Annotated in this window: 52 protein-coding genes (2 of these 52 running past the window's edge); 26 read left to right on the top strand and 26 right to left on the bottom strand. The window is 67.2% G+C overall.

Translation table 11 applies throughout. The features are described 5' to 3' along the window. Positions 1-276: the 3' portion of a methyl-accepting chemotaxis protein gene (locus GGR46_RS25755; protein ID WP_343058294.1), read on the top strand. The gene continues 735 nt to the left of window position 1, outside the view; only the last 276 of its 1,011 coding nucleotides appear in the window; its start codon lies off the left edge, out of view; it ends in the stop codon at positions 274-276. Positions 277-363: 87 nt separating this feature from the next. Here GGR46_RS25755 and phaR read toward each other — a convergent pair whose 3' ends face one another. Beyond that, positions 364-939 carry a polyhydroxyalkanoate synthesis repressor PhaR gene (gene phaR, locus GGR46_RS21785; protein ID WP_184000187.1) on the bottom strand — a complete coding sequence of 192 codons (576 nt, stop codon included), beginning with the start codon at positions 937-939 and terminating at the stop codon, positions 364-366. 89 nt (positions 940-1,028) lie between these two features. Between phaR and GGR46_RS21790 the strand changes: the two genes are divergently transcribed. The 3 genes from GGR46_RS21790 (at position 1,029) to GGR46_RS21800 (ending at position 6,741) form a co-directional block, all read left to right on the top strand. Then, the gene (locus GGR46_RS21790) at positions 1,029-2,024 is read left to right on the top strand and encodes an alpha/beta hydrolase (protein WP_184000406.1); all 996 of its coding nucleotides are present in this window, start codon (positions 1,029-1,031) and stop codon (positions 2,022-2,024) included. Positions 2,025-2,061: 37 nt separating this feature from the next. After that, positions 2,062-3,243 (top strand): acetyl-CoA C-acetyltransferase, encoded by a 1,182-nt coding sequence (locus GGR46_RS21795; protein WP_184000188.1) that lies wholly within the window; start codon positions 2,062-2,064, stop codon positions 3,241-3,243. A gap of 282 nt (positions 3,244-3,525) precedes the next feature. Then, positions 3,526-6,741 (top strand): TonB-dependent receptor domain-containing protein, encoded by a 3,216-nt coding sequence (locus GGR46_RS21800; RefSeq protein ID WP_343058295.1) that lies wholly within the window; start codon positions 3,526-3,528, stop codon positions 6,739-6,741. 218 nt (positions 6,742-6,959) lie between these two features. On the opposite strand, the gene GGR46_RS21805 is transcribed toward GGR46_RS21800, so the two are convergent. The 3 genes from GGR46_RS21805 to GGR46_RS21815 form a co-directional block, all read right to left on the bottom strand. After that, on the bottom strand, positions 6,960-7,976 hold the full coding sequence (locus GGR46_RS21805) for an alanine racemase (RefSeq protein ID WP_184000190.1): 1,017 nt from the start codon (positions 7,974-7,976) through the stop codon (positions 6,960-6,962). Positions 7,977-8,026: 50 nt separating this feature from the next. After that, complete coding sequence (locus GGR46_RS21810) at positions 8,027-9,625, bottom strand: MFS transporter (protein ID WP_184000191.1); 1,599 nt, start codon at positions 9,623-9,625, stop codon at positions 8,027-8,029. A gap of 76 nt (positions 9,626-9,701) precedes the next feature. Further along, positions 9,702-10,964 (bottom strand): Nramp family divalent metal transporter, encoded by a 1,263-nt coding sequence (locus tag GGR46_RS21815; RefSeq protein WP_184000192.1) that lies wholly within the window; start codon positions 10,962-10,964, stop codon positions 9,702-9,704. 107 nt (positions 10,965-11,071) lie between these two features. Here GGR46_RS21815 and GGR46_RS21820 point away from each other — a divergent pair, with 107 nt between their 5' ends. After that, positions 11,072-11,455 (top strand): fucose-binding lectin, encoded by a 384-nt coding sequence (locus GGR46_RS21820; protein WP_184000193.1) that lies wholly within the window; start codon positions 11,072-11,074, stop codon positions 11,453-11,455. 49 nt (positions 11,456-11,504) lie between these two features. On the opposite strand, the gene metH is transcribed toward GGR46_RS21820, so the two are convergent. The 4 genes from metH to GGR46_RS21840 all read right to left on the bottom strand — a co-directional run bounded on the left by metH (position 11,505) and on the right by GGR46_RS21840 (position 17,284). Beyond that, a complete protein-coding gene (metH, locus tag GGR46_RS21825) occupies positions 11,505-14,117 on the bottom strand; it encodes a methionine synthase (protein WP_184000194.1) in 2,613 nt (870 codons plus the stop codon). A gap of 147 nt (positions 14,118-14,264) precedes the next feature. Continuing rightward, the gene (locus GGR46_RS21830; RefSeq protein WP_184000195.1) at positions 14,265-15,311 is read right to left on the bottom strand and encodes a homocysteine S-methyltransferase family protein; all 1,047 of its coding nucleotides are present in this window, start codon (positions 15,309-15,311) and stop codon (positions 14,265-14,267) included. A gap of 105 nt (positions 15,312-15,416) precedes the next feature. Next, entirely contained in the window at positions 15,417-16,334 is a 918-nt protein-coding gene (gene metF / locus GGR46_RS21835) for a methylenetetrahydrofolate reductase (RefSeq protein ID WP_184000196.1), read from the bottom strand. Next, entirely contained in the window at positions 16,331-17,284 is a 954-nt protein-coding gene (locus GGR46_RS21840; protein WP_184000197.1) for an ArsR/SmtB family transcription factor, read from the bottom strand. The genes metF and GGR46_RS21840 overlap by 4 nt, the downstream gene beginning before the upstream one ends. A gap of 265 nt (positions 17,285-17,549) precedes the next feature. On the opposite strand from GGR46_RS21840, the gene GGR46_RS21845 reads away from it, so the two are divergent. The 4 genes from GGR46_RS21845 to GGR46_RS21860 all read left to right on the top strand — a co-directional run bounded on the left by GGR46_RS21845 (position 17,550) and on the right by GGR46_RS21860 (position 19,779). Beyond that, on the top strand, positions 17,550-17,810 hold the full coding sequence (locus tag GGR46_RS21845; RefSeq protein WP_184000198.1) for a hypothetical protein: 261 nt from the start codon (positions 17,550-17,552) through the stop codon (positions 17,808-17,810). A gap of 4 nt (positions 17,811-17,814) precedes the next feature. Next, a complete protein-coding gene (locus GGR46_RS21850) occupies positions 17,815-17,982 on the top strand; it encodes a hypothetical protein (protein ID WP_184000199.1) in 168 nt (55 codons plus the stop codon). Beyond that, complete coding sequence (locus GGR46_RS21855; RefSeq protein WP_184000200.1) at positions 17,979-18,929, top strand: aldo/keto reductase; 951 nt, start codon at positions 17,979-17,981, stop codon at positions 18,927-18,929. Before GGR46_RS21850 ends, GGR46_RS21855 begins: the two co-directional genes overlap by 4 nt. A gap of 67 nt (positions 18,930-18,996) precedes the next feature. Next, positions 18,997-19,779, top strand: coding sequence for a helix-turn-helix domain-containing protein (locus GGR46_RS21860; protein WP_184000201.1), 783 nt, complete (start codon positions 18,997-18,999; stop codon positions 19,777-19,779). A 54-nt stretch (positions 19,780-19,833) separates the two neighbouring features. Here GGR46_RS21860 and GGR46_RS21865 read toward each other — a convergent pair whose 3' ends face one another. Beyond that, positions 19,834-20,892, bottom strand: coding sequence for a serine hydrolase domain-containing protein (locus GGR46_RS21865; RefSeq protein WP_221262956.1), 1,059 nt, complete (start codon positions 20,890-20,892; stop codon positions 19,834-19,836). A 442-nt stretch (positions 20,893-21,334) separates the two neighbouring features. On the opposite strand from GGR46_RS21865, the gene GGR46_RS21870 reads away from it, so the two are divergent. Continuing rightward, on the top strand, positions 21,335-23,710 hold the full coding sequence (locus tag GGR46_RS21870) for a TonB-dependent receptor (RefSeq protein ID WP_246426303.1): 2,376 nt from the start codon (positions 21,335-21,337) through the stop codon (positions 23,708-23,710). A 101-nt stretch (positions 23,711-23,811) separates the two neighbouring features. Next, entirely contained in the window at positions 23,812-24,213 is a 402-nt protein-coding gene (locus tag GGR46_RS21875) for a hypothetical protein (RefSeq protein WP_184000203.1), read from the top strand. Positions 24,214-24,220: 7 nt separating this feature from the next. On the opposite strand, the gene GGR46_RS21880 is transcribed toward GGR46_RS21875, so the two are convergent. Further along, positions 24,221-24,628 carry a GFA family protein gene (locus tag GGR46_RS21880; RefSeq protein WP_184000204.1) on the bottom strand — a complete coding sequence of 136 codons (408 nt, stop codon included), beginning with the start codon at positions 24,626-24,628 and terminating at the stop codon, positions 24,221-24,223. A gap of 130 nt (positions 24,629-24,758) precedes the next feature. On the opposite strand from GGR46_RS21880, the gene GGR46_RS21885 reads away from it, so the two are divergent. Further along, positions 24,759-25,445 (top strand): helix-turn-helix transcriptional regulator, encoded by a 687-nt coding sequence (locus tag GGR46_RS21885; RefSeq protein WP_184000205.1) that lies wholly within the window; start codon positions 24,759-24,761, stop codon positions 25,443-25,445. Positions 25,446-25,537: 92 nt separating this feature from the next. Here the strand turns inward: GGR46_RS21885 and GGR46_RS21890 are convergent, their stop codons facing one another. Next, the gene (locus tag GGR46_RS21890) at positions 25,538-25,957 is read right to left on the bottom strand and encodes a VOC family protein (protein ID WP_184000206.1); all 420 of its coding nucleotides are present in this window, start codon (positions 25,955-25,957) and stop codon (positions 25,538-25,540) included. Between the two features lie 94 nt (positions 25,958-26,051). Between GGR46_RS21890 and GGR46_RS21895 the strand changes: the two genes are divergently transcribed. Both GGR46_RS21895 and GGR46_RS21900 read left to right on the top strand, forming a co-directional pair. Then, entirely contained in the window at positions 26,052-26,417 is a 366-nt protein-coding gene (locus GGR46_RS21895; protein ID WP_184000207.1) for an ArsR/SmtB family transcription factor, read from the top strand. Continuing rightward, the gene (locus GGR46_RS21900; protein ID WP_184000208.1) at positions 26,398-26,883 is read left to right on the top strand and encodes an SRPBCC domain-containing protein; all 486 of its coding nucleotides are present in this window, start codon (positions 26,398-26,400) and stop codon (positions 26,881-26,883) included. Before GGR46_RS21895 ends, GGR46_RS21900 begins: the two co-directional genes overlap by 20 nt. A gap of 146 nt (positions 26,884-27,029) precedes the next feature. Here the strand turns inward: GGR46_RS21900 and GGR46_RS21905 are convergent, their stop codons facing one another. Next, the gene (locus tag GGR46_RS21905; RefSeq protein WP_184000209.1) at positions 27,030-28,538 is read right to left on the bottom strand and encodes a glycosyl hydrolase family 28-related protein; all 1,509 of its coding nucleotides are present in this window, start codon (positions 28,536-28,538) and stop codon (positions 27,030-27,032) included. 127 nt (positions 28,539-28,665) lie between these two features. Then, entirely contained in the window at positions 28,666-30,042 is a 1,377-nt protein-coding gene (locus GGR46_RS21910) for a helix-turn-helix domain-containing protein (RefSeq protein WP_184000210.1), read from the bottom strand. Positions 30,043-30,402: 360 nt separating this feature from the next. Here GGR46_RS21910 and aceA point away from each other — a divergent pair, with 360 nt between their 5' ends. Together aceA and GGR46_RS21920 are read left to right on the top strand one after the other, a co-directional pair. Further along, on the top strand, positions 30,403-31,689 hold the full coding sequence (aceA, locus tag GGR46_RS21915; protein ID WP_221262957.1) for an isocitrate lyase: 1,287 nt from the start codon (positions 30,403-30,405) through the stop codon (positions 31,687-31,689). A 23-nt stretch (positions 31,690-31,712) separates the two neighbouring features. Further along, entirely contained in the window at positions 31,713-31,865 is a 153-nt protein-coding gene (locus GGR46_RS21920; RefSeq protein ID WP_180147184.1) for a hypothetical protein, read from the top strand. 41 nt (positions 31,866-31,906) lie between these two features. Here the strand turns inward: GGR46_RS21920 and GGR46_RS21925 are convergent, their stop codons facing one another. Then, positions 31,907-33,364, bottom strand: a complete 1,458-nt coding sequence (locus tag GGR46_RS21925) for an MFS transporter (protein WP_246426304.1) — start codon at positions 33,362-33,364, stop codon at positions 31,907-31,909. A gap of 150 nt (positions 33,365-33,514) precedes the next feature. Between GGR46_RS21925 and GGR46_RS21930 the strand changes: the two genes are divergently transcribed. Both GGR46_RS21930 and GGR46_RS21935 read left to right on the top strand, forming a co-directional pair. Next, positions 33,515-34,660 carry an acyl-CoA dehydrogenase family protein gene (locus GGR46_RS21930; RefSeq protein ID WP_184000212.1) on the top strand — a complete coding sequence of 382 codons (1,146 nt, stop codon included), beginning with the start codon at positions 33,515-33,517 and terminating at the stop codon, positions 34,658-34,660. A gap of 106 nt (positions 34,661-34,766) precedes the next feature. Further along, a complete protein-coding gene (locus GGR46_RS21935) occupies positions 34,767-35,555 on the top strand; it encodes an SDR family oxidoreductase (protein ID WP_184000213.1) in 789 nt (262 codons plus the stop codon). On the opposite strand, the gene GGR46_RS21940 is transcribed toward GGR46_RS21935, so the two are convergent. From GGR46_RS21940 to GGR46_RS21955, 4 genes are all read right to left on the bottom strand, one after another. Further along, complete coding sequence (locus tag GGR46_RS21940; RefSeq protein ID WP_184000214.1) at positions 35,552-35,860, bottom strand: UrcA family protein; 309 nt, start codon at positions 35,858-35,860, stop codon at positions 35,552-35,554. The genes GGR46_RS21935 and GGR46_RS21940 overlap by 4 nt on opposite strands. 83 nt (positions 35,861-35,943) lie before the next feature. Next, positions 35,944-37,305, bottom strand: a complete 1,362-nt coding sequence (locus tag GGR46_RS21945; RefSeq protein WP_184000215.1) for a M56 family metallopeptidase — start codon at positions 37,303-37,305, stop codon at positions 35,944-35,946. After that, positions 37,302-37,676 carry a BlaI/MecI/CopY family transcriptional regulator gene (locus GGR46_RS21950; protein ID WP_184000216.1) on the bottom strand — a complete coding sequence of 125 codons (375 nt, stop codon included), beginning with the start codon at positions 37,674-37,676 and terminating at the stop codon, positions 37,302-37,304. Before GGR46_RS21950 ends, GGR46_RS21945 begins: the two co-directional genes overlap by 4 nt. A gap of 76 nt (positions 37,677-37,752) precedes the next feature. After that, a complete protein-coding gene (locus GGR46_RS21955) occupies positions 37,753-40,008 on the bottom strand; it encodes an NADP-dependent malic enzyme (RefSeq protein WP_184000217.1) in 2,256 nt (751 codons plus the stop codon). Positions 40,009-40,236: 228 nt separating this feature from the next. Between GGR46_RS21955 and mutS the strand changes: the two genes are divergently transcribed. From mutS to GGR46_RS21975, 4 genes are all read left to right on the top strand, one after another. Continuing rightward, positions 40,237-42,816, top strand: coding sequence for a DNA mismatch repair protein MutS (gene mutS, locus GGR46_RS21960; RefSeq protein WP_184000218.1), 2,580 nt, complete (start codon positions 40,237-40,239; stop codon positions 42,814-42,816). Continuing rightward, positions 42,813-43,037, top strand: a complete 225-nt coding sequence (locus GGR46_RS21965) for a hypothetical protein (RefSeq protein ID WP_184000219.1) — start codon at positions 42,813-42,815, stop codon at positions 43,035-43,037. Before mutS ends, GGR46_RS21965 begins: the two co-directional genes overlap by 4 nt. A gap of 160 nt (positions 43,038-43,197) precedes the next feature. Next, positions 43,198-44,940, top strand: a complete 1,743-nt coding sequence (locus GGR46_RS21970; RefSeq protein WP_184000220.1) for a cellulase family glycosylhydrolase — start codon at positions 43,198-43,200, stop codon at positions 44,938-44,940. A 65-nt stretch (positions 44,941-45,005) separates the two neighbouring features. Continuing rightward, positions 45,006-45,701 carry an HAD family hydrolase gene (locus GGR46_RS21975; RefSeq protein WP_184000221.1) on the top strand — a complete coding sequence of 232 codons (696 nt, stop codon included), beginning with the start codon at positions 45,006-45,008 and terminating at the stop codon, positions 45,699-45,701. A 497-nt stretch (positions 45,702-46,198) separates the two neighbouring features. Here GGR46_RS21975 and GGR46_RS21980 read toward each other — a convergent pair whose 3' ends face one another. The 3 genes from GGR46_RS21980 to GGR46_RS21990 all read right to left on the bottom strand — a co-directional run bounded on the left by GGR46_RS21980 (position 46,199) and on the right by GGR46_RS21990 (position 47,834). Further along, on the bottom strand, positions 46,199-46,348 hold the full coding sequence (locus GGR46_RS21980; RefSeq protein ID WP_184000222.1) for a hypothetical protein: 150 nt from the start codon (positions 46,346-46,348) through the stop codon (positions 46,199-46,201). 44 nt (positions 46,349-46,392) lie between these two features. Continuing rightward, positions 46,393-46,941 (bottom strand): hypothetical protein, encoded by a 549-nt coding sequence (locus GGR46_RS21985; protein WP_184000223.1) that lies wholly within the window; start codon positions 46,939-46,941, stop codon positions 46,393-46,395. An 83-nt stretch (positions 46,942-47,024) separates the two neighbouring features. Further along, positions 47,025-47,834 (bottom strand): class I SAM-dependent methyltransferase, encoded by an 810-nt coding sequence (locus tag GGR46_RS21990; RefSeq protein WP_343058296.1) that lies wholly within the window; start codon positions 47,832-47,834, stop codon positions 47,025-47,027. Between the two features lie 69 nt (positions 47,835-47,903). Here GGR46_RS21990 and GGR46_RS21995 point away from each other — a divergent pair, with 69 nt between their 5' ends. Next, positions 47,904-48,326: a MerR family DNA-binding protein gene (locus GGR46_RS21995; RefSeq protein WP_184000224.1), complete on the top strand. Its 423-nt coding sequence runs from the start codon at positions 47,904-47,906 to the stop codon at positions 48,324-48,326. On the opposite strand, the gene uvrB is transcribed toward GGR46_RS21995, so the two are convergent. Genes uvrB through GGR46_RS25585 form a run of 3 tightly spaced genes read right to left on the bottom strand, consistent with a single transcriptional unit; the run spans position 48,323 to position 51,986 of the window. After that, positions 48,323-50,518 carry an excinuclease ABC subunit UvrB gene (gene uvrB / locus GGR46_RS22000; RefSeq protein WP_184000225.1) on the bottom strand — a complete coding sequence of 732 codons (2,196 nt, stop codon included), beginning with the start codon at positions 50,516-50,518 and terminating at the stop codon, positions 48,323-48,325. The two genes, GGR46_RS21995 and uvrB, sit on opposite strands and share 4 nt — an antisense overlap. Before the next feature lie 50 nt (positions 50,519-50,568). Beyond that, positions 50,569-50,973 carry a hypothetical protein gene (locus GGR46_RS22005; protein WP_184000226.1) on the bottom strand — a complete coding sequence of 135 codons (405 nt, stop codon included), beginning with the start codon at positions 50,971-50,973 and terminating at the stop codon, positions 50,569-50,571. Next, positions 50,970-51,986, bottom strand: coding sequence for a LysM peptidoglycan-binding domain-containing protein (locus GGR46_RS25585; RefSeq protein ID WP_246426305.1), 1,017 nt, complete (start codon positions 51,984-51,986; stop codon positions 50,970-50,972). The genes GGR46_RS22005 and GGR46_RS25585 overlap by 4 nt, the downstream gene beginning before the upstream one ends. Before the next feature lie 178 nt (positions 51,987-52,164). Here GGR46_RS25585 and GGR46_RS22015 point away from each other — a divergent pair, with 178 nt between their 5' ends. Continuing rightward, positions 52,165-52,734 carry a DUF3617 domain-containing protein gene (locus GGR46_RS22015; RefSeq protein ID WP_184000227.1) on the top strand — a complete coding sequence of 190 codons (570 nt, stop codon included), beginning with the start codon at positions 52,165-52,167 and terminating at the stop codon, positions 52,732-52,734. Then, complete coding sequence (locus GGR46_RS25590) at positions 52,731-53,294, top strand: DUF3617 family protein (protein WP_184000228.1); 564 nt, start codon at positions 52,731-52,733, stop codon at positions 53,292-53,294. The genes GGR46_RS22015 and GGR46_RS25590 overlap by 4 nt, the downstream gene beginning before the upstream one ends. Here the strand turns inward: GGR46_RS25590 and GGR46_RS22025 are convergent, their stop codons facing one another. Both GGR46_RS22025 and GGR46_RS22030 read right to left on the bottom strand, forming a co-directional pair. Next, positions 53,295-53,756 carry a hypothetical protein gene (locus GGR46_RS22025; RefSeq protein WP_184000229.1) on the bottom strand — a complete coding sequence of 154 codons (462 nt, stop codon included), beginning with the start codon at positions 53,754-53,756 and terminating at the stop codon, positions 53,295-53,297. It lies immediately after the preceding gene. Between the two features lie 90 nt (positions 53,757-53,846). Beyond that, positions 53,847-55,004 (bottom strand): MBL fold metallo-hydrolase, encoded by a 1,158-nt coding sequence (locus GGR46_RS22030; protein ID WP_184000230.1) that lies wholly within the window; start codon positions 55,002-55,004, stop codon positions 53,847-53,849. An 81-nt stretch (positions 55,005-55,085) separates the two neighbouring features. On the opposite strand from GGR46_RS22030, the gene ligA reads away from it, so the two are divergent. Continuing rightward, positions 55,086-56,347: the 5' portion of an NAD-dependent DNA ligase LigA gene (ligA, locus tag GGR46_RS22035; RefSeq protein WP_184000231.1), read on the top strand. Its footprint extends 868 nt past the window's final position; the window shows 1,262 of its 2,130 coding nt (coding positions 1-1,262); the start codon lies at positions 55,086-55,088; the stop codon falls past the right edge of the window.

Here is a 56,347-nt window from a genome sequence, read left to right on the forward strand (position 1 = left end):
GGCGAGCGCGACTGGGCGCGGACGAGCATCTCGATCGTCGACGAGCAAGACCGGATCGTGGCCAGCTCCTCGGGCAAGCGCCACGGCGAGCATGTCGCGCTGCCGCCCAAGGCGGTGCGCGGTGCCGAGGTGCGCGGCGACAGCACGATCGCCTTCGCCAGCGCCACCGATTATCACGGCTTCACCGGCCTGGGCCTGCGCTGCGTGATCGAGCAGAAGATGCCGACGCTGGAGGAAATCCGCGCGGCCCTGGGCGGATTGAACGCGCGGGGCTAGCCGGCCCAAAACGGTCGTCCCGGCGGAAGGCAGAAGCGCGGGGCAAGAGCCGCACGAGACCCCGGCTTTCGCCGGGGTGACGACTTGTTATTTCGCCAGCTTCTCGATCTTGTCCTGCAGGCGGGCGAGCTCCGCCTTCAGCGCTGCGACATCGTCGCCTTCGCTCGCCGCGGGCGCGGGAGCGGCCGCACCCGGCGCCCCCGGAGCACCCGGCGTCGCGCCGGGCTTGAACGCCTGGGTCGCCGCCTCGAAGATCTCCATGTTCCGCTTGGCCATCTCGGCGAAGGGCGAGTTGGCGAAGGCGCCCTCGACCGCCGACTTGAACTGCTGCTGGTTGCGGCGGAAGCTCTCCATCGACGCTTCCAGATAGCCCGGCACCATCGCCTGCATCGAATCGCCATAGAGCGCGATCAGCTGGCGCAGGAAGTTGACCGGCAGCATGGTCTGGCCGCGCTGCTCCTCTTCCATGATGATCTGGGTGAGGACATTATGGGTGATGTCCTCCTCGGTCTTGGCATCTACGACCTTGAAATCGCGCCCCTCGCGCGTCATCGCAGCCAGATGGTCCAGCGTGATGTAGGACGAGGTTTCGGTGTTGTAGAGCCGCCGGTTCGCGTACTTCTTGATGATGACCGGACCGGTGCCTGCAGCGCTCTTCTTCATCTAAGGCCCCCCGAGTGAGTGAAACATATCTATCATCGTTTCATTCTGCGGCGCAACACGGACCGCGCCCCCTTCCACTATTCCTCTCGCTGTTGCGCAGCGAGACCGCAGCATCGCCGGAGCGACGCGCCGCGGCGCTGACCGGACTGAAGGCATATCAGGAGGCGGAAAGGCCGCCGGAACGCGCCCTTAAGCCTGCAATCGCCACGGCCGGCCGCGCCGCCCTGCGCGACTATGGCGGCGATGGGCCGCCGGTCGTCTTCATCCCCTCGCTGATCAACCCGCCCTTCATCCTCGATCTCGCGCCGGGCAATTCGCTGCTCGAATGGCTGGCGACTCAAGGGCTTCGACCGCTTCTCGTAGATTGGGGCACGCCCGATCCGGCGGATCGCGACCAGGGCGTGGACCGGCACATCACCGAGTTGCTGCTCCCGCTGCTCGAGGCGCTGGACGAACCGCCGCTGCTCGCCGGCTATTGCCTGGGCGGCACGCTGGCGATGGCAGCGGCGATGTTGCAACCGGCCAAGGGGTTGGTGACGATCGCCGCGCCCTGGCGCTTCCGCCGCTATGGCGATCTCGCGCGCGCAGCCATTGCGGCGCAATGGGAAGCCGCCGAGCCCGCATGTGCGCAGCTCGGCCTGGTGCCGATGGAAGTGCTCCAGGCCGGCTTCTGGCAGCTCGATCCCGCCCGCACGGTCGCCAAGTTCGAGCGATTCGCCCAAACAGAACCCGGTAGCGACCGGGCCCGCGCCTTCGTCGCACTCGAGGACTGGGCCAATGCCGGTGCCCCCCTGACCTACGCAGCCGGCACGCAGATGTTCGAGCGCTTCTTCAAGGCCGACCGCCCCGGCAGCGGCCGCTGGTGGATCGACGGCACGCGGATCCTGCCTTCGCGCCTTGCCTGCCCTGCGCTCGAACTACTCTCGACCACCGACCGGATCGTCCCCGCCGCCACTGCCGCCGGCCTGCCCGCGCGGCAGAGCCTGGCGCTCGGCCATGTCGGCATGATCGTGGGCGGCCGGGCACGGGCAATGGTGTGGGAACCCTTGCGCGACTGGCTTCTTGCCGCAGCGCACCCTAAATAGCCGCCAAACGGCAAAACCACCCGCAGGAGTTCCGAGCATGGCCAATCCGAACGACGTCGTCATCATCGCCGCCAAGCGCACCCCGGTGGGCGCGTTCCTCGGCGCATTCGGCAGCACCCCGGCGCACGAGCTGGGCCGCGTCGCGATCGAGGCCGCGCTCGAGCAGGCCGGCGTGAAGGGCGAGGAAGTCAGCGAAGTCATCCTCGGCCAGGTGCTCACCGCGGCCCAGGGCCAGAACCCCGCCCGCCAGGCCTCGATGGCCGCCGGCGTGCCCAAGGAAGTGCCGGCGTGGAGCGTGCAGCAGGTCTGCGGCTCGGGCCTGCGCGCGGTCGCCCTCGCCGCCCAGGCGATCCAGACCGGCGATTCGACCATCGTCGTCGCCGGCGGCCAGGAGAGCATGTCGCTCGCCAACCATGCCCAGGCGCTGCGCGCGGGTGCGAAGATGGGCGACGTCACCCTGGTCGACACGATGATCAAGGACGGCCTGACCGACGTGTTCAACGGCTACCACATGGGCATCACCGCCGAGAACCTGGCCGAGCAATATCAGGTCACCCGCGTCGAGCAGGACGAGTTCGCCGTCGCTTCGCAGAACAAGGCCGAGAAGGCCCGCGCCGAGGGCCGCTTCAAGGACGAGATCGCCCCGGTGACGATCAAGGGCCGCAAGGGCGACACCGTCGTTTCCGACGACGAGTATATCCGCGCCGGCGCCACGATCGACAGCGTTTCGGGCCTGCGCCCGGCGTTCAAGAAGGACGGCACCGTCACCGCTGCCAATGCCTCGGGCCTCAATGATGGCGCTGCAGCATTGGTCGTGATGCGCCGCGACGAAGCCGAGAAGCGCGGCGCGCCGATTCTCGCCACGATCCGGAGCTGGGCGACCGCTGGCGTCGACCCGTCGATCATGGGCATCGGCCCGGTCCCGGCGTCGAAGAAGGCGCTGGAGAAGGCCGGCTGGGCCATCGCCGATCTCGACTTGATCGAAGCGAACGAAGCGTTCGCGGCGCAGGCGCTGTCGGTCGGCAAGGAACTCGGCTGGGACGCGAGCAAGGTCAACGTCAATGGCGGCGCGATCGCCATCGGCCACCCGATCGGCGCCTCGGGCGCGCGGGTTCTGACCACGCTGATCTACGAGATGGGCAAGCGCGACGCGAAGAAGGGCCTCGCGACTTTGTGCATCGGCGGCGGCATGGGAATCGCCATGTGCATCGAGCGCTGAAATGCCTTTCAGCGCGTAACAGAATGTTTCTACCCTCCCCGCCCTAGTGTATTGATGCACTAGGGCACATTCTGAATATTACATTAACTCGAAGGCGCTTGAAATTTAGCGCGCCCGACAGTCACTTTTCTGCAACACCGGGAATGGAATTGCGTTGCAGCGCGTTTCCTTCTCTTGCAGCGCGGAAACATGTCCGTCTCATTATCCCTTCGGGCATCCCGTCCGAAGGGGCAAATAATGAAGATAAGTCATCTGTTGAGCGCTACCGCGCTTGCCAGCTCCGTGCTTTTCGTTCCTGCGGTTGCATTCGCGCAGTCGAGCGACACGAGCGACACCGCCACCACTGCCGCGACACCGAAGGAGGATCAGGAATCGATCGTCGTCACGGGTTCGCGCATCCGCAGCCCGAACGTCACCTCGGACGTGCCGATGACCTCGATCGGCGGTGAAGCGCTGCTCAAGTCGGCCAACACCTCGATCGGTGACGAGCTCAACAACCTGCCGCAGCTCGCCAGCACCTTCTCGCAGCAGAACCCGGGCCTGGGCATCGGCATCGCCGGCCTCAACCTGCTCGACCTGCGCGGCCTCGGCACCCAGCGCACGCTGGTGCTCGTCAACGGCCGCCGTCACGTCGCCGCGGACATCCTGAACAACGCAGTTTCGCCCGACGTTTCGTCGATCCCGAGCAACCTGATCGAGCGCGTCGACATCGTCACCGGCGGCAACTCGGCGGTCTATGGTTCGGACGCGATCGCGGGCGTCGTCAACTTCATCCTGAAGCGCAACTATGACGGCATTGAGCTGCGCGGCAACGCGGGCATCACCGAAGCGGGCTTCGGCGGCAACCAGTCGATCTCGGGCATCGTCGGCAAGAACTTCGCCGATGGCCGGGGCAACATCACGGTCTCGGCGGAATATACCCACCAGGATCGCGTCTATGCGTCCGACGTGCCGTGGATGCGCCAGAACAACACGCTGGTCACGGTCGACTCCGACGCGTCGAGCGGTGGCCAGACGCTGGTCAACGGCAGCGACGGCTTCGCCGACCAGATCTTCCTGCGCGACATCCGCAGCGCGACGATCAACCCGAACGGCCTGATCGCCGTCCCGCAGCGCACGGGCGTCGCGGCCTGCGGCACCGGCACCCTCGCCAGCTTCGGCGCTCCGAACACCAACGGCACGCCGTATAACTGCACCTACATCTTCACGCCGGCCGGCCAGCTGATCGCGCAGACGGGTACGCGTTACGGTGCCGGCCCGACGGGCGGTATCCTGGGCGGCAACGGCCAGACCGGCCGTGAAGGCAAGACCGTGTCGATCCTGCCGTTCCTCGAGCGCTACAACGCCAACCTGATCGCGCACTACGAGTTCAGCCCCGCCCTCGAGTTCTTCGTCGAGGCGAAGTGGGACCGCGTGAACGCGCTCGGCAACAATGCCGGCCCGTCGTTCATTCAGACCGCTGCGGGCAACAACGGCAACGTCGGCGACTATCGTGAGCGGGTTCGCATCGACAACCCCTTCCTGGGCACCGCGAACCGTACCCTGCTGACCAACGCGGTCATCGCTTCGGGCTGCAACATCAGCCTGACCGCTGGCTGCCCGGCGGCCGGCAACCTCACCGCGGCGGACATCACCGCGCTGAACAACGGCACCTACCGCTTCCAGATGGCGCGTAACCTGCTCGACGTGGGCCTGCGCGACGAGAAGTTCCAGCGCGACACCTTCCGTGTCGTCGGTGGCTTCCGCGGCACCTTCAACGGCGACTGGTCGTACGAAGTGTCGGCCAACTACGGCCGTTTCGATCAGACGACGGTGGCCAAGGGCTATATCGATCGCCAGCGCTTCTCGCTCGCGATGGACGCCGGCCTCGACCCGGTGACCAACACGATCAAGTGCCGCTCGCAGTTTGATCCGGCCTCGGCCGTGGCAGACACCCGCACCGACGACGTCGCAGTCGCCAACCGCGCCGCCAACCAGGCCCGCCTCGCCGCCGATATCGCGGCCTGCAAGCCGTACAACCCGTTCGGCAACGGATCGGGCAACGCCGACGCGATCAACTATTTCTCCCGCACGTTCACGGCCGATGCCTCGCTCGAGCAGCTCGATTTCCAGGGCTTCGTCTCGGGCGATCTCAGCCAGCTGTTCGAACTGCCCGGCGGTCCGATCCGCTTCGCACTGGGCGGCGAGTATCGTCGTGAGAGCGCCTACTACAAGCAGGACGATTTCTCGTCCAAGGGCTTCACCAACGCCGTTGCGATCCCGACCTTCTCCCCGCCCGATTTCGAGGTGAAGGAAGCGTTCGGCGAAGTTCAGGTTCCGCTGCTGAAGGACGTGCCCTTCTTCAAGGAACTGACGGCCACCGGCGCCGCGCGTTACTCCGACTATGGCGGCGGCACGGGCAGCGTGTGGGCGTACAATGGCGGCGTGCAGTGGTCGCCGATCAGCGACATCCGCTTCCGCGCCAACTATGCCCGCGCGGTGCGTGCACCGAACGTCTCGGAAACCGGCTTCCCGCTGGTCCCGAACTTCTCGACGATCGGCGATCCGTGCAACACGATCAACATCAACACCAGCGCGACTCGTTCGACGAACTGCACGACTGCGGTGGGCGCGGCCAATCTGGCCAACCTGACCGCCGTCAACTACTCGCTGGCGATCGTGAGCGGCTCGAATCCGAACCTCAAGGCCGAGACTTCGGACTCGTACACCTTCGGTGCGGTGTTCCAGCCGAGCTTCATCCCGGGCCTGTCGCTCACCGTCGATTACTACAACATCAAGGTGAACGGCGTGATCGCGTCGGTCACCGCGCAGCAGATCCTCAACAACTGCTACGATTCGGCGACGCTGAACAACATCTACTGCTCGCAGTTCTCGCGTTACCTCGGCACCGGGACCGGGCCCAACGGCGAACTGCCCGGCGCGATCCGCAGCAACTCGCTGATCGTGGCGCCGCTGAACTACGCCAACCGCGTGCGTAAGGGCATCGACTTCGATGTGAGCTATCGCACGAGGCTTGGTGCCAATGCGTCGCTCAACTCGAGCCTGATCTACGTGCACAGCATCAAGGTCAGCGACTTCCAGGATCCGACCAATCCCAAGTTCGAGAATCGAATCCTGAGCGAGGTCGGCTATCCCGAGAACGAGTTCCGCTTCGACACCGACCTGAATGTCGGCGACGTGACGTTCGGCTACCGCGCGCACTATATCGGCCCGATGTATGTGGGTGCGTGGGAGAACTTCAACGGCATCAACGGAGTGGGTCCGGCCAATGCCGACGCCAGCGAGCCGAAGAAGTATCCGGCCATCCTCTACTCGGATCTGCGGTTCGAGTGGAACGTCGCGAACGGCGGCCGCAAGGACGCGTTCCAGTTCTATGCGGGCGTCGACAACGTGACCAACCAGGCTCCGCCGCTCGGCTCGACCGCGACGGGTGCCGGCACGGCCATCTACGACTTCCGTGGTCGTACCTACTATTCGGGCTTCCGCGCCCGGTTCTGATTGCTTCCGGCATCGGAATGACTTTGGGGACGGTGACTTCGGTCACCGTCCTTTTTCTTTGGCCAGATCCGCGACGGGCCGGGTTGGCCCGCCTCCTCCCGGCAAGCGTCAGGCAGTCGCCGAGACGCGCGCGACAGTCGGCGCGCGGCCATCCATTCCAGAGGATAGGATTATGCCGGATCCTTGCACGGCGCCGGCGTGTTCGCGTCCCGGCGCACTCAGCGCCAGATGCGCTCGTAGCGCGGGCCCAGCCCGGTCAGCAGCTCGTACTGCGACAGGCCGCTCAGTGCGGCGGTCTCGGGCAAGGCATAGGACATCGCCACCCAATCGCCTTCGCCGATCCCCGGCAGCGCGGTCACGTCGATCGCGGTCAGGTCCATCGAGACGCGACCGATCAGCGGCAGGGTGATACCCTCGGCCGAGGCCAGCCCCTTGCCCGAGAAGCAGCGCAGATAGCCATCGGCATAGCCGAGGTTGAGGATCGCCACTTCGGTATCCGCCGGCGCGATCCAAGTGGCATTGTACCCCACGCTGTCGCCCGCCCGCACCGTGCGGCGCTGCAGGACCTGCGCTTCCGGCGTGGCGACCTGGCGGATCGCGTCATGCCCGGGCCGCTGCCAGCCGCCATAAAGCGCGATGCCCGGCCGGGTGAGATCGAAGGCATAGTCGGCGCCGAGCGCGATGCCCGCCGAATTGGCGAGGCTCATCCGCTTCGCCGCGGTCCGCCCTTTGAGCGCACCGAACGCGGCCAGCTGGCGCGCGTTGAGCGGCACATCCTCATCGGCAGAAACCAGGTGGCTCAGCAGCGTCTCGATCACCAGCCCGTCGAGCAGCCCCGCGCCGATCTCCTCCGCCGATACGCCGAGCCGGTTCATGCCGGTGTCGACCATCACGTCGCACGGCCGCCCGGTCGGCTTCCAGCGCCGCACCTGCTCGGCCGTGCTCAGCACCGGGCGCGCATAGGGCGCATCGAGCGGATCCTCGGCACGCAGCCCGTGCAACACCGAGACGCTGAGCCCCAGATCGGCCAGCGCCGCCGCCTCGGCCCAGGTGGCGACGAAGAAGTCGCGGCATCCCGCCTCGGCCAGTCGGCGCGCCACGTCGCGCGAACCCAGCCCATAGCCGTTCGCCTTGATCGCGGCGCCGCACGCGGCGGCGCCGCTCAGCTTCGCCAGATGCCGCCAGTTCGAGACGAGCGCGGCGCTGTCCAGCCGCAGGCGCAGGGGTGCAGTCATGTGCCAGCGGTTACGGGGTGCGCCCCCGTGCCGCAATGGCCGCGACCCATTCAAAGATGGGGATGGACCTTGCGCTGCGGTTTCACCGTCTCGGTCAGCCCCAGCGCCGTGACCAGCAGCGCCATCGCCACCACCGCCATCGTGTACCACAGCCCGGCATAGGGATCGCCGGTCCGCGCGACGATGTACTGGCTGATGAAAGGCAGGAAGCCGCCGAAATAGCCGGTGCCCAGGTGATAGGGGATCGACATCGAGGAATAGCGGATCCGGCTGGGGAACATCTCGCTGAGCAGCGCCGCGACCGGGCCATAGGTCGCCCCCGCCAGCGCCATCAGCCCGAGCATCGCCAGCACGATCACCGCGATGTTGCCGGTCGAGGGCACGATCCGCTCGAGCTTGTACCCTGCCGCCGCCAGCGTCGCGTCGAGCCCGGCCGGGCGCATGTCCGGCACCGGCACGCCGCCGACGGTCACCACCACCGCATCGGCCTTCATCGTCTTGTAGGCGATGCCCTTCTTCGAAAGGTGATCGAGGATCTGGCCGCAAGCATCGGCCTGCTTGGCGGCAAAGGGATCATATTTGCAGTTCGGCCCGCGCACGACCACCGGCGCGCGCCTGGCCGATTCCGCCAGCCCCGGATTGGCCGCCGCACCGATCGTCCAGAACAGCGGGAAGAGCAGCACCAGGGTCAGCGCATAGCCGATCACGATCGGCTTCTTGCGCCCGATCCGGTCCGACAGATGCCCGAACAGCACGAAGAAGCCGCAGCCGACCAGCGCCGCACCGCCGCAGATCAGCTGCGCGGTGGTCGGGTCCACCCGCATTGGCCCGGTGAGGAACGACAGCACCGAGAACATCGAGGTGTACCAGATCACCGTCAGCCCGGCCGCGATGCCGAACAGCGCGATGAACAGCCGCGGCAGGTTGCCCGGATAGGTGAAGCTCTCGAGGAACGGGTTGCTCGCGGTCTCGCCGGCTTCCTTCATCGCCTTGAACACCGGGCTCTCGGACAGCTTGAGGCGCATCCACAGCGACACGGCGAGCAGCAGGATCGAGAAGAGGAAGGGCAGCCGCCAGCCCCAGGCCTCCCAGGTCGCGGCGGGCATCGGGGTCTTGAACGCCAGCACCACCGCCAGGCTCAAGATGAAGCCGCCGACCACGCTCGCCTGGATGAAGCTGGTGTGGAAGCCGGCGCGGCCGCCTGGCGAATGCTCGGCGACATAGATGGCGGCGCCGCCATATTCGCCGCCCAGCGCCAGGCCCTGCGCCACGCGCATGATCAGGATCAGCACCGGCGCCGCCACGCCGATCGCGGCATAGCCCGGCACCAGGCCGATGCCGGCGGTGGCCAGACCCATCACGGTGATGGTGACGAGGAACGTGTATTTCCGCCCCATCCTGTCGCCGAGATAGCCGAACAGCACCGCGCCGAGCGGCCGGAAGCCGAACCCGACGGCGAACGCGGCCCAGGCGAGCAGGCTCGCCAGCACGTCGTTGCCCGCCGGGAAGAAAGTATGCTGCAGGATGCCGGTGGCGGTCAGCGTGCCCCAGATGAAGAAGTCATACCATTCGAAGATCGTGCCCAGCGACGATGCGCCGATCACCAGCCGGATGTCCTTGCCCGTCGGCTCGCTCGCGCCGTCCGTCATGTGGGTGCCCTTCCCCTGAATTCGGGCGCGAGCTTAGCGGCTTGGGGATATGCGGCAAGACAAGTCCGGACAGGGCCTATTGCCAGATCAGCATCGCCGCCGCCGCCGCGCCCATCACCAGGGTCGCCGCCCAGCCGAGCCAGAGCAGCGGGCCCCTGATTCGGAACTCGCCCATCACGCTCCTGCGCGTGGCGATGATCATCATCACCGCCATGATCGGCACCGCGGCGAAGCCGTTGACCACCGCGCTCCAGAACAGCGCCTGGATCGGCGGAATGTCCGACCAGTCGAGCGCGATGCCGAGCAGGGTCGCCAGCGCGATCACGCCGTAGAAGCCCGGCGCATCGGCCACCTTGTGCTCCAGCCCGCAGCGCCAGCCGCGCGCATTGCTCACCGCGAAGCCCGCCGAGCCCGCCAGCACCGGCACCGCGAGCAGGCCGGTGCCGATGATACCGATCGCGAACAGCGCGAAGGCGAAGTCCCCCGCCACCGGCTGCAGCGCCTTGGCGGCATCGGCGGCGGTGTCGATCTGGGTCACGCCCTGCTGGTGCAGCGTCGCCGCCGCCGCGATCATGATCGCCAGCGCGATCACGTTGGAGAAGGCCATGCCGACCAGCGTGTCGATCCGCATCCGCTTGATCTCGCGCGGCGCCTGGTCCGGCGCCTCGTTCAGCGGCCTGGCCTCGTCGTCATCCTCGATCTCCTCCACTTCCTGCGCGGTCTGCCAGAAGAAGAGATAGGGGCTGATCGTCGTGCCGAAGATCGCGACCACCGTGGCGATCGCCTGCGGCCCGCTGAGCCTGGGCACCACCAGCCCGGTTGCCGCCGCCGCCCAGTCGACCTTCACCACGATCACCACCGCGGCATAGGCGAGCAGCGACAGGGTCAGCCATTTCAGCACGCGCGCATAGCGGTGATAGGGCACGAACACCTGCAGCATCAGGCTGACGAAGGCGAAGAAGATCGTGAACCAATGGTCGCCCCAGCCGACGACCAGCTGCGCCGCGTCGCCCATCGCGGCGATGTCCGCGCCGATGTTGATCGTGTTGGCGACGAACAGGATGGTGACGAGCAGGGTCAGCAGCCAGCGCGGCATCACGTCGCGCATGTTCTCGGCCAGGCCCTTGCCGCTCACCCGCCCGATATGCGCGCTCACCAGCTGCACCGCCGACATCAGCGGATAGGTGAGCACCATCGTCCACATCAGCCCATAGCCGAACTGGGCGCCGGCCTGGGAATAGGTTGCGATGCCGCTGGGATCGTCGTCCGCCGCGCCGGTGATCAGCCCGGGGCCAAGTTGCTTGGTTACCGAGGTTTTTTCACTGTTCTTCTCGGTCATGCAGGCTCCGGGGATCGTGACGATCGCACAACCTTATCGATTGCCTGACGTTCCCGGATCAACCCAGATTAAAGTGCTAGCGCCCACGCCGCACCGATCCGGTTCCAATGCCGTTTGCATCAAATCACCGGACAGGGGAGCGTCGCCGCAACCCGCGTCATGGGACGCGGCACGAGGGGGAGATTCACATGTCCGGCGACAATCCCGATTTTCCGATCGGCACCTGCGCGACGAGCTGGTTCGACAGCAACCACACGCTGCACATCCGCGTCTATTCGAGCGACGGCTACACGATCAGCGAACGCTGCAACGACGGCCAGGGCTGGGTCGCCGGCGCGTCCTTCCCGGGCTCGCAGGCCTCGGTCACCGTGTGGCAGGACTCGGCCGGCGAGCACATCCGCCTCTACGTCACCGGCGGCGACGTCACGACCGAATATTGCAGCGATCCCGGCACCTCGGGCTGGACCAAGGGCGCCTACACCCAGCCCTGAGCCTGGCCAACATAGGTCCTCCCCCGGCAGGGGGAGGATTTTACGCTTCTCAGTCCAGGTTCGGCCGCAGATAGCGCGTCGCCAGCGCGACATCGATTCCGCGACGCTGCGCATAATCCTCGAGCTGGTCCTGGCCGATCCGCGCCACGCCGAAATACTCGGCCTGCGGGTGCCCGAAATAGAAGCCCGAGACCGCTGCGGTCGGCAGCATCGCGAAGCTCTCCGTCAGCGAGATGCCGGTCCTGTGATGCGCGTCGAGCATCTTGAACAGGATCGGCTTCAGGCTGTGCTCGGGGCAGGCGGGATAGCCCGGCGCCGGGCGGATGCCGCGATACTGCTCGCGGATCAGCGCCTCGTTGTCGAGCTGCTCGCCCTCGGCATAGCCCCATAGCGACGTGCGGGTGAACTGGTGCAGCCGCTCGGCGAACGCCTCGGCGAGGCGGTCCGCCAGCGCCTTGAGCAGGATGTCCGAATAGTCGTCGATCGCGTTCTTGAAGCGCGCCAGATGCGGCTCGATGCCGTGGATCGAGACCGCGAAGCCGCCGATCCAGTCGCCGTCATGATCGATGAAATCGGCCAGGCACATGTTCGCCCGGCCTTCGCGCTTGGCGATCTGCTGGCGCAGCATCGGCAGGCGGAAATGCTCCTCGTCCTGGACATGGACGACGATGTCGTCGCCCTCGCGCGCGCACGGCCACAGCCCGACCACGCCGCGCGCGGTCAGCCATTTCTCGTCGATGACCTTGTCGAGCATCTTCTGCGCATCGGCGAACAGCGACGAAGCGCTCTCGCCGACCACCTCGTCGGTCAGGATCGCCGGGTAGTTGCCCGCCAGCTCCCAGGCACGGAAGAACGGCGTCCAGTCGATATACTGGCGCAGGTCCTTCAGGTCCCAGTCGTCGAACGCGTGTACGCCGGGCATGCGCGGCTTGGCCGGCTTCAGGCTCATGTCCGCCTCGAACGCATTGTCGCGCGCCTTTTCGAGCGGCAACAGCTCGCTCTGCCCGCGGCCGGCGCGCGCCTGGCGCACCTGCTCGTACTCGGCCGCGACCTTGGCAACATAATCGTCGCGCTGCGTCTCCGAGACCAGCGCGGTGGCCACGCCGACGGCGCGCGAGGCGTCGAGCACGTGCACCACCGGCCCCTTGTACATCGGCTCGATCTTGAGCGCGGTGTGCACCCGGCTGGTGGTCGCGCCGCCGATCAGCAGCGGCATCGTCATGTTCGAGCGCTGCATCTCCTCGGCGACGGTGACCATCTCGTCGAGCGAAGGCGTGATCAGCCCCGAAAGCCCGATCATGTCCGCGTCATTCTCGTTCGCGGCCTTGAGGATGTCCGTCCAGGGCACCATCACGCCCATGTCGATCACTTCGAAGCCGTTGCACTGCAGGACGACGCCGACGATGTTCTTGCCGATATCGTGCACGTCGCCCTTCACGGTCGCCATGATCACGCAGCCCTTGGCCTTGGCGCCTTCCGACTTCTCGGCCTCGATATAGGGCATCAGGTGCGCGACGGCCTTCTTCATCACGCGCGCCGACTTCACCACCTGGGGCAGGAACATCTTGCCCGATCCGAACAGGTCGCCGACCACGTTCATGCCGTCCATCAGCGGACCCTCGATCACCTGGATCGGGCGCCCGCCCGCGGCGAACACCGCCTGGCGGCACTCCTCGGTATCCTCGACGACATGCGCGTCGATGCCCTTGACCAGGGCATGCTCCAATCGCTTCTCGACCGCCCAGCCGCGCCACTCCGCCGCCTGCTTCTCCGCCACCGCATCGGTGCCGCGGAACTTCTCGGCGAGCGCGACCAGCCGGTCGCCGGCCTCGGGATCCTTGTTGAGGATCACGTCCTCGCAGGCCTTGCGCAGCTCGGGCTCGATCTGGTCGTACACGTCGAGCTGACCGGCGTTGACGATCGCCATGTCCATGCCCGCAGGGATCGCATAATAGAGGAACACCGAGTGCATCGCCTTGCGCACCGGCTCGTTGCCGCGGAACGAGAAGCTCAGGTTCGATAGGCCGCCCGAGATATGGCAATGCGGGCAGCGCGCCTTGATCTCGCGGCACGCTTCGATGAAGTCGACGCCGTAGTTGTTGTGCTCCTCGATGCCCGTCGCCACCGCGAACACATTGGGATCGAAGATGATGTCTTCGGGCGGGAAACCGATGCCTACCAGGAGGTTATAGGCGCGCTCGCAGATCTCGACCTTGCGCGCCTGGGTGTCGGCCTGGCCGGTCTCGTCGAACGCCATGACGACCACCGCGGCGCCGTACGCCATGCACTTGCGCGCATGCTCGAGGAACTGGTCGACGCCTTCCTTCATGCTGATCGAGTTGACGATCGGCTTGCCCGATACGCACTTCAGGCCCGCCTCGATAACGTCCCATTTCGAGCTGTCGACCATCACCGGAATCCGCGCGATGTCGGGCTCGGCCTGGATCAGCTTGAGGAAGGTGGTCATCGCCTCGTGCGCGTCGAGCAGGCCCTCGTCCATGTTGACGTCGAGCACCTGCGCGCCGGCCTCCACCTGCTGCAGCGCCACCTCGACGGCGGCGGCATAGTCCCCGTTCATGATCAGCTTCTTGAAGCGCGCGGAGCCGGTGACGTTGGTGCGCTCGCCGATATTGACGAAGTTGGTGGAGGAGGCGGTGGTCATTGGTCTTCTTTCTTCCTTCCCCTTCTTCCCCCTCTCCCGCTTGCGGGAGAGGGTCGGGGTGAGGGTGAGTCGTGTAAGTTTCAAACGTCGTCAGTGAGGCCAGCTTGCACCCTCACCCAACCCTCTCCCGCAAGCGGGAGAGGGCTATTACGCCGCCATCGTGAACGGCTCGAGGCCCGCCAGCCGGGTGCGCACTTCCGGCGTCGGGATCGGCCGCGCGGGGAGGCCCGCCACCGCATCCGCGATCGCCTTGATGTGCGCCGGGGTCGAGCCGCAGCATCCGCCCAGCACATTGACCTGGCCGGCATCGGCCCATTCCTTGACCAGCCCGGCGGTGGTCACCGGCGCCTCGTCATAGGCGCCCAGCTCGTTGGGCAGGCCGGCGTTCGGATAGACCATGATCAGCGTGTCGCAGATGCCGCTCAGCGTCTTCACGTGCGGGCGCAGCTGCTCGGCGCCGAACGAGCAGTTGAGCCCGATCGTCAGCGGCTTGGCATGGCGGATGGCGTGCCAGAACGCCTCGACTGTGTGGCCCGAAAGGTTACGCCCCGAAAGATCGGTCAGCGTCATCGACAGCATGATCGGCAGGTCGCGGCCCAGGTCGTTGGCCGCCTCGATCGCCGCCATCACGCCGGCCTTGGCGTTGAGCGTGTCGAACACCGTCTCGATCAGCACGAAGTCGATCCCGCCCTCGACCAGGGCGTCGATCTGCTCGCGGTACACGTCTTTCAGATAGTCGAAGTCGATCTCGCGATAGCCGGGATCGTTGACGTCCGGGCTCAGCGACAGCGTCTTGTTGGTCGGCCCCAGCGCGCCGGCGACGAAGCGCGGGCGGCCGTCCTTCGCCTCGAACTGGTCGGCGATGCTGCGCGCCAGCTTCGCGCTCTCGACATTGATCTCGCGCACCAGATGCTCGGCGCCGTAATCGGCCTGGCTGATCCGGTTGGCCGAGAAGGTGTTGGTCTCGGCGATGTCCGCCCCCGCCTCGAAATAGGCGCGGTGGATGCTCGCCGGCACCTCGGGCTTGGTCAGCGCGAGGATGTCGTTGTTGCCCTTCTGGTCGTGCGAAAGGCCAAGGTCGCCGGCATAGGCGGCCTCATCGAGCTTCCAGTTCTGGATCTCGGTGCCGAACGCCCCGTCGGTGATCAGGATGCGCTTGGCGGCCTCGGCCAGCAGTTTCTCGCGTGCAGTCATCATAACTTCCCAATCGTCATCCCCGCGCAAGCGGGGATCCAGAGTCACGAAGGACTCCGCCTGTTACCCTGGATCCCCGCCTGCGCGGGGATGACGGGGTAAGAATTAAGCCGCCACAACCTCGGCGCCGACCTTCGGCCGAACGCCCAGCAGGTGGCAGATCGCATAGCTCAGCTCGGCCCGGTTCAGCGTGTAGAAGTGGAACTGCCGCACGCCGCCCGCATAGAGCTTCCGGCTCAGCTCCGCCGCCAGCGTCGCCGCGACCAGCTGGCGTGCGGCGGGATGCGCGTCGAGCCCTTCGAACAGCCGGCCCATCCAGGCCGGCACGTCGGTGCCGCACATCGCCGACATGCGCTGGACGCTGGCGAAGTTCATCACCGGCATGATCCCCGGCACGATCTCGGCATCGATCCCTGCCTTGGCGGCATCGTCGCGGAAGCGGAAGAAGGTCTCGGGCTCGAAGAAGAACTGGGTGATCGCCCGCGTCGCGCCCGCATCCATCTTGCGCTTGAGGTTCTCGATATCGGCCGACGGATTGGGCGAATCCGGATGGCACTCGGGATAGGCCGCGACCGAGATCTCGAACGGATGCAGCTTCCTGAGGCCCGCAACGAGATCGGCGGCATTCTCATAGCCGCCCGGATGGGTGCTGTACTTCTCGCCGGCGCGGGGCGGATCGCCGCGCAGCGCCACGATGTGCCGCACGCCCGCTTCCCAATATTCCTGCGCGACCTGGTCGATCTCTTCCTTCGTCGCCTCGACACAGGTGAGGTGCGCCGCCGCCGGGATCCCGGTCTCGCGCGCGATCCGCGCCACCGTGTTGTGCGTCCGCTCGCGGGTCGAGCCGCCGGCGCCATAGGTGACCGACACGAAGCGCGGCCCCAGCGGGCTCAGCGTCTCGATCGATTCCCACAGCGTCTCCTCCATCTTCTCCGTCTTGGGCGGGAAGAATTCGAAGCTCACGTCGATATCGCCCGCCACGTCCGCGAAGAGCGGCGCCGCCAGCGGGTCCAGGATAGTCATGCGGCCCTCACCTTTTCGTTCAGCTGGCCGGTCTTGCGACCCAGCCACAATTTCACCGTCAGCTCACCGCCCTCCAGCATCTCGACCTGGACGGGCGCGAGCCCATGCACCTCGAACCAGCCGAGCACCTGCTCGTCCGAGAAGCCGAGCCGCGTATGCGCATCCTTGCTGCGCAGTTCCTCGCGCTCGTGCGGCGCGAAATCGGCGATCAGCAGCCGCCCGCCGGGCGCGAGCACCCGCGCCGCCTCGCCGATCGCCGCACCCGGCTGCTGCGCGAAGTGCAGGACATGGTGCAATATGGCGAGGTCCGCCCCGCCATCCTGCAGCGGCAACGCATAGAGGTCCGCCTGGCGCAGCTCGGCATTCGCGAGCCCCTGCTCGGAAAGCTTCGCGCGCGCAAGACGCAACATCTCGCTCGACCGGTCGATGCCCAGCGCCCGCTCGGCCCGCGGCGCGAACAGCTCGAGCATGCGCCCGGTACCCGTGCCGATGTCGACCAGATAGCCGACCGGCCCGTCGCCCAGCGCGCGCGACATCGCCGCCTCGACTTCGCTCTCGGCGACATGGAGCGAGCGGATCGCGTCCCATTCGCCGGCATTGTTCTCGAACCAGTCCGCCGCCGCGCTGGCGCGATCGGCGCGCACCGCCGCCAGCCGCGCCTCGTCGGCGATCATCCAGTGATCCGCCTTGTCCCAGCCGTCGAGCGCCGCCAGCATCGGGTCCACCGTCGCGGCGGCACCCAGCCCGACGAACACCCAGCTGCCTTCCTTGCGCCGCTCGAGCAGCCCGGCGTCGCACAGGATCTTCACGTGCCGGCTGACCCGCGGCTGGCTCTGCCCGAGCACCTGCGCCAGCTCGCCCACGCTCAGCTCCATCGAGCGGACGAGCGCAAGGATGCGCAGCCGCGTCGAATCGGCAAGGGCACGGAAGATGGCGAGGGCCTGCTGCATGGCGGTTAGAGATATAAAGATATCTTTATATGGGGTCAACGGAGGACAGCCAATTCCTCCCCGAGCTTGCCTCGGGGAGGGGGACCATTCGCGATAGCGAATGGTGGAGGGGCCGCCGGGGAACCCGGCGGACTGCGTCCGCCGCCCCTCCACCGCCTTCGGCGGTCCCCCTCCCCCAGCAAGCTGGGGGAGGAATTAGAGCGTTGCACCTCGCCCAACCGCTGCGCTACCCCGTCCACCAACACAGGCAAAAGGGATCCCCGTCATGCGCAAGATCTTCCTCCCGCTCGCGGCGGTCGCGCTGCTCGGCCTCTCGGCCTGCGGCAACAAGGCGAAGAACGAAGCCGCCGAGGCCAATGAATCGGTCGCCGGCGACAGCAACACGATGGGCGAAGCGGTGAGCGACGTGAACGCCGCCGAGAACGCCGCCTTCGGTTCCGCCGAGAGCAATTACGACCAGGCCGTGCCGGTCGGCAACACCGCCGGCGGCGCGGGTTCGGGCGACGAAGGCTCGGGCGACGAATAAGCCTATGCGGCTCGCGCCCCTGCTCCTCCTCGTCGCGCTCGCCGGCTGTGGCAGCGGCGCATCCGATGACTCGCAAGGCGGGCTGAGCCGCAGCGAGGCACGCCAGCTCGACGCGGCCGCCGCCGCGATCGACGTCAATGCCAGCCAGTCCAACGGAACGGAGCAGCAATGAGCAGCAAGCGAGACCTTGGCACGAGCGGCATCGAGACGCCGTCGCTGATCCTCGGCGGCAACGTCTTCGGCTGGACCGCCGACAAGGCCACCAGCTTCGCGGTGCTCGACCACTTCACCGAGGCCGGCGGCACGCTGATCGACACCGCCGACGTCTATTCGGCCTGGGTTCCCGGCCATCAGGGCGGCGAGTCCGAGACGATCATCGGCGAATGGCTCCGCACCTCCGGCAAGCGCGGCCAGGTCAAGATCGCCACCAAGGTCGGCATGCTCGACGGCGAGGGTGGCACCAAGCTCGCCCCCACGCGCATCGCCGCCGCCTGCGACGCCAGCCTCGCGCGCCTCGGTGTCGAGACGATCGACCTCTATTTCGCCCATCAGGACGATGAGGACGTGCCGCAGGAGGAAGTCCTCGCCGCCTTCGACAAGCTCATCAAGGCCGGCAAGGTCCAGGCGATCGGCGCCTCGAACTTCCACGCGATGCGCCTCAAGTCCGCGCTCGACATCGCCACGCGCGACGGCCTGCCGCATTTCCGCGCGCTGCAGAACGAGTATCACCTGCTCAGCCGCCACAAATATGAGGGCGAGCTGCAGGACCTGTGCGTCGAGTACAATATCGGCTGCGTGCCGTTCTACGGCCTTGCCTCGGGCTATCTCACCGGCAAGTACCGCTCCGAGGCCGATCTCGGAAAGAGCGTGCGCGGCGGCCGGATGACCGCGTTCATGGAAGCAAAGGGCCCGGCGATGCTCGCCGCGATGGACGATATCGCCGCCGAGACCGGCGCGTCCCTCGCCCAGATCGCCCTGGCCTGGCTCGCCGCCCAGCCCGGCGTCACCGCCCCGATCGCCAGTGCCACCTCGATCGCGCAGCTCGAGGAGCTGGTCGGCTGCTGGAACGTGGCACTGACCCGCGAACAGCTGGACCGGCTGACGGTGGCGGGCGCCTGATACCGCACTGCAAGGTACGAATTTTTCGGGGTAGCTGCGGCATTTCCCCTGACCTAGGCCGGCAGCCATGAGCAGTCGGGCGACACAAGGCCTTTGGGCGCTGACCGAGAAGGAGAAGCAGACGCTTCGCCTGATCGTGCGTGGCCATGATGCGAAATCGACCGCGCGCAGCCTCGGCCTCTCGGTCCATACGATCAACGAGCGGCTGCGCGACGCGCGGCGCAAGCTCGCCGTATCGAGCAGCCGCGAAGCCGCGCGCCTGCTGCTCGAAGCCGAGGGCCCGGCCCCGGCTTCCCCGCACCCCCAATCTCTCGGGGACACGGGAATCGGGGAAGACCCGCAGCACATGCCGACCGATCAGGAAACCGCGCCGGTCCACGGCGTGGGGCAGGCCCGGCGCCTGGCCCCGATCCTCATCGGAGTGCTTTTCATGACCTTTGCCCTCGCCCTGCTGGCGCTCACCGCGCTGCCGCAGTTGGCCTCCACCCCGGCGGCAACGCCCACCGCCACCCGTGTCGCGCCCGATCCGCAGGTGGTCGATGCGGCGCGCCGGTGGCTGGCCCTGATCGACCAGAGCCGCTGGGACGACAGCTACCAGGCAACCGGCAGTGCGTTCCGCAAGCTCAACACCGCGCAGACCTGGCGCACCGTATCCGAGAAGGTGCGCACCCCGCTCGGCGCACTCGTGTCGCGCACCCTGCTCGGCCAGGAGAGCCTGCCCGCACCGCCCAATGGCTATGAAGTCGTCAAGTTCCGCGCCAGCTATGCCAACAAGGCCGACGCGATCGAGACGATCACGCTCGAACTCGAGGACGGCAGCTGGCGCGTCGTCGGCGCGACGATCGAATGAGCAGCGCCGGGCGGGCGGCCAGCATCCCCGGCCGCCCGCCCGGCCCATGCACGCTCAGTCCTTGAAGCCATATTCCCAGGCATAGGGCACACCCGTCTCGCCCAGCGCCGCCTTGACCAGCTTGGGGAAGGCCCGCTCGATCCGCACGTCGTTGCCCAGGATCAGCACGCAGCGCTGGCCCTTCTCCAGGCAGACGAGCGTGTTCGCGGTCACCTCGTTGTGCCCGCCCTTCAGCCAGCCCGCGCCCTGCGGCCCGGTGAAGGCGACCACGCCCAGCGCCGCCTTGGCAGTCGTGCCCTCGCCGGGCCCCGCCGGGTTGTTCAGCGTCGGGAACTGCGTCTTGCTCGGGATCTTCTGGGTGCCGCGGGCATATTCGACACGCCACTGCTTCGGCAGACCCTGGCCGCGCACCATCGCCGCGGTCATGATCGCCAGGTCGTGGATCGTCGTGTCCATCGATCCCGCCGCGCGCACCCGGCTGCGGTCGTCGTGCGGTTCGGTCTTGCCCGCCTCGTCCCAGCCGTCCGCCAGATTGGTGCCGAAGCTGTCCTGCCATACCAGGCTGGTCCGGGTCATGCCGAGCGGCTTGAAGAAGCGGCGCTGCAGTTCCGTCTCCACGCTCAGCCCCAGCCCCTTCTCGACGCCGAACTGGAGCAGCGAGATGCCCTCGCCCGAATAGGCGTAGTTGCTGCCCGGATCGAAGTGGAAGCGCAGCTTGCCGTCGGGCTCGAGCACCGCGAAATTGGCGAAGCCGGTGGCGTGGTTGAGCACATGGCGCGGCGTCACCTTGCGCCAGCGCTCGTCCCCGGCCAGGTCGCCCCAATGGCCATAGGCGTCGAGATTGCCATATTCTGGCAGCGGCTTGGCCAGCATCGCCGCGATCGGCGCGTCGAGATCGAGCTTCTTCTCCGCCGCCAGCTGGGTGACGAGATAGCCGAACACCGCCTTGGTCAGCGATGCGCCGTACATGATGGTGTCGGCGGTCAGCGGCTCGCCCTTGGCGTTGCGATCGCCGTACGTCTTGACCGAGACAACCTGGCCCTTGTCGATCAGCGCGACCGCCACGCCCTTGGCGCCGGTCTCGGCCATCGCCGCCTTGACTGCGGCGTCCATGTCCGGCCCCTTGGCCGCGGCCGGCCCCGCAACACCCAATGCGAGCAAACCCGCCAACCCGAATCGTACCGAACGACGCATGACAAACCCTCCCTGTTCGGGGCGGCATCCTGCATGTTCATGATCGCGCAGCAACAAAAACCGACGCTTGCCGACGGTTGCTCACAAGGGAAGCGGCACCATTTCGGAAGTTGCCCCGCACAGGAGATGTCGCTCGCAAACCCGCCGGGAAAGGACCGTCCATTGCCGAAGCGCGCCGAAGCATTGCCCCTCGCTGGGCAGCGACATGCGGCGTGCCGCCCGGATTGTTGCCAAATGGCAACGTAACATGGCCAACACAGACCGTCACCGATTTGTCGTATCTCCGTAACGATACCGTCCCCAACCCTACCTAGCGGCTCCCCCGGGGGCGGCCCTCCGGCCGCCGGGATGGGAAATGACGATGATCGATTTTTCGCGCCGCCGGCTGCGCCAGGGCCAGGTTCATGCTCTTCTGATGGCGTCGGCCGCGCTCGTCGCGCTCGCACCCGCCGCCCATGCGCAGGACAGCACCGCGGTCGCCGCGGAGGACACCGGCACCGCCGATACGAGCAGCGACATCGTCGTGGTCGGCAGCGGCCAGACCCGCTCGGTCTCGACCCTGCTGCCGTCGAACCTCGACACGCTGCCGCCGGGCACCAGCGTGCAGAAGGCGCTCAACTTCCTGCCGGGCGTGATGGCGCAGTCGATCGACGCGCTGGGCGTCAACGAGCAGTCGCTCTCGCTCCAGGTGCGCGGCTTCAACACCACCCATCTCGGCTACACGCTGGACGGCATGCCGCTCGGCGACGGCGCCTACAACAATTACAACGGCCTCACGATCAGCCGCGCGCTGATCTCGGAGAATCTCGGCCGCGCCGATCTCGCCACCGGCATCGCCGGCCTCGCCATCCCCTCGACCAGCAACCTGGGTGGCGCGCTCACCTATGTCAGCCGCGATCCGAGCAAGGATGCGGCGCTGGCGGTCAGCCAGACGCTCGGCAGCGAGAGCAGCCTGCGCACCTTCGTCCGCCTCGACACCGGCGAGCATGGCGGCTTCTCCGCCTATGTCTCGGGCCAGTATGTCGAGCAGGACCTGTTCGTGAACCAGCCGGCCTATAACCGCTCGACCGGCAAGCAGCTCAACGCCAAGGTCCAGTACAAGGCGGACGGCATCAAGATCACCGCCTTTGCCGATCTTTCGCGCACCAACCAGGCCGACGACGCCTATCTGTCGAAGGACATGCTGAACCGCCTGGGCTGGGACTGGGGCGGCTATGCGCCGAACTGGCAGGCCTATGTCGGCGTCGCCGCCTGCACGGTGACCACCACTCCGTTCAAGTGCGCCGCCGCGCCCGCGCCGACGAAGAATGCCGACGTCACCTTCACCAACGGCCAGATCCTGCGCAACGACAACCTGTTCTACCTGTCGGGCGATTTCGAGCTGGCCAAGGGCCTGAGCGTCCACACCCAGGTCTACCACCACAATGACAAGGGCGCCGGCAACAACTTCATCACCGGCCTGTCCAACCAGGGCACGTCGACCACCGCGGACGACGTGCCGGTCCAGATCCGCGACACGCGCTACACCATCGACCGCACCGGCGTGCTCGCCAGCCTGAACTGGCAGGTCGCCTTCAACGAGTTCCAGGCCGGCCTGTGGGTCGAGGACAATACCAGCAGCGCCGCGCGCTACATCTGGACCAACGTCACCGGTCCGTTCAGCCTCGCCCAGTATCTCAAGGGCCAGCCGAACACCGCCCAGTGGGTGCAGGAGACCCGCTGGAAGACCCACCAGTTCTTCGTGCAGGACACGGTGCGCCTGTTCGACGATGCGTTGAGCGTCGATTTCGGCTTCAAGAGCACCTATTCCAAGTCGGACGCAGAGGCGATCCGCGGCATCGCCGCCTCGGCCCCGCCCGCCTCGAGCCAGTTCGCCAGCGGCACGCTGGTCGCCAAGGACAATTTCCTCCCCGAGGTCGGCGTGCACTGGAACGTCGCACCGGGCCATGAGCTGTTCGCCAGCTATGCCGAGAACATGGCGATGTTCCAGGGCGGCTTCAAACTCGGCCCGCAGTCGGTCTCGCAGACCGTGTGGAACCAGCAGGGCAAGTATCTGAAGCCCGAGACCTCGAAGAGCGTCGAGGGCGGCTATCGCTATGTCAGCGGTCCGCTCCAGGTCGCGCTGTCGGGCTATTATGTGAAGTTCGACAACCGCCTGCTGCAGTACAATCCCTGCCCGACCAACCAGCAGCAGAACCCGGGCTGCGGCAACAGCTTCCACAATGCCGGCAGCGTCACCAGCAAGGGCGCAGAGATCGGCGTGCTGTGGAAGCCGGCGCCCTGGCTGAACTGGTACAATTCGGCTTCGTACAACAAGTCGACCTATGACGAGAATCTCAACTGGTGCACCACCACCTGCGTGGTGAAGCTGACCGCCGGCAAGCAGCAGGTGGACACGCCGAAGACGATGCTCGCCAGCGTGCTGACCGTGAAGCAGGGCGGCCTCTCGGCCTCGCTGCAGGGCAAGTATACCGGCCGCCGCTACTATACTTACACCAACGACCAGAGCTTCGGCCCGGTCACCACCTTCGATCTCGGCGTCAGCTACGATTACGGCTCCTTCGCCTATGTGCAGGACCTCAAGCTGTCGCTGAACATCACCAACCTCACCAACAAGCGCTACGCGTCGAACTTCGACAGCAGCGTGTTCGCGCCGGACGATGCGACGGGCACCGTGCTGGTGTTCCACTCCTCGGCCCCGCGCCAGGCGTTCGTCACGCTCAGCGCCGGCTTCTGAAGCCGCCGCGCTGCGCAAAGGGAAAGGCCGGGGTTCGCGCCCCGGCCTTTCTGCGTCCTTCCCCTATTGCCAGCCACCATGCCCGCTGGAAGCATCGCCGCATGCCCAGGCGCTACCAGATGCTCAGACAGACGGTCGCCCGCCTCGCCGATGAGGCGGATGCCCAGCACGCCTATCTCGAATCGATCCTCCGCCATCTGACGCCCGACGGCGACGCCTCGCGCTACGGCAATGACGAGCTCGCGCTCGAGCTCGACGATATCTACCGCGCCGCCGGCCACATGCACGAATGGGGCGAGATCAGCCCCGAGGAGATCGAGGCGATCCGCCCGCTCGGCGCGATGCTGCGCGCGCTGAGCGGAGAGACGCATGCCGATTTCTGGCGTCGCGAAGCGCTCTGGTCGGATCCGCGCTGGGACGAAATCCGCGCGCTCGCCCAAAGGGCGCTGGCCCGGCTGCCCGACGAGGAACGCACGAGCAGCTGGGAACCCGACGCGGATTGACCGGGGATCACAGGATCGCCTTCTCCGCCGGCTCCTGCCACCAGGCATCGTGCAGCCCGTCGGCATAGTTGACCGGCGCCGCCTCCAGCTCCTCCAGCGGCACGTCGTCGAGGCACAGCACCTGCACCGACACGAATGCCCCGCCGATCGCCTCGACATAGCCGGTCCCGAACGGCGCGATGCCGCATTTGCTGCAGAAGCGGTGATGCCCGCTCTTCGTGCCGAACTGATATTCGCCCAGCGCTTCCTCGCCCGACAGAAGCCGGAACTGCTCGGGCTTGAGCAGCGCGCCCCAGTTGCGGCGCTTGCGGCAATAGCTGCAGTTGCACTTGCCCGTGCCCGCGGCGAGATCGATGTCCGCTTCGAAGGTCACCGCGCCGCAGTGGCAGCTGCCATGATAGGTCTTGGTCGTCATTTCCTGGCTCCCGTTTGATCTGACGGGACTCGACCTACTGCCATGCTGCTGCCAGCATGGTGTCAGCAGCATGGCAGTAGGTGTCGGGATGTCGGCGCGGAACGAGTCGGCGCCGCCAGGGAACCAGCAAATGCGGAAAGCAGACCGCCTCTTCCAAATCGTCCAGATCCTGCGCCGGGGCACGCGCCCGATCACTGCCGACGCGATCGCCATCGAGCTCGAGACCTCGAAGCGCTCGGTCTATCGCGACATCGCCGCGCTGATCGGCCAGCGCGTGCCGATCCGCGGCGAGGCGGGGGTGGGCTATGTCCTCGAAAGCGGGTTCGACCTGCCCCCGCTGATGCTCACCGCCGACGAGATCGACGCGGTCGCCCTGGGCGCCACCTGGGTCGCCGGCCATGCCGATGAGAGCCTCGCCCGCGCCGCGACCGACCTGCTCGCCAAGATCGCCGCGGTGCTGCCCGAGGAGATGCGCCCCTTCCTCGGCAATCCCGCCACCCGCGCCGTGCCCGCCTGGGACCGGCCGGTCGACGGCATCGACGCCGTCCAGCTGCGCGCCTGGATCCGCGCCGGCCGCAAGCTGCGCCTCGACTATGCCGACGAACAGGGCCGCGCGACGCAGCGCGTGATCTGGCCGCTGATGATCGGCTATGCCGACACCACCCGCGTCGTCGTCGCCTGGTGCGAGCTGCGCACCAGCTTCCGCACCTTCCGGCTCGATCGGATCGCGGTGGCGGAGTTCCTCGACGAGCTGATCCCCGGCAGCGCCGCCCAGCTGCGGGCGCGGTGGCTCAAGGAAGTGCGGGAGCGGGGCTGAACCCTCATATCTCCCATCGTCATCCCGCCTTCGCGGGGATGACGATCTAGAACCTTCCTCGGGCCATCAACTCAACCCACTCCCCCTCACCCCTAGAACGTCACCACCACGCTCTCCGCCGAGATCTCGGCCGGGCCGTGATACACCGCCTCGATATTGTTGCCGTCGGGATCGATCAGGAACGCGCCGTAATAGCCGGGGTGATAGGGCCGCTCGCCCGGCGCGCCGTTATCCACGCCACCCGCCGCCAGCCCTTCCGCATGGAAGCGGTCCACCGTCGCCCGGTCCTTCGCCTGGAAGGCGATATGGTGCCGCCCGGTCAGCTTGCCCGCCGCGGCCTCGCTTTCGGGCGTCGAGACGAACAGCTCGTCCGCCCAGAAATAATCCTCGCCCTCGCCGGCGATCGGCACCCCGATCACCTCGAACACCGCGCCGTAGAAGCGCCGGCTCGCCGCCAGGTCGCGCACGACGAGCTGGATATGATCGATCAATCGTCCGCGGTGCAGTTCCATGCGCGCGCTCCTCTTTGCCCAAGGCAACCGGCGGCGACGGGCGACGGTTCCCTGCACTTGCATGCAGCTCTGCCTCGCGCTAACACTGAACCATATGGTTCAGTTTTCAGCCACTGCCCGCCTCGACGCGTCCTTCGCCGCGCTGTCGGACGCCACCCGGCGCGGCGTGCTCGAGCAGCTGGCGCGCGCCGAGGCCTCGATCACCGACCTTGCCGAGCGCTTCCACATGACCCTCACCGGCATGAAGAAGCACATCCACGTCCTCGAGCGCGCCGGGCTGGTCGTCACCGAGAAGATCGGCCGGGTGCGGACCTGCCGGCTCGGCGTACAGGGCCTGACCGAAGAGGCCGCCTGGATCGCCGGCTATCACCAGCTCTGGAACGCGCGCTTCGACGCGCTGGACGAGATCATCGCGGAACTCAAAGCCAAGGAGAACAAGGATGAGCCTGAACGCCACTGAATTCGGCGCCACCAAAGTGACGCGCACGTCCGACACCGAGGTGGAGGCGACGCGCCTGTTCGACGCCCCGCCGCACCTCGTCTGGCGCGCCTGGACCACGGCCGAGCTGTTCCAGCGCTGGTGGGCACCCCGGTCGATGGGCGTCCCGATGCACGTCCGCGAACTCGATGTCCGCGTCGGCGGCGGCTACCGGATCGAGTTCGAGGCCGAAGGCGGCCAGGTCTGGGCGTTCTTCGGCAAGTACATCGAAGTGATCCCCAACGCCCGCATCGTCTGGACCAACGAGGAAGGCGGGGACACCGGCCCGATCTCCTCGGTCACCTTCGAGGAACGGGACGGCAAGACCCTGGTGACCTTCCAGGAACGCTACCCGTCCAAGGAAGCGCTCGACGAAGGCATCGGCGCGGCGGAAGGCCTGCCCGAACAACTCGCCCAGCTGGCGGAACTGCTGGCGGAGATGGGGTGAGGATCACCGCCTGCCCAAACACCCAACACAGGTCCCCGGCGAAAGCCGGGGACCAAGGAAGGCGGCGCCGCCTCACTGCGGATGTTTCCTGCCCCGGACTCAGCCGAAGCAGGAACACCGGGATCACTTCACCTCAATCCAAAGCGCTAGGTGCGATCAAAACCGATACCATCCAGGCCTATGGTACCTCCGACGGTATAAACAGTTACGGTGCCATCCATGTCGATCACGACGTCTCCGCCAACCGTGGTAAAGGCCCGCCGCTTGAACGGCCGGAAGCCGGCGGGCAACGTAAAGGCTGCCGTGCCCGTCGAACCGCCGGTAATGAAGCCGCGAAGCTGCACGACTCCGGTATCGCCTTGCAGGCGATATGCGGCGTCCACCGAAACACCACCCACGTTCGACCAGCCATTCAGGAACATGCTGGTCGTCCCGGCCACAATCGGACTCGCCAGGGGATGCCAAGGGGTGGAGTCTCCGTAGACGACGTTCGGCTGGAGCGGGGCATGGGGCGTGAACCCGTTGTCCCCCATCTCCGTCCCGTCGTTGGGCTTCACGCCCTCGAGCACGATCCGGGTGCTTTCGCTCGATGAAACCGTGCCGAAGCTCGCGGGATAGATCATGCCGTTCGGCGCGATACATGCGGAGACTTCATTGCCGATATCGAACAGAGAGCCCCATAGATTGCCGGGCGCCGAGATATAGGCATGCAGCGTAGCCGCCTTGAAGGTCGATCGCGCCGCGACCATGGCGATATCGACGGAAGGAGGCGGGCCCTCCACATAGGCACGCCCAAAATTCATGGCGAGCGCGCGCCGCTGGAATATGCCGCCGGAAAAATTCTCGATCGTCACGTCAAAGCTGCTGTTCACCGATGCGCGATCGCCCGTTGCGCCAACCAGGAGGCCGAACGGCCTGTTATAGTGGTTGTTGGTACTCAGGCCTTCCGAGATCAGATCGCCATCCAGTGCGGACATGAAGGGCATCAGATATGCGCTCGGCACGATCTGCCCGAGCGACAGGTCCTTTCGGGTCGAATAGACGTCGAAGCTGTTGGCGTTCGAATCCTCCCAGCAGGCTACACCATAGTAATGGGTGAGCGTATGCACGACATAGCTTCCCCCGGTTGAGAAATTCACCAGCAGGCCGCACCCAACATTGTCGATAGCGACATTCTCGACGATCGAGCCAGGGCAGCCGTGCATTCGGATGCCACCATAGGGCACTGCGCGACGATTGCCGCTTTCGTCCAATTCCAGCGAAGTGATGACCAGATTTCGTACGCAGCAATTGATCGTGAAATCGTTCTGCGCGGATCCAGTCACCATGACATTATATGGCACGGGTTGCTGGGCCACCCGCGTTTTGGGTTCGATGACCCACTGGAACGGATCGCTGAATTTCGCCACCAGCGCCGAGGAGTTGAGATTCCCCGCGTTGAACGGATATCGAGCCGGCGCGCACCCTTCCAGCGTCACATAGCTCGGGATTTTCAGCCCCTGGCTGATCAGATAACGCCCGGACACCTTGGGCAGGATTACGGTACCGCCACCGCTATCTCCCACGGCATCGAGCGCCGCCTGGATGAAGGGGTAATCATCGGTAACCCCATCTCCGACTGCGCCAAAATCCAGCACACTAACGGCACTTGTCATCAATGTTCTCCTCATCCCCAATAGTTTGGGAACATATCAAGAACATTCAAAATCCTACATTTCAACGGCGAAATCCAAAAAGGCTCGGCTGGAAGCTACCAGCCCATCGGAGCAGCGCCTCTCTCCCCTAATCCCCCGCAAAGCCGAACGGCGTGACTCCGCTCTCGCGCTCGTTCGCCAGCGCCGCGCGTCCGGCGGGCGGAGCCGAGCGCTGGGGGCAGTCCGGCCGGGTGCAGGCCCGGCAGCCCAGCCCCACCGGCACCGCCTCGCCGGCCAGGTCCACCCCACGTGCCGCCGACAGCGTCCGCGCCTCGGCCGCCGCCAGCCCGATCCCCAGCGCGAAACGCGCCTTCACCCCCTGCGCACCCTGCGGCGTCCGCGCCCGGGACAGAGTGAACCAGCGCCCGCCCTCCTCGGTCTCGACCAGCTGCGTCAGCGTCTCGTCGGCCCGGCCGAACGCCTCGGTCAGGTTCCATAGCGGGCACAGCCCCGGCCCCTCGGCCAGCGGCGATCCGCTGGCGCCGGCGAAGCGCTTCGAGACCTGTCCCGCCCGGTCGGTGCGGATCAGGAAGAAGGGCAGCCCCCGCGCGCCCACCCGCTGCAGGGTGGTCAGCCGGTGCGCGACCTGCTCGAAATTCGCCCCGAAGCGGCGCTGGAGCAGCTCCAGGTCATAGCCGCTCGTCTCGCATGCCCGCAGGAACCGGCCATAGGGCATCACCAAGGCCGCCGCGAAATAGCCGACCAGGTGGCGCAGATAGAGCCGCTCGCCCGCACGATCGAGCCCGGCGCCGCGCACCAGCGCATCGATCTCGCCCCGCGCTTCCTGGGACAGCCGCTCGGCCAGCGCGAAGGTGCGGCCCGGCATGTCGAGCAGCTCGGAAAGCTGGATCTGGCGCGCGTGCAGGTCGAGCCGCTTGAGCAGTCCCGGCATCACGTCCGCCGGCAGGATGCGCACCGACAATTGGTGCTTCACCCGCAGCCGCTCGGCCATCGCGCCATAGGGATCGCCCGCCGTCTGGCGCAGCTCGTCGGCCAGCGCCTCGGCCACCGCGTCGAGATCGGCGAAATGGTTGCGCCAGCGTTCGATCTCGCGGCGCACCTGCCGGCCCGGATCGCCCGCGCCCGTATCCGCCACCGGCCCGCCGGCACCGATCCGGTCATAGGCCCGGGCGAACGCCTCGGCCCCGCCCGGTGCGCCCGCCAGCCATTCCTCCATCTGCTGCCGGTCGATCTCGAGATCGGCGAAGATCGGATCGGCCAGCCGCCGCCTGAGCGCCTCCATCCCGCCGCCGGGCTCGGCTGCGGCGAGCTTGCGCGGATCGAAGTCGTACACTTCCGAAAGCCGCAGCATCAGCATCGCCGAGACCGGCCGCTGGTTGCGCTCGACCAGGTTGAGATAGCTCGCCGACACCCCCAGCGCCTCGGCCATCGCCGCCTGGGTCAGCGCCAGCTGCCGCCGCAACCGGCGCACGGCATGTCCCGCAAAGAGTTTCTGCTCGGCCATCATCTTCCTTCATTCCCTCTCCCGCCTGCGGGAGAGGGAGGGAGCCGCCAGAGGCGGCGGAAGGGTGAGAGTGTGTGCTGACCGCGAGCGACGTCTTCGCGGCTCCCACACACCCTCACCCGGTCTCGCTTTGCTCGACCACCCTCTCCCGCCTGCGGGAGAGGGTTAGGGCTGTCCTACACGCACCGTTCCCAATATGTTCTCATCAGCCGAGTCGAGCCACCTTGTAAAGAATTTACACCTTTTCAACCCGAGAGAAAGCCACCCGCGACACCGCGACCCTCCCAGCATCCAAAGACCCCTATCAAGATATTCAACCAAACCGCACACAGACCAGGCAATCCAGTCAAGGAAATGACAATGCCGACCCGCTTCGAAGATCTGATCCCCGCTCCCACCGGTCGCTTCGACGGCATCGTGCGTCCGTACACGCCGGAGGACGTCCAGCGGCTGCGCGGGTCGCTGCCCATCGAGCACACCCTGGCTCGCCGCGGCGCGCTCAAGCTGTGGGAGCTGCTGCAGACCGAGGATTACATCAACGCCCTCGGCGCGCTCAGCGGCAACCAGGCGATGCAGATGGTCCGCGCCGGGCTCAAGGCGATCTACCTGTCGGGCTGGCAGGTCGCGGCCGATGCCAACACCGCCGGGCAGATGTACCCCGACCAGTCGCTCTACCCCGCCAATGCCGGCCCCGAGCTGGCCAAGCGGATCAACGCCACGCTCCAGCGCGCCGACCAGATCGAGCATATGGAAGGCGGCGCCCAGCGCGACTGGTTCGCGCCGATCGTCGCCGATGCCGAGGCCGGCTTCGGCGGGCCGCTCAACTGCTTCGAGATCATGAAGGCCTATATCGCCGCAGGCGCCGCCGGGGTGCACTATGAAGACCAGCTCGCCTCGGAAAAGAAGTGCGGGCACCTCGGCGGCAAGGTGCTGATCCCGACCCAGGCGCACATCCGCAACCTCGATGCGGCACGCCTGGCCGCGGACGTCGCCGGCGTCCCCACGGTGATCTGCGCCCGCACCGATGCCGAGAGCGCCAAGCTGATCACCTCGGACGTCGACGAGCGCGACCGCGAGTTCCTCACCGGCGAGCGGACCCCGGAAGGGTTCTTCCGTCTCAAGGACGGCACCGGCGTCGATCACTGCATCAAGCGCGGCCTGGCGTTCGCCGAGCATGCCGACCTGCTGTGGTGGGAAACCTCGAAGCCGAACATGGACGATGCCCGCCGCTTCGCCGAGGCGATCAAGAAGGAGTTCCCCAACAAGATGCTGGCGTACAATTGCTCGCCCAGCTTCAACTGGGAGAAGAACCTCGACAAGGACGACATCGCCCGCTTCCAGCGCGAGATCGGCGCGATGGGCTACAAGTTCCAGTTCGTCACCTTGGCGGGCTTCCACCAGCTCAACTACGGCATGTTCGAGCTGGCCCGGGGCTACAAGGATCGCGGCATGGCGGCCTATTCCGAGCTGCAGCAGGCCGAGTTCGCCGCCGAGGCCAATGGCTACACCGCGACGCGCCACCAGCGCGAAGTCGGCACCGGCTATTTCGATGCGATCGCCACCACCCTGGCGGGCGGATCGAGCAGCACCACGGCGCTGGCCGAGAGCACCGAAGCCGCCCAGTTCGTCACCACCGAAGCCGCCTGAAACCTGAGAAAGGAGTGATTGCCATGACCGAACCCCAGCGCAGCCGCGCCGTCTTCTCGACGGAGGATTTCCGCCTGATCCGCGATGCGGTCGCCACCCACCTCGAAAAGGTGAAGGACGCACCGGAGAGCGTGAAATACGCCAATCTCTATCACCGCCTGGGCCGCGTGGCCTGAGCACCGACTTTCCTGGGGAGGAAAGGATGTCCGCCGAGGGGTCAGCCCTCGGCGGACATTTCCGTCTTTCCGGCAGCGAGCAGGGCGACCCGCGCCTCGTGCTCGGCCTTGCCGAAGGGGAAGACGCGGTAAAATCCCGCCGCGGCGAAGGCGAGCACGGCATAGAGAACGGAGAAGAGAATGGTCAGCCGATCGACTGCGACCACCGGCACTTCGCCGGGCTTCGCCGCCGCGGGGAAGCTGACCAGGTCGAGCAGCATGCCCGTCGCCCAGATGCCGAGCCCGCTGCAGCATTTCTGCACGAAGAACGCGCCGGCGAAGAACACGCCCTCGTTGCGTCGCCCGGTCTCGATCTCCGATTGCTCGACGACATCGGCCATCATCGAGCCGCCCAGGATCGTCGCCGAAATGCTGCACGTCACGTTGAGGACGTAGATGGCGAACAGCGAAGGCAGCATCCACGGCGTGCCCGGCGCCGGGAACAGGCCGGCGAGGCGCAGCACATAGGGCAGGACCACCCAGAAGACGGCGCCCATCATCAGCCACATCGCCGCCCTGGGCTTGCCCAGCCGGCGCGAGGCGCGCGGCGCGACGAGGAAGGCGAAATAGGCACCCACGAGGAGCGACAGGGCGATGATCGTGAAGTCCTGGTTCTGGAAGCGCCAGACATGGGCGTAGATGTAGCTCGACAGCGCGAAGCTCACCCCCTGGGCGCAATAATAGCAGAGCCCGGCCGCCATCAGGATCAGGAAGGCGCGGTTCTTCACCGTCCGCCCGAGCTCGCCGAAATGCGCCCCCAGCGACTGGCGCGTGCCCTCGGCGCGGGGCAATCGCTTGATCTCGCCATGCGTGCCCCAGGCAGAAACCAGGATCGCGAAGGCCATCAGCCCGGCGCTCACCATCGAGAAGGCCGGATAGTTCTCCCGAACCAGCTGGCCATTGGGATGCCCCGGCGAGGGGCCGAGCAGCCAGGCATAGGCCAGGATCATCATCCCCAGCCCGCCGACCCAGCCGAACAGGAAGCGATAGGACATGATCCGCGTCCGCTCCTCGTAATCGGCGGAAAGCTCGGGGGTCAGCGCCTGGCTCGGCACCTCATAGGCCGAAACCGCGGTGCGGACGAGCACCGACATGGCGAACACCCAGAGCAGCATGCCCGAATCCGACAGCGCGGGCGGGTTCCACAGCAGCAGCCAGCCCACGGCGATGGGAATGGCGGATGCGTACATCCAAGGATGGCGCCGCCCCCAGCGGCTCCTGGTGCGGTCCGACAGGAAACCGATCGCCGGATCCGCCACCGCATCGAGCAGCAGCGCGCACATGATCGCGAAGCCGACCTGAGCAGCGGGCAGGCCGAGCACCTGGTTGAAGAAGAACAGCAGGAAGGTCGAGAAGCAGAAATCCTTCACGCCGTACGCCACCGTGCCGAAGCCATAGGCGAGCATGATCGGGGCCCGGATTCGCCGCGTCGGGGGCACTGTCGCCTGGTTGGTGTCCATGCCCGCCTACGCTCCTGTCGACCCGTTTTGCCGCGCAGCATAGGTGCCGCAGCCACCGGGTCAATCACAAGGATTGGAATATGGGGTATGGCTTGCCCAAGACTGCTTCGGCGGTATAGCGTCCGGCTTCGAACCTGAGGAACGCACGACATGGCGCTCGACCCCGAAGTCTTCGAAACCCTGATCGACACGATTCGGCGCTTTGTCGGCGAGCGGCTGCGCCCGCTCGAGGGCGAGGTGGAAGCCGCCGACGCGATCCCCGCCGCGGTCATCGACGAGATGAAGGCCCTCGGCCTGTTCGGCCTGTCGATCTCGGAGGAATATGGCGGCCTCGGCCTGACCATGTTCGAAGAGTGCAAGGTCGCCATCGAGCTCGGCCGCACCACGCCGGCCTTCCGCTCGAGCTTCGGTACCAATGTCGGCATCGGCTCGCAGGGCCTGGTCATGGCCGGCACGCCCGAGCAGAAGGCCGAGTGGCTGCCCCGCATCGCCAGCGGCGAGATCGTCACCAGCTTCGCCCTGACCGAGCCCGATGTCGGTTCGGACAGCGGCGCGGTGAAGACCCGGGCGGTCAGGGACCGCGACGTCTACCGCCTGTCCGGCACCAAGCGCTTCATCACCAATGCCGACAAGGCCGAGCTGTTCACGGTGATGGCCCGTACCGGCGACGAGCCCGGCGGCCGCGGGGTCTCCGCCTTCCTGGTGCCGCGCGACCTGCCCGGCGTCAGCATCGGCGAGCCCGAGAAGAAGATGGGCCAGAAGGGTGCCCGGGTGGCCGACGTGGTGTTCGACGACACCCCCGTCCCCGCCGCCAACCGGCTCGGTGCCGAGGGCGAGGGATTCAGGATCGCGATGCAGGTGCTGGACCGCGGGCGCCTGCACATCTCGGCGGTCTGCGTCGGCGTCGCCGAGCGATTGATTGCGGATTGCGTCGCCTATGCCAGCGAGCGCAAGCAGTTCGGCAAACCGATCGCCGAGCACCAGCTGATCCAGGCGATGCTGGCGGATTGCAAGACCGAGGCACTGGCTGCGAAAGCGCTGGTCCTCGAGACCGCCGCCGCCAAGGACGCAGGACAAAACACCACGATGGAAGCCGCCGCGGCCAAGTATTTCGCGAGCGAGATGGTCGGCCGGGTGGCCGACCGCGCCGTGCAGATCTTCGGCGGCGCCGGCTATATCGCCGACTACGGCATCGAGCGGCTCTACCGCGACGTCCGCCTGTTCCGGATCTACGAAGGCACCAGCCAGATCCAGCAACTGATCATCGCCCGCGAAACGCTGAAGCGCGGCGGGTAAAAAATAACCGTCATCCCGGCGAAAGCCGGGACCTCAGGCAGAAGCGCGGCGAAAGAGCCGCACGAGATCCCGGCTTTCGCCGGGATGACGAATTGGGAGAGAATGCATGGACACCACCACCCTGTTCCGCCTCGATGGCCGCATCGCCCTGGTCACCGGCGGCTCGCGCGGCATCGGCAAGATGATCGCCGCCGGCTATGTCGCCCAGGGCGCCAGGGTCTATATCTCCTCGCGCAAGCCCGAAGCCTGTGAGGAAGCCGCCGCCGAGCTCGGCCCGAACTGCATTCCCCTCCCCATGGACGTCTCCACCGTCGCCGGCTGCAAGGCGCTCGCCGCCGCCCTGGCCGAGCGCGAGGAACGGCTCGACATCCTGGTCAACAATGCCGGCGCCGCCTGGGGCGAACCCTTCGAGGCCTTTCCGGAGAAGGGCTGGGACAAGGTGATGGACCTTAACGTCAAGTCGCCCTTCTTCCTTACCCAGGCACTGTTCGACCTGCTCAAGGCGGGCGGCTCGGCACAGCGCCCGGCCAAGGTGATCAACATCACCTCGATCGACGGCCAGCGGCTCAACCCCTGGGAGACCTACAGCTATCACGCCTCCAAATCGGCGCTGATCTACCTGACCAAGCGCATGGCCGCGCGGCTGATCCGCGACCATGTCAACGTCACCTCGATCGCCCCCGGCGCCTTTGCCAGCGAGATGAACCGCGCCGCCCGCGACCATGGCAGCGAAGTCGCCAAGGCGATCCCGGCAAGGCGCATCGGCGTCGACGAGGACATGGCCGGCGCCGCCATCTACCTGGCCAGCCGCGCCGGCGACTATGTCGTGGGCGACACGATCACGGTCGATGGCGGCCTGGTCAACGCCTCGCTGGGGCTGAGCATCGACGGCTAGCGCTGGTAATATCTGCGCCGCAGCTGGTGAGGCATCTCGGCGACGAACGACCTGCGCACCATCTCGACGCAATAGCCGGCCTTGTTGCGGATCAGCTGGGGCGCGACGTCGCGGTCGTTCGCCCGGCAATAGGCCCGCACCGTCGCTTCGATGCGCGCGCGCAGGGTGGTCCGGCCCGCCCGGGTGTCGAGCGCCAGGTCGCCATAGCTGACGCGCAGCGCCGGCTCCTTCGCCTGATCCGGCAAGCGCGCCGCGCATGCACCGAAAAGGACGAGAGGCAGGCACAGGATCAGGATCGAACGCATCATCATTCTCCCTTCAGGTCGCCGGGCAAGCCGGCCCCGTGGCGCGAAAGCCGCGCGGTGCTTGGGTGGCGAGGGGGTGCGGGCTAGTAGACGCCCGCTATCTGCTTGGCCTGTCTCTCGAGCTTGTCGGCCTCATCGGCCAGCGACGCCGCGACGTTGCGATAACCCTGGCGGATATCCAGCGAGAGCCCGGGGTTGCGTGCACGGTCGCGATATTCCAGCGCGGCACTGCGCAGGCGTTGCACGGCGGCGAGCCTCTGTTCGGTCGGTGGCGCCGTACCGTGGCCCATCCCCGGCATCGGCGCATGGGACTGGAGCGGCGCGCGTGCGGCTTCAACCACCGGCGCGACGCGCACGGGCTTGTCCCGCCGGGAGGCAGGCACGCGGGCCGCCCGCGCCACCGGCTTGCGCACCGGTCCTGCCTGCGTGCGCGGGGCCGGCGAGGCGGGTGCAACTCGGACGGCCACCGGCTCCGCCCTCGGCACGACCGAAGCCTGAGGCTGCGCGACGATCTGCGTCGCGGCGAGCGGCGCCACGCCCAGCGGCATGCCAGCGATCAGCGCCGCGCATGCCAGCCCGTTCGCCGGCTTGCGCGGGGCCGCATCGAGCACCCGGCGGATCCGGCGCGCCATCGCACTGCGGGTCACGGCCATGCCGCACGCCGCATGCGCGCCGCAGCCGCCAGCCACCGCGAGCAATGTCTGCGCGTAATCGGTGCGTGCGACATGCGTCACCGCTTCCTCGTCGGCGGCCAGCTCGGTCTGGCGTGTCAGTTCGGCGACGAGCAGCCAGGCAAGCGGATTGAACCAGAACAGGGCGAGCGCGAGCCGTCCGGCCAGCATGGCCAGCCAGTCGAACCGGCGGATATGCGCGATCTCGTGCGCGATCACCGCAGCAGCACGATCGGGCCACTGCTCGATGTCCGGGCCGATCAATATCGTCGCCGGCGCAACCCCAAGGCTCAGCGGCGAGACGACGCTCAGCGAGACGAGTAGCCGCACCGGCCGCCGCACGGATTCGGCGGCCCGTGCGAACGCCTCCTGCCACACGGGATGGGAGACCGGCACTGCATCGCGAATCCAGCGGCGCAACAGAAGAAGTCCGAACGCGAGGCGCAGCAACACCAGTCCCGCACCGGCGGTATAGGCCAGCGCTATCCAGTCGATGCCGGACGCCGCTGGCCCGGCCAGGGGATCCGGCACCGCCAGCGCATCGGCGGTTGCCGACAGGGCCGGCTCCGGTGCAGCAGCGGGCAGGATCGCTATCTCGAGCACCGGCAAGGCCGGGACCAACAGCGGCAGGAGCAGCAGCGCAACAACGCCGGTCCGCAGCACCGCCACGCGCTGCGCTGCGGGCCGGGCGCGCAGCGCCAGACTGGCGAGCAGCACGGCACAGCAGAGGAGCGCGGATTTCCAGCTGAGCGCGAGCAGCAAGCCGGCGCTCATTCCGCTTCTCCCCGCGCTTCGTCGATCGCGCGCTGGAGCTCATCGATCTCCGCCCGGGTCAGCCGCTTCTCCATGCCGAGCAGCGCGGTCGCCGCGCGCGCCGCCGATCCCTGAAAGAAGGTCTGCACCAGCCGCTGCAGCGCCGTCTCGGCCACCGCATCGGCCTGGGGCACCGGCGCATAGACATAGGCCTGGTTGAGCGTCCGGTGACCGATCAGCCCCTTGGCCACGAGCCGGCCGAGCAGGGTGCGCACCGCCGAGTCGCTCGGTGGATCGGCCATGGCGCCGCGCACCGCGACGGCAGTGCCCTCGCCCAGGCTGCACAATGCCTCGAAGACCTCGCGCTCGCGGCGCGGCAGCGATTCGATCACGACTCGACCTCCTCCAACCTGTTACATTTGTAGCATGCTACAAATGTAACAAGCAAGAGTGTCGTGCCTGGCTAGATCAGCGCGCGATCCCGCCGGCCGCGAGCACCGCCAGCGTCACCAGCTCGCTCGCCGTCGCGGTCATCGGAGCGATCTGCACCGGCTTCTCCATGCCGATCAGCATCGGGCCGATCGTCGAGTCCCCGCCCAGCTCGCGCAGCAGCTTGGCCGAGATATTGGCCGATTGCAGGCCCGGCATGATCAGCACGTTCGCCGGCCCCGAGATCCGCGCGAACGGATAATTGGCGAGCTGGCGTGCATTGAGCGCGACGTCGGGCGACATCTCGCCCTCATATTCGAACTCGACCGCACGCCCGTCGAGCACCTTGATCGCGCCGCGGACATTGTCGAGCCACTGGCCCTCGGGATTGCCGAAGTTGGAGTAGCTGAGGAAGGCGACGCGCGGCTCATGGCCCATGCGCCGCGCGACCTGCGCCGCGCCCTCGGCGATGTCGGCCAGCTCCTCGGCGTTCGGACGCTCGTTCACCGTGGTGTCGGCGATGAACACGGTGTGCGACTGGCCGACCAGCACGTGCATGCCGAACGGCGTCTGGCCCGGGCGATGGTCGATTACGCGCTTCACCTGGCGCATCGATTCCGCCCAGGTCCGCGTCACGCCGGTGATCATCGCATCGGCATGGCCGAGCTGGAGCAGCAGGCCGCCGAAGATGTTGCGGTCGCGGTTGACCATCCGCTCGCAATCGCGGCGCAGATAGCCGCGGCGCTGCAGGCGGCAGTAGAGGAAGTCGACCATCTGATCGACCAGCGGCGAGTTGACGCTGTTGTGCAACTCGAACTCGTCCGGATTGGCGCCGAGCGCCTTCAAGCGGTCGTGCACGCTCTCGCGGCCGACCAGCACCGGCGTGCCATAGCCGCCATCCTTGAAGGCTATCGCCGCGCGCAGCACGACTTCCTCTTCGGCTTCCGCGAAGATCACTCGCTTCGGATTGGCCCGCGCACCCTCATAGGCGAGGCTGAGCACCGAGGTGGTCGGATTCAGGCGCGCACGCAGCGACTGGCGATAGGCCGCCATGTCGGTGATCGGCTTGGTCGCCACGCCCGAGTCCATCGCGGCCTGGGCCACGGCGGCGGGGACCAGCTCCATCAGGCGCGGATCGAACGGCGCCGGGATGATGTAGTCGGGGCCGAAGCTGTGCTGGACGCCGTACGCCGCCGCGACTTCCTCGGGCACCTGCTGGCGGGCCAGCTCCGCGAGTGCGGTCGCCGCAGCGATCTTCATCTCGTGGTTGATCGTCGTCGCGCGCACGTCGAGCGCACCGCGGAAGATGAACGGGAAGCCGAGGACGTTGTTGACCTGGTTCGGATAGTCCGAGCGGCCGGTGGCGATGATCGCGTCCGGACGGGCTGCGCGCGCCTCGGGCGGGGTGATCTCGGGATCCGGGTTGGCCATCGCGAAGATGATCGGCTTCAGCGCCATGTGGTTGAGCAGCTCGGCGGGCAGCGCGCCCGCGGCCGACAGGCCCATGAACACGTCGGCGCCTTCCAGCGCATCGGCCAGGGTGCGGCGATCGGTGGCGACGGCGTGGGCCGACTGCCACTGGTTGATGCCCTCGCGGCCCTGGTACATCACGCCGGTGCGGTCGAGCATCAGCAGATTGTCGTGCGGCAGGCCCATCGCCTTGATCAGCTCGGCGCAGGCGATCGCCGCCGCGCCGGCGCCGTTCATCACCACGCGGGTCGTCTTGATGTCGCGGCCGGTCAAATGGAGCGCGTTGATCAGGCCGGCGGCGGCGATGATCGCGGTGCCGTGCTGGTCGTCATGGAACACCGGGATGTTCATCCGTTCCCGGAGCGTCTGCTCGATCACGAAGCATTCGGGGGACTTGATGTCCTCCAGGTTGATGCCGCCGAAGCTCGGCTCCATCAGCTCGACCGCGTCGATGAAGCGATCGACGTCCTCGGTCTTCAGCTCGATGTCGATCGAGTCGACATCGGCGAAGCGCTTGAACAGCACGGCCTTGCCTTCCATCACCGGCTTGGAGGCCAGCGCGCCGAGATTGCCCAGGCCCAGGATGGCGGTGCCGTTGGAGATCACCGCGACCAGATTGCCCTTGGCGGTATAGTCATAGGCCTTGGCCGGATCCTCGGCGATGGCGAGGACGGGCACGGCCACGCCCGGCGAATAGGCGAGCGCGAGGTCGCGCTGCGTCGCCATCGGCTTCGAGGCGATGACCTCGATTTTGCCCGGACGTCCCTCCGAATGGTAGAGCAGCGCCTCGCGCTCGGAAAACTGGACGTTCGCTTCCTCAGACATTCTTCTCTCCCGGGCGTCGCCCTCCCTTTAAGAGGACCGTTCCGACGCCGCAATGTGCCGAATCCTGCAAATGGCACCTACTGGGCCCAGTTTCTAGTCTGACTAATTATCGAACCGTGCGAAATCCCGCACATCGCGCTTTTCCCCAGAAAAGCACGGCCCGGGTGTTGATCGCCGGAGCCTTTCGGCTAGTCCGGGCCCGACATGGCCTCAACAGCTCCCACTCCGATGATGGCGCAATATCTCGCCCTGAAGGCGGAGGCGGAGGACTGCCTGCTCTTCTACCGGATGGGCGACTTCTTCGAGCTGTTCTTCGAGGACGCCAAGATCGCCAGCGCGGTGCTCGACATCGCGCTCACTGCGCGCGGCGAGCATGACGGCGAGCGCATCCCGATGTGCGGCGTGCCGGTGCACGCGATGGAGGGCTATCTCGCCCGCCTGATCAAGGCCGGCCACCGCGTCGCCATCGCCAACCAGACCGAGACGCCCGAGGAAGCGCGCAAGCGCATGGGCTCGAAGGCACTGGTCAACCGCGCGATCGTCCGCGTCGTCACTGCCGGCACGCTGACCGAGGAGTCGCTGCTCGACAGCCGCACCGCCAACTGGTGCGCGGCGATCGGCGAGGCCGGCGGCAGCGTCGCCATCGCCTGTGCCGACATCTCCACCGGCCGCTTCGAGATCATCGAGACGACGGCCGATCGCGCCGGCGCCGAGATCGCCCGCCTCTCCCCCGCCGAGACCGCCGTCGGCGACGGCTCGCCCTTCGACGAACTCGCCACCATCACGCGGCCCCGCGTGGATTTCGACAGCGCCAACGGCGAAGCGCGGCTCAAGCGGCTGTTCGGCGTCGCCACGCTTGACGGCTTCGGTCAGTTCTCCCGTGCCGCGCTCGCCGCCGCCGGAGGCCTCGCCGCCTATCTCGAGCACACCGCCAAGGGCGCGCTTCCCTTCCTGCGCCCGCCGCGCGTCACCCGCACCGAAGCGGCGATGGCGATCGACGCAGCGACGCGCGAGAGCCTCGAGCTCACCGTCAGCAGCGCCGGCACCCGCAAGGGCAGCCTGCTCGACAGCGTCGACCGCACCGTCACCGGCGCCGGCGCGCGCCTGCTCGGCAGCGACATCGCCGCGCCGCTGATGGACCGTCCGGGCGTCGAGGCACGACTCGATCTCGTCGCCCATTTCCACGACGATGCGGGCCTGCGCGACATGGTCCGCGGCGCGCTCCGGGCAATGCCCGATATCGGCCGTGCGCTCGGCCGCCTCGCCGCGGGGCGCGGCAGCCCGCGCGATCTCGGCCAGCTGCGCGACGGCCTGGACGGTGCCTGGCGCCTCGCCGAGCGGCTCGACGCGACCGGCATCCCGCCGCTCCTCGCCGAGCTGCTGCCGCAGATGCGCGGGCACGGCGCGCTGATCGACCTGCTCACCCGCGCGCTCGTCCCCGAGCCGCCGGTCGACGCCAACAATGGCGGCTATATCGCCGAGGGCTATGACGCCGCGCTCGACGACCTGCGCGACGCGGGCGCCGGCGGCCGCCGGGCCATCGCCGCGCTCGAGGCGGAATACCGCACCCGCACCGGCATCGGCTCGCTGAAGATCCGCCACAACGGCGTGCTCGGCTATCACATCGAGGTGCCGGCCAAGAATGCCGACCCGCTGATGGCGCAGGATTCGGGCTTTACCCACCGCCAGACCCTGGCCGGTGTCGTCCGCTTCAATGCGCCCGAGCTGCACGAAGTCGCGGTCAAGGTGACGCAGGCCGGCGCGCACGGCCTCGCAGCCGAAGCCGCACATCTCGAGGACCTCACCACCCGCGCCCTTTCGGCTCGCGAGCCCATCGCCCGCACCGCCGACGCCCTTGCCCGGATCGATGTCTCGGCCGGCCTCGCGGAACGCGCCGCCGAGGGTGGCTGGGCCCGCCCCCATCTCGTCGAGCATGCCTGTTTCGAGATCGAGGGTGGCCGCCATCCGGTGGTCGAGGAAGCCGTCGCCAAGTCGGGCGGGCGCTTCGTCGCAAACGACTGCAACCTCTCCGAGAGCAGCCGCCTCTGGCTGGTCACCGGCCCGAACATGGGCGGCAAGTCGACCTTCCTGCGCCAGAACGCGCTGATCGCCGTCCTCGCCCAGGCTGGCAGCTACGTCCCCGCCGCCCGCGCGACGCTCGGCATGGTCGACCGGCTGTTCAGCCGTGTCGGCGCCTCGGACAATCTCGCGCGCGGCCGCTCGACCTTCATGGTCGAGATGGTCGAGACCGCCGCGATCCTCGCCCAGGCCACCCCGCGCAGCTTCGTCATCCTCGACGAAGTCGGCCGCGGCACCTCGACCTATGACGGCCTCGCCATCGCCTGGTCGGTGGTCGAGGCGATCCACGAAGATAACCGGTGCAGGTGTCTGTTCGCCACGCACTATCACGAGCTGACCCGGCTGGCCGAGCGCTGCGACGCGCTCACCCTACACCATGTCCGCGCGCGCGAATGGAAGGGCGATCTCGTCCTGCTCCACGAAGTCGCCGAGGGTCCGGCCGACCGCAGCTACGGCCTTGCCGTCGCCCGCCTCGCCGGCATGCCGCCGGTGACGATCAAGCGCGCCAAGGCAGTACTCGACAAGCTCGAGGCCGGCCGCGCCGCCACCGGCGGGCTTGCCGCCGGCCTGGACGACCTGCCGCTCTTCGCCGCCATGGCGGTCGAGGAAGAGGAGCAGGTCGACACGCTGCGCAGCGAACTGGGCACGCTCGACATCGACAGCCTCTCCCCGCGCGAGGCGCTCGAAGTCCTGTACCGGCTCAAGGGCCTGGCGGCGGAAGGCGCATGACCGCGCTCGACCTCACCGACCAGTTCCTCGCCATCCTGCTGCGCGAAGTCGGTGGCACCCGCCGGCGCTGGCGCAACGTCATCGGCCCGGTGAAGCGCTACAGCGCCGCGACCCATCCGCATTGCAACTGGTCGATCACGCCCGGCGGCGAGGCCGAGGAGAATGCCGCGGTCGAGCGCATCGCCGACCGCCTGCGCGACAAATATCCGATCATCGACTGATACGCGCCCGGCGCCATACCAGCACCAGTCACGCCGCCCCAAACGCGTCATCCCGGCGAAATTCGGAATCTCGGGCGATGGCGCAATGACGATTGTGATCGCTCTCAAGCCCGCGCCACGCTAGGTTCCCCGCAAAATCGAACAGAGAGGACCGCCCGGAATGAAGAAGCTCGCGCTCGCGTTGCTCGCCTGCATGACAACGTTGCCAGCATCGGCGCAGACCTTCCTGCGCGCCGATGGCCAGCGGATCGTCGACGAGAGCGGCAACCCGGTGCTGCTGCGCGGCATGGGGCTGGGCGGCTGGATGCTGCAGGAAGGCTATATGCTCCAGCTCGGCCAGCTGGGCTCGGGCCAGCAATATCGCATCCGCGCCTCGATCGCCGACCTCATCGGCGAGGAGAAGACGGCCGAGTTCTACCAGGCCTGGCTCGACAACCACACCCGCAAGGCGGACATCGACATGATGGCGCGCTGGGGAATGAACTCGGTCCGCCTGCCGATGCACTACAACCTGCTCACCTTGCCCACGGAGAAGGAGCCGGTCGCCGGCAGGGACACCTGGCTCGAGGACGGCTTCCGCCGCATCGACACGTTGCTCGCCTGGACCAAGGCGAACGGCATGTACCTGATCCTCGACCTGCACGCCGCGCCCGGCGGCCAGGGCAACGACCTGCCGATCGCAGATCGCGATCCCGACAAGCCTTCGCTGTGGCAGAGCGCGGAGAACCGCCGCAAGACGGTCGCGATCTGGCGCAAGCTCGCCGAGCGCTATGCCGACGAGCCCGGCATCGGCGCCTATGACGTGCTCAACGAGCCCAATTGGGACTTCTCCGCCCCCGGCGGCGACCATGGCTGCAAGGAGACCGGCAATGCACCGCTCAAGCAGCTCTACACCGATATCGCGGCCGCGATCCGCCAGGTCGACAAGCGCCATATGCTCATCATCGAGGGCAATTGCTGGGGGAACAACTATCAGGGCCTGCTGCCCTTCGCGGACAGGAACACCGCGCTCAGCTTCCACAAATACTGGAACTATAACGACGAAGCCTCGATCGCCCCGCACCTGAAGCTGCGCGAGACCTGGAACATGCCGCTCTGGCTCGGGGAATCGGGTGAGAATTCCAATGTCTGGTTCCGCGACGCGATCGGCCTGGTCGAGAAGCACGGCATCGGCTGGGCGTTCTGGCCGCTCAAGAAGATCGGCTTCAACAATCCCTATGAGATCGCCCCCAATCCCGGCTGGGCGAAGCTGGTCGCATACTGGACCAACAAGGGCCCACGCCCGAGCGCCGACGAGGCCTATGCCACGCTGATGCAGCTCGCCCGCCACGACATCCGCCACGAGAGCAACCTGTTCCACGCCGATGTGGTCGACGCGATGCTGCGCCAGCCGCACGATCCCAGCCCCCGGCCCTCGGCGCCGCTGCTGGTCACCGCGGAGGGCGGCGCCTTCGATGCCGTCGACTATGACATCGGCCCGGCCGGAATCGCCTATCGCGATACCGACGACGCCAATTACCATGTCTCCACCGGCAAGAGCCGCACCCTGTGGAACAACGGCCGCACCTGGCGCAACGACGGCGTCGACATCGCCCGCGCGGACGACGAGAGCCTGTACGTCAGCGACTTCAAGCCGGGCGAATGGATGCGCTATTCGCTCTCCGCCGATGGCGGCGGCCGCTACACGATCGAAGTGGAAGCCAGGTCCGACAAGGGCGGCACCCTTAGCCTCACCCTCAATGGCGGCACCCCGCTGGCGCTCGCGGTCCCCACCGGCAGCGGCTGGCAGAAGCTGCGCATTCCCGCTCCCGCAACCCTGCTCGACGGCAACAACATGCTGGTGCTCGGTGCGCAGAGCTTCGACGGCGCGGTGCGCAGGGTGGTGTTCGTGCCCGCGCGCTGAACCTCCGCGGGCCGCGCATATCTTATGCGTGGCCCGCCAGGGCCGGCGGCGCTAGAGCATCCCCCATGCCGCTCGACCTGCTCTGCCTCGATGCCGACGACACGCTCTGGCACAATATGCGCCACTTCGACGCCGCCGAACGCGCCTTTGTCGCGATGATGGCGCCGTTCGCGGCGGAAGGCGTGGCGCGCGAGCGGCTCGAGGCGATGGAGAGCGCCAATCTCCGGCTCTATGGCTATGGCGCCAAGAGCTTCACCCTGTCGATGATCGAGACCGCGACCCAGCTGTGCGGCGACGCGCTCACCGCGCGGGACGTTGCCGCGATGCTGGCGGCGGGGCGCGACCTGCTCTCGCATCCGGTCGAGCTGCTCGACGGGGTAGGCGAGACGCTCGCCGCCCTGGCGGAGCGCGTGCGGCTGGTGCTGGTGACCAAGGGCGACCTGCTCCACCAGGAAGCAAAGCTCGCCGCCTCGGGGCTGGGCGAGCTGTTCCACGGCGTCGAGATCGTCAGCGACAAGACCCCCGACACCTTTGTCCGCCTGTTCGAGCGCTACGGCGTGGCCCCTGAGCGCGCCGGCATGGCGGGGGACTCGATCCGATCGGACATCGCCCCGGTGCTCGCCGCTGGCGGCTGGGCCGCCTTCCTGCCGCCCGAACTGTCCTGGTCGCACGAGCGCGCCGCGGTGCCGAGCGACCATCCCCGCTTCACCCAGCTCGATCGCTTCGCCGCCCTGCCCGGCTGGCTCGACCGGATCGCCTAGCCGCGCACCCAAAAGAAAAGCCCCCGCTCTCGCAGGGGCCACGCGCACCGCGCTTCCTCGAAATTGAAAGAGGCCGCCGGGGCGTCTCCCGACGACCCGACGACCTCCGACATGGTCACAGCGGCCGGTTGCTCCAGCCCGGGAGACCATGCGGACCGCTTTGCTTCGGACCGGCGCCGTTGATTGGAGGAGAATACCTCCCGTGCGCCTTACGATCGGAGGGCTTCCGATCGCGCCTCAAAGCTTAGCGGTGCGTCTCCCGAACGAACTGAACCGACCCCATTGCTGAACCATGAGACATCGGATCACCTCCTTTCGCTAGTTGAAGAAGCCCGTACCCTCGAAGGGTACGCCAACTATTTGAATCACCGCGAGTCGCAGAACAAGTCTTGTATAAAATCTTTTTCTGAGCGATTCTGGAATTCTGGGCCGGAAACCGTCGCGTCGCCCTATTCCACCCCATCCGCCGGATCGTTTCGGGCCCGTCTCCGCAGCGTTCAGTGGCGCTTGAAATACTGCACTTCGCGCTCGTGCGTCTCCGCCGCCGCCCGCGTGCCGAACGTGCCGAGGTTGCGCCGCTTCTGCGTGCGCGGATCGAGCTTGCGCGAATAGAGCCGGTATTCGCCGGACTTGAGCCTGCGGATCATCGCTTCTCTCCTCTCGCACGAGTCAATGCGCGAGGCGTGGCGATCTATCCGCGGCAGTCCTCGGCGACGCGCAGGATCTCGGCATAGGCGGGAACGACCAGGGTCGGCAGGCCATTGCCCTGCACCAGGAAGCGCCCGCGGCTATAGCCCATCGCATCAAGGATGGAATCGCGCGGCCCCAGATCGGCGGCGAGCCAGGGCGTGGTCGCGCCGGGAAGCGGCTGGACGGGAAGCTGGCGCAGCGTGCTGGTGGTGCGCAGCGTCAGGTTCGCCACACCCGCGCCCTTGCGCGACAGCACCACGCGGCTGCGCCCGGCATCGCAGCGCAGGATCAGATCGGCCTCGCCGCCCGCCACGCCATAGAGCGCGACCGAGCCACGCCCGTCCTGCTTGTACACCCAGTTGCCCGGGGTGAGCGGCCAGTCGCGCCAGTCGGCGGCGAGCGTCGGCGCGGGGGCCGGGCTGGGCGTGGGAACCGGCGTCGGCGTCGGCGCAGGGGCCGGCCTGGGCGGTGACGACGGCACCACGCGCGGCGTTTCCGAGCAGCCCGCAATGGCGAGCGCGGAGGCGAAGACGAGCAGCTTGCGATGCATGCCGGGCCTTATGGGCGAAGTGTCCGGGCGGCTCAACCGGCTTGGCGGCGAAACGGCCCGGCACTCCGCTCTGTCGTTCCGCCTCAGGCGCGGGCGCTGATCGACCAGCAGGCGGCGTCGAAGCGCACCTCGTCGCCGACGACATGGCGATCAAAAGCCGGGAGCACTGCCGCGAGCACGCGGTCGCGCAGTTCCGGATCGCTGCCTTCGAGCGCCCGGCCCACCGGTCCGAGCCGGGCAAGATAGAAGGGCAAGGCCGCGGCCGGGAACGTGCAGGAGACGGCGATCGGCGCCAGCGCGGCATCCTGCCAACCACTGCTGGCAAGGATATCCAGCACGCGCGCGGGATCGCCGAATGCGAACTGGCCATTTTCCTCGATCGGAGGGCGCACGGCGAACCCGGGCAGCAAGGGTGCCGCGACACGCTCGGCCTCCATCATGAACGGGTTCTCGTCCCCGTTCCGCCATGCGATCGCGTGCAGCATTGCGCCCGGGGCCGCGGCGCGGCGCAGATTGGCGAACGCGGCGACGAAATCGTCGAAGAACATCAGACCGAAGCGGGAGATCAGCCGGTCGAAGCGCCCCGCCTCGAACGCGAAGTCCTGCGCATCGCCCAGTTCAAAGCGCGCCGCCACGCCTTCCCGTGTGGCCCGGGCACGGGCGGCGGTGATCATCGGTTCGGAAATATCTACGCCGAACGCCTCGCCATCCGCCCCGGCCCGATGCGCCGCCGCGACGGTCGTCGCGCCAGTGCCGCAGCCCACGTCCAGCACCTTCGCGCCGGCGGGGATCTCCTGGGCGAGCATCGCCTCGAACGGCGCGTACATGCCATCGAGCAGCGCCTCCGCTTCCACCCAGGCATTGCCCGTGATGCTCCAGACGATCTTCTCCACCCTGTGTCTCCTTGCCTTCGTACGAACGAAAGGCCAGCCTGCCAGTTCAAGCCGGCTTGAGGTCAATAGGTGAAACCACTCGATATCGCCGAAGTGGCGCGCAGGACGGGCATGCCCGCCTCGACGCTGCGCTATTACGAGGAACGCGGGCTGATCGCCTCGATCGGCCGGCGCGGTATGCGCCGCATCTTCGCGCCCGGCATCGTCGAACGGCTGGCGCTGATCGCCCTTGGCCGCGCCGCCGGCCTCTCGCTCGACGAGATCGCCACGATGTTCGCCCCAGACGGCCTGCCCCGCATCGATCGCGCGATGCTGCATGCCAAAGCCGACGAGATCGACGCCAGCATCCGCCGCCTCACCGCGATGCGCGACGGCCTGCGCCACGCCGCCGAGTGCCCGGCGCCCAGCCATATGGAATGCCCCAAGTTCCAGCGCATCGTCCGTGCCACCGCGAAGGGAGCGATACGGGCGCCGGGGAGGGCACCGGCCTAGCGCCGGCCGCCGCCCCCGCCCCATTTCTTCTGGGTCTTGCCGTAGCGCGTCTTGCGCGTGCCCGGCTTGCCTTCGTTCGAGCGCCCCATGATCGGCGCCTTGCGCTGGTCGTCGGGCAGGCCGAGCTCCTCGGCCTCCAGCCCGCGGATCTCGTCGCGCAGCCGCCCGGCTTCCTCGAACTCGAGATTGGCCGCCGCGTCGCGCATCTTCTTCTCGAGCTCCTCGATGTACGCGCGCAAATTGTGGCCGACCATGTGCGGGCGATCGGCATCGATCTCGACCGTCACCTGATCCTTCGACGCGACATGGGCGATGATGTCGCCGATGTTGCGCTTGATCGTCGCCGGCGTGATGCCGTGCAGGGTGTTGTATTCCTCCTGCTTCTCGCGGCGGCGGCCGGTCTCGGCGAGCGCACGCTCCATCGATCCGGTCATGCGATCGGCATAGAGGATCACCCGGCCCTCGACGTTGCGCGCCGCGCGGCCGATCGTCTGGATCAGCGACGTCTCCGAGCGCAGGAACCCTTCCTTGTCCGCATCGAGGATCGCGACCAGCCCGCACTCGGGAATGTCGAGTCCCTCGCGCAGCAGGTTGATGCCGACCAGCACGTCGTACACGCCCATGCGCAGGTCGCGGATCAGCTCGATGCGCTCCAGCGTCTCGGTGTCCGAGTGCATGTAGCGGACCTTCACGCCCGCCTCGTGCATGTACTCGGTCAGGTCCTCGGCCATGCGCTTGGTGAGCGTGGTCACCAGCGTGCGATAGCCCTTGGCCGTCGTCGCCTTGCATTCCTGGATCAGGTCCTGGACCTGCTCCTCGACCGGCTTGATCTCCACCGGCGGATCGATGAGGCCGGTCGGGCGGATCACCTGCTCGACGAACACGCCGCCGGTCTGCTCCATCTCCCAGCCGCCCGGGGTGGCCGAGACATAGACGGTCTGCGGACGCATCGCCTCCCATTCGTTGAAGCGCAGCGGCCGGTTGTCGATCGCGCTGGGAAGGCGGAAGCCGAACTCGGCGAGCGTCACCTTGCGGCGGTGATCGCCCCGCGACATGCCGTTGATCTGGCCGATGGTCTGGTGGCTCTCGTCGACGAAGAGCAGCGCATTCTCCGGCAGATACTCGAACAAGGTGGGCGGCGGTTCGCCCGGCAGGCGGCCGGTGAGGAAGCGCGAATAATTCTCGATGCCCGCGCAGCTGCCCGTCGCCGCGATCATCTCCAGGTCGAAATTGGTCCGCTGCTCCAGCCGCTGGTGCTCGAGCAGCTTGCCCTCGGCCTCCAGCTCCTTGAGCCGTTCGGTCAGCTCGTGGCGGATGCCTTCCATCGCCTGCTTCATCGTCGGCCCGGGCGTGACATAGTGCGAGTTGGCGAAGACGCGGACATAGTCGAGGCTCGCCACCTTCGATCCGGTCAACGGATCGAACTCGGTGATCTCCTCGATCTCGTCGCCGAAGAACGACACGCGCCAGGCACTGTCCTCATAGTGCGAGGGGAAGATCTCGAGGCTGTCGCCGCGCACCCGGAAGGCACCGCGGCCGAAGGCGGCGTCGTTGCGCTTGTACTGGAGCGCGACCAGCTTGCGGATGATCTCGCGCTGGTCGACCACCTGGCCCTTTTTCAGGTCGAAGATCATCGCGCTGTAGGTCTCGACCGAGCCGATACCGTAGAGGCACGAGACCGACGCGACGATGATCACGTCGTCGCGCTCGAGCAGCGACCGGGTGGCGGAGTGCCGCATCCGGTCGATCGCCTCGTTCACCGAGCTTTCCTTCTCGATGTAGGTGTCCGACCGGGGCACATAGGCCTCGGGCTGGTAGTAATCATAATAGCTGACGAAATACTCGACGGCGTTCTCCGGGAAGAAGCTCTTCATCTCGCCATAGAGCTGGGCGGCCAGGATCTTGTTCGGCGCCAGCACCAGCGCCGGGCGCTGCAGCGTCTCGATCACCTTGGCCATGGTATAGGTCTTGCCCGATCCGGTGACGCCGAGCAGCACCTGATCCCGCTCACCGGCCCGCGCCTGCTCGACCAGCTCGGGGATCGCGAAACGCTGGTCGCCCGAGGGCTCATATTCGCTGACGAGCTTGAACGGCCTGCCGCCCTCGAGCTTGTCGGGACGCTGCGGGCGGTGCGGGACGAAGCTCTGCCCGGTCTCGGGCTCGGCCAGGCTGGTGCGAATCTGGATTGCCATCGGAGGGAATATGGGAAGTGGAGTGGGCCGCGGCAATCGCGTCCCTCTCTCTATACCTCCATGGCATCCGACGGCGGCGGTGGGTATTTGATCGGCTTGTCGCCATATCTCGCCTTCAATACCCGGCGACGCCGATCCTCGGGGCCTTCGTCATCGGATATCTCATCGGGATATTGGAAACTGGCGTCAAATGCACTCCCCACGATGGCATAGGACAGAGTGGACCAGACCTTCCCTGGCTCGGACGCGGACCACGCGTCGAACAGCGCCTTCGAAAGCACGTCGCTGGTGTCGATGTACTCGACACTCCCATTCCTATCCAGAAATAAGGCCTCATAGACCATATCGGGCTCTACTTCCGCATATAGAAACGCACCGTCCGGATCGCCATCAATCACGTCCGCAATCGCCTGACCAATTGCCTGGAGGCAATCTTCCAACGATCTACCTGTCATCGCGTTTCCTCCCAGCGCGCATTTGGGAAACGACGAATATGAGATTCGCCATCAATCCAATAACGGGCCACTATCGTACTGGGCCTCCGTGACCGGCCTTCATAGCTGGCCTGAATATCAACCCTAACAATGTGACCAGCGTCCATCGCTCGGTCCCATTCTCTCTCAAGCTTGGCATAGGGCCCTAGGTTGAAAGAGCCATCTTGAGCAAAATGGTTGAACCAGTCTCTTGGGCCATTGAAGCGCCGTGCGATAACATGGCCGCCATGATCCGTGGCCAGGCGATCAGGCTTTCCTGAATTCCGTTGCGTGGTACCCGACCGGCGCTGCTCTCGGTTGCGAGCGAGAATGCCAGTCACGCGTTTAAATCTATCGACGAAGTCTAGTTCAAAATCATAGCCGTTCTTTATGATATGCCTGTAGGTCGCCCTTGCCTGTTCTTCCAGCGAGGGAGGCCTTGCGGCATTCGGAGGCAACCTGCCGCCATGCGTAGCCATATAAAGCCTGAGCGCATAATATCTTTGTTGAGCGTCTCGCTCCTCATCGAGATACTGCTGCGTAGGCAACATGAGCATCTGCCCAATTCGCAGTTTACCCCTCGGAATGCGATTGAAGCGGGCGAGGTACTCAACGGTCAACCATCTCCGCGTCCGTGCGATTTTGGCCAGGCTATCGCCCGGCCGGGCCACATAGACCCTCCAATTCTTCGGATGCCACGGACCAAGGTCGCTGCGATCGGGAACGTATGGGTCCCGATACGAAGGCTGCCGGCGCCCTCCGTAGGCATCGCGTATGTCCTTTGCAGCGGCCTCGCGGTCGCGCTGCGGAACGTCCTGCGCTGCGTAACCATTCGGATAATACCGCCCCTGACCAACGAAAGTGAAACGCCCGTTTTCACTATCGTGCCAAGGGTTGAACTTGAGCTCGACCCCGGGCGGTGCGCGATAGCCCGTCCGCAAATAGATCGAGAACCCGTTCTCAACTTTTCCCGAATTCGACCGACTTAGCGCCATGCAGCCTCTCCCCACAACGGAGATGCGAACCCAATCGGAACATATCAAGAACATCTAGCCAATTCGGTGCAGATTTACGCTGCCGAATGCCTTCACGCCGCTGGATTGGCGATCCACCCTTGTAATCGGCCGCAACATCAGGTGTGGCTGCCACATACGCCAACCCCAGGGGGACATCATGCGCTTCACGATACTCGCCGCCGGAGCGCTGCTCCCGCTCGCCGCCTGCAACCAGGGGCCCTCGACCGAGGAAAGCGCACGCCGGACCGGCGATGTCCGGCTGGAGAATGCCAGCGTCGAGGAAGTCGCCAAGCAGGCAGTCGCGGCGGATGCCAAGGCACCTGCCCAGTCGGGCCAGTGGGAGACCGGCGTGCAGCTCGTCGCGCTCGAGCCCGGCGGGATGCCCGAGCAGATCGCGGCCAAGATGAAGGAAGACGTGGGCAAGCCGCCGCGGACCGAGCGCGGCTGCCGCAAGGCCGAGGAGCTCAAGCCCTTCGACGTCTCCAAGCTCGGCACGATGGCATCCGGTTGCCGCTTCTCCAAATATCGCTTCGTCGGCGGCAAGCTGGACGCGGCGATGGCGTGCGACACGCCCATGGGCAAGGCGCAGATGAGCTTCGCCGGTACCCAGACCCCCACCGCGTTCGACCTGACGATGACGCAGCGCCAGACCCCGGCGGGGCAGACCAAGGAAACCTCGATGACCGTGCGGATGACCGGCAAGCGCATCGGCGAGTGCAAGGCGTGATCCGCCGCCTGGCCCTACCCGGAGCAGCCGCCGTCCTGGTGCTGCTCACCGGCGCGGGCCAGGCCGGCGACGGCTTCAGCGTGACCGACGCGACTTCGGAGCAAGTCGCCGCCGCTTATGCCAAGGCGAAACCCGGCGGCCCGATGCACATGGGCCAGTGGGAGCGCACGATCGCGATCGCTGCGTTCGAGCTGCCCGGCATGGCGCCTGGCGCCGATCGCGACGCCAGGATCGCGGCGGCCAAGGCGATGGGCAAGACCGAGAGCCTCTGCCACTCCGGCACCGATCTCGCCGCGCCCGAGCCGGCGGCGGTCTTCGAGATGCTCGGCAGCGACTGCCACTATCAGCGCCTGACGATGGGCGGCGGCAGGTTCGACGGCCAGCTCAGCTGCAAGGGCGAGACGCCGGGCTCGAAAGTCGATCTGGCAGTCTCGGGCACCTATGCGGCGGAGCGCTTCGCGATCCGCCTCGACATCGACCAGCAGCCCGCCGATCCCGCCCAGCGGATGAAGATGACGATGAATCTCGGCGGCCGCCGCACCGGGGAATGCGCGGAATAGTCAGGCCTCGGGGCGATAGGCGATCCGCCACATCAGCGCCGCCGTCCCCGCCGCGAACAAGGCGAGTATCCCGCTCGAGGCGACCGCGCTGATCCAGCGGAACAGCAGCGCGCGATTGTCCATCGGCGGCATCTCGAACAACCCGAAGCCATAGGTCTGCGCGCCGACGAAGATGGCGAGCGCCGTGACGGCGCCGACCAGCGCGGCGTGGTGGGCGCGGCGCAGGCCGGCGACGTGCATCACCAGCCAGAGCGGCCCGCCCACCGCGGTGATCGCGATGCCGGCAATCAGGCTGCCGATCAGCCAGCCGCCCATCAGGCTCAGCGGATCGCGCTTGCCGCCGAGCACCAGCAGCGCGAGCACGATCAGCCCGGCAAAGGCGCTGCCCGCGCCGAGCGCCAGCCCGGCCCGGTCGATGGACGTGTCATAACGTTGCGCAGCTTGTGTCGCGCGTTCTTTCACAGGGGACCCCTCCCGATTCCGCGCAGGATAGACCGGCGTGCCGAGTCCCTTCAAGCGCCTGGAAGGCAAGCAGGGCCTCGGTTCGGCGCATCAGCGCAGCGCGTCGAAAGCCCCGTTCCGGATACAGGCATCGAGCCCGGCATGGTCGGGCGCGCGCGGTGCGGCGCCGATCGGCGGCACGTCGAAGCCCTGCCCGATCGGATGGGCCGCGAAGCGCGCCGGATCCTCGCCCGCGCACTGCATCATGCCGCGCAGCACTTTCGGCGGCGTCGCATAGCCCTCGCGCGACAGGCGGAAGGTACCCCAATGCACCGCCAGCGCGTTCGGCCGGCCGAGCCCGTCCCACACCCGGATCGCGTCGGGCGGCCCGATATGGCTGCCGCTCGCCAGCTGCCCCTCGTCGAAGCGGAAGGCACCGATCGGGATCGCGGCGAAGCGGACCGGCCCCAGCGCCGCCGCCTCTGCAGGCCATTTGCCGTCGCCCAGCCCGGTATCACCGGCGAAGAAGAAATTGCCGTGCGGCAGCGTCACCACGAAACTCGACCAGAGCGCGCGGCTGCGATCGGCGAACCAACGGCTGCCCCAATGATGGCTGCGCGTCACCGTCACCGCCACGCCCGGACGCAGCGCGACCCGCTGTCCCCAGTCGAGCGCCCGCGAAGTCACGCCGGCACTTGCGATCACCTTGTCGTTGCCGAGCGACGTGACGACCAGCGGGTGATCGCGCTCCCAGAGCCGCTTCAGCGTCGGCAGGTCCATATGGTCGTAATGGTTGTGGCTGACGAGGACGAGGTCGATCCTGGGCAGGCCCTCGAAGCGCACGCCCGGCTCGGCCACGCGCCGCGGCCCGAAGCCGAACGGGCCGACGGTGTCGCTCCACACCGGATCGGTGAGGATGTTCACGCCGTCCGCCTGCACCAGCACCGTCGCATGGCCGATCCAGGTGACGCGCATTGCGCCGCCCTCCACACGCGCCGGCGGCCTGGCCGGCGTCACTGCCACCCGCGCGGGCCATTTCGGCCGGGTCGGGTCACCGAAGGCCTGCTGCCAGAGCAGCCGGTTGCGCCGCTGGTTCGAAAGTTCGAGCGCGTCGCCATCGGGGTTGAAGAAGCGCTGCCCGTCGAAATGGCTGGTGACGGGACCGCGATAATAGATGCGGTCGAGGAAGAAGGGCACCACCGTCGCGGTCAGGCAGAATGCCACCACGACCCAGAGCAGCGACGAAAGAGCAATCCGGATCAGGCGCATTGCCGACAATGTCGTTACGCTCCCGCGCGTCTTCAAGCTGGGCCTTGATCGGGAAGCCGCCCCCAGCCTAACCCCGGCGCCATGGATCCGCTCCCCCAGACTCCGGAACAGGCCGCAGCCGAGCTCGAGAAGCTCGCCGCCGAGATCGCCCATCACAACCGCCTCTATCACGCCGAGGACGCGCCCGAGATCAGCGACGCGGACTATGACGCGCTGATGCGGCGCAACACCGCGATCGAGGCGGCCTTCCCCGACCTCGTCCGCGCCGATTCCCCTTCGAAGCTGGTCGGCTCGGCGCCTTCGGGCCGGCTCGCCAAGGTCGCCCATGCCCGGCCGATGTTCAGCCTCGACAATGCGTTCAGCGACGAGGACGTGAGCGACTTTCTCGGCCGCGTCCGCCGCTTCCTGGCACTCGGCGATGCCGAGCCGGTCGCGCTCACCGCCGAGCCCAAGATCGACGGCCTGTCCTGCTCGCTGCGCTATGTGAACGGCCGGCTGGTCCAGGCGCTCACCCGCGGCGACGGCCAGATCGGCGAGGACGTGACCGCCAATGTCCGCACGATCAGGGACATTCCCGAGGAGATCACCGGCGCGCCGGAGGTCTTCGAGGTGCGGGGCGAAGTCTATATGGCGAAGGACGATTTCGCCGCCCTCAATGCCCGGCTGCTCGCCGAGGCCGAGGAGAGCGGCAAGGAAGCCCGCCAGTTCGCCAATCCGCGCAACGCCGCCGCCGGCTCGCTGCGCCAGAAGGACGCCGCGGTCACCGCGTCGCGCCCCTTGCGCTTCTGGGCCTGGGGCTGGGGCGAGGTCACCGCGCTGCCGGGCGAGACCCAGGTGGACGTTATCCGCGCGATCCAGGCGATGGGCTTCCCGGTCTCCGACCTGTTCGTCGGCCCGGTCGATCTCGACGCGGCGCTGGCGCAGTACAAGAAGATCGAGACGGCCCGTGCCGACCTGCCTTTCGACATCGACGGCGTCGTCTACAAGGTGGACCGGCTCGACTGGCAGACCCGGCTCGGTTTCGTCGGCCGCTTCCCGCGCTGGGGCATGGCGCACAAATTCCCCGCCGAGCGCGCCCAGACCACGCTGCGCGCGATCGACATCCAGGTCGGCCGCACCGGCAAGCTGACGCCCGTCGCCCGGCTGGAACCCGTGACGGTCGGCGGCGTCGTCGTCACCAACGCGACGCTGCATAATGCCGACGAGATCGCGCGCCTCGGCGTCCGCCCCGGCGACCGCGTCGTCCTCCAGCGCGCCGGCGACGTGATCCCGCAGATCGTCGAGAACCTGACCCGCGACGAGACCCGCGATCCCTGGGACTTCCCGACGCATTGCCCGATCTG

It is taken from the genome of Sphingomonas kyeonggiensis (assembly GCF_014196745.1).
Taxonomy (GTDB): Bacteria; Pseudomonadota; Alphaproteobacteria; order Sphingomonadales; family Sphingomonadaceae; genus Sphingomonas; species Sphingomonas kyeonggiensis.

Excerpts from the sequence above, each read along its gene's own strand:
- GGR46_RS21980 (WP_184000222.1), bottom strand. The coding sequence starts at position 46,348 with ATGATCCGCAGGCTCAAGTCCGGCGAATACCGGCTCTATTCGCGCAAG.
- mutS (WP_184000218.1), top strand. The coding sequence starts at position 40,237 with ATGATGGCGCAATATCTCGCCCTGAAGGCGGAGGCGGAGGACTGCCTG.
- GGR46_RS21890 (WP_184000206.1), bottom strand. The coding sequence starts at position 25,957 with ATGGAACTGCACCGCGGACGATTGATCGATCATATCCAGCTCGTCGTG.
- uvrB (WP_184000225.1), bottom strand. The coding sequence starts at position 50,518 with ATGGCAATCCAGATTCGCACCAGCCTGGCCGAGCCCGAGACCGGGCAG.
- GGR46_RS21965 (WP_184000219.1), top strand. The coding sequence starts at position 42,813 with ATGACCGCGCTCGACCTCACCGACCAGTTCCTCGCCATCCTGCTGCGC.
- GGR46_RS21815 (WP_184000192.1), bottom strand. The coding sequence starts at position 10,964 with ATGACCGAGAAGAACAGTGAAAAAACCTCGGTAACCAAGCAACTTGGC.
- GGR46_RS22015 (WP_184000227.1), top strand. The coding sequence starts at position 52,165 with ATGCGCTTCACGATACTCGCCGCCGGAGCGCTGCTCCCGCTCGCCGCC.
- GGR46_RS22005 (WP_184000226.1), bottom strand. The coding sequence starts at position 50,973 with ATGACAGGTAGATCGTTGGAAGATTGCCTCCAGGCAATTGGTCAGGCG.
- GGR46_RS21820 (WP_184000193.1), top strand. The coding sequence starts at position 11,072 with ATGCCGTTTGCATCAAATCACCGGACAGGGGAGCGTCGCCGCAACCCG.
- GGR46_RS21920 (WP_180147184.1), top strand. The coding sequence starts at position 31,713 with ATGACCGAACCCCAGCGCAGCCGCGCCGTCTTCTCGACGGAGGATTTC.
- GGR46_RS21805 (WP_184000190.1), bottom strand. The coding sequence starts at position 7,976 with ATGACTGCACCCCTGCGCCTGCGGCTGGACAGCGCCGCGCTCGTCTCG.
- GGR46_RS25585 (WP_246426305.1), bottom strand. The coding sequence starts at position 51,986 with ATGGCGCTAAGTCGGTCGAATTCGGGAAAAGTTGAGAACGGGTTCTCG.
- GGR46_RS21885 (WP_184000205.1), top strand. The coding sequence starts at position 24,759 with ATGCGGAAAGCAGACCGCCTCTTCCAAATCGTCCAGATCCTGCGCCGG.
- GGR46_RS21900 (WP_184000208.1), top strand. The coding sequence starts at position 26,398 with ATGAGCCTGAACGCCACTGAATTCGGCGCCACCAAAGTGACGCGCACG.
- GGR46_RS21925 (WP_246426304.1), bottom strand. The coding sequence starts at position 33,364 with ATGGACACCAACCAGGCGACAGTGCCCCCGACGCGGCGAATCCGGGCC.
- GGR46_RS22030 (WP_184000230.1), bottom strand. The coding sequence starts at position 55,004 with ATGCGCCTGATCCGGATTGCTCTTTCGTCGCTGCTCTGGGTCGTGGTG.
- metF (WP_184000196.1), bottom strand. The coding sequence starts at position 16,334 with ATGACTATCCTGGACCCGCTGGCGGCGCCGCTCTTCGCGGACGTGGCG.
- GGR46_RS21810 (WP_184000191.1), bottom strand. The coding sequence starts at position 9,625 with ATGACGGACGGCGCGAGCGAGCCGACGGGCAAGGACATCCGGCTGGTG.
- GGR46_RS21955 (WP_184000217.1), bottom strand. The coding sequence starts at position 40,008 with ATGTCTGAGGAAGCGAACGTCCAGTTTTCCGAGCGCGAGGCGCTGCTC.
- GGR46_RS21795 (WP_184000188.1), top strand. The coding sequence starts at position 2,062 with ATGGCCAATCCGAACGACGTCGTCATCATCGCCGCCAAGCGCACCCCG.
- GGR46_RS21945 (WP_184000215.1), bottom strand. The coding sequence starts at position 37,305 with ATGAGCGCCGGCTTGCTGCTCGCGCTCAGCTGGAAATCCGCGCTCCTC.
- GGR46_RS21845 (WP_184000198.1), top strand. The coding sequence starts at position 17,550 with ATGCGCAAGATCTTCCTCCCGCTCGCGGCGGTCGCGCTGCTCGGCCTC.
- GGR46_RS21975 (WP_184000221.1), top strand. The coding sequence starts at position 45,006 with ATGCCGCTCGACCTGCTCTGCCTCGATGCCGACGACACGCTCTGGCAC.
- metH (WP_184000194.1), bottom strand. The coding sequence starts at position 14,117 with ATGACCACCGCCTCCTCCACCAACTTCGTCAATATCGGCGAGCGCACC.
- GGR46_RS21855 (WP_184000200.1), top strand. The coding sequence starts at position 17,979 with ATGAGCAGCAAGCGAGACCTTGGCACGAGCGGCATCGAGACGCCGTCG.
- GGR46_RS21865 (WP_221262956.1), bottom strand. The coding sequence starts at position 20,892 with ATGGACGCCGCAGTCAAGGCGGCGATGGCCGAGACCGGCGCCAAGGGC.
- GGR46_RS21850 (WP_184000199.1), top strand. The coding sequence starts at position 17,815 with ATGCGGCTCGCGCCCCTGCTCCTCCTCGTCGCGCTCGCCGGCTGTGGC.
- GGR46_RS21870 (WP_246426303.1), top strand. The coding sequence starts at position 21,335 with ATGATCGATTTTTCGCGCCGCCGGCTGCGCCAGGGCCAGGTTCATGCT.
- GGR46_RS21985 (WP_184000223.1), bottom strand. The coding sequence starts at position 46,941 with ATGCATCGCAAGCTGCTCGTCTTCGCCTCCGCGCTCGCCATTGCGGGC.
- GGR46_RS21830 (WP_184000195.1), bottom strand. The coding sequence starts at position 15,311 with ATGACTGCACGCGAGAAACTGCTGGCCGAGGCCGCCAAGCGCATCCTG.
- GGR46_RS21940 (WP_184000214.1), bottom strand. The coding sequence starts at position 35,860 with ATGCGTTCGATCCTGATCCTGTGCCTGCCTCTCGTCCTTTTCGGTGCA.
- aceA (WP_221262957.1), top strand. The coding sequence starts at position 30,403 with ATGCCGACCCGCTTCGAAGATCTGATCCCCGCTCCCACCGGTCGCTTC.
- GGR46_RS21905 (WP_184000209.1), bottom strand. The coding sequence starts at position 28,538 with ATGACAAGTGCCGTTAGTGTGCTGGATTTTGGCGCAGTCGGAGATGGG.
- GGR46_RS21875 (WP_184000203.1), top strand. The coding sequence starts at position 23,812 with ATGCCCAGGCGCTACCAGATGCTCAGACAGACGGTCGCCCGCCTCGCC.
- GGR46_RS21840 (WP_184000197.1), bottom strand. The coding sequence starts at position 17,284 with ATGCAGCAGGCCCTCGCCATCTTCCGTGCCCTTGCCGATTCGACGCGG.
- GGR46_RS21910 (WP_184000210.1), bottom strand. The coding sequence starts at position 30,042 with ATGGCCGAGCAGAAACTCTTTGCGGGACATGCCGTGCGCCGGTTGCGG.
- GGR46_RS21895 (WP_184000207.1), top strand. The coding sequence starts at position 26,052 with ATGGTTCAGTTTTCAGCCACTGCCCGCCTCGACGCGTCCTTCGCCGCG.
- GGR46_RS21930 (WP_184000212.1), top strand. The coding sequence starts at position 33,515 with ATGGCGCTCGACCCCGAAGTCTTCGAAACCCTGATCGACACGATTCGG.
- GGR46_RS21880 (WP_184000204.1), bottom strand. The coding sequence starts at position 24,628 with ATGACGACCAAGACCTATCATGGCAGCTGCCACTGCGGCGCGGTGACC.
- phaR (WP_184000187.1), bottom strand. The coding sequence starts at position 939 with ATGAAGAAGAGCGCTGCAGGCACCGGTCCGGTCATCATCAAGAAGTAC.
- GGR46_RS21970 (WP_184000220.1), top strand. The coding sequence starts at position 43,198 with ATGAAGAAGCTCGCGCTCGCGTTGCTCGCCTGCATGACAACGTTGCCA.
- GGR46_RS21935 (WP_184000213.1), top strand. The coding sequence starts at position 34,767 with ATGGACACCACCACCCTGTTCCGCCTCGATGGCCGCATCGCCCTGGTC.
- GGR46_RS21860 (WP_184000201.1), top strand. The coding sequence starts at position 18,997 with ATGAGCAGTCGGGCGACACAAGGCCTTTGGGCGCTGACCGAGAAGGAG.